Annotated in this window: 54 protein-coding genes and 1 tRNA gene (1 of these 55 running past the window's edge); 19 read left to right on the forward strand and 36 right to left on the reverse strand. The window is 38.3% G+C overall.

Annotation, left to right across the window (positions count from 1 at the left end; genetic code table 11):
* Positions 1–378: 378 nt before the first annotated feature.
* Together GO621_RS13440 and GO621_RS13445 are read right to left on the reverse strand one after the other, a co-directional pair.
* Positions 379–468, reverse strand: a tRNA-Ser gene (locus GO621_RS13440).
* Positions 469–546: 78 nt separating this feature from the next.
* Positions 547–2613, reverse strand: coding sequence for an HD family phosphohydrolase (locus GO621_RS13445; protein ID WP_232335656.1), 2067 nt, complete (start codon positions 2611–2613; stop codon positions 547–549).
* Positions 2614–3184: 571 nt separating this feature from the next.
* On the opposite strand from GO621_RS13445, the gene GO621_RS13450 reads away from it, so the two are divergent.
* From GO621_RS13450 to ruvB, 5 genes are all read left to right on the forward strand, one after another.
* The gene (locus GO621_RS13450) at positions 3185–3706 is read left to right on the forward strand and encodes a hypothetical protein (RefSeq protein ID WP_157567896.1); all 522 of its coding nucleotides are present in this window, start codon (positions 3185–3187) and stop codon (positions 3704–3706) included.
* Between the two features lie 175 nt (positions 3707–3881).
* Complete coding sequence (locus tag GO621_RS13455) at positions 3882–4805, forward strand: hypothetical protein (protein WP_157567899.1); 924 nt, start codon at positions 3882–3884, stop codon at positions 4803–4805.
* A 117-nt stretch (positions 4806–4922) separates the two neighbouring features.
* On the forward strand, positions 4923–6638 hold the full coding sequence (locus GO621_RS13460; RefSeq protein WP_157567901.1) for a peptide MFS transporter: 1716 nt from the start codon (positions 4923–4925) through the stop codon (positions 6636–6638).
* Between the two features lie 91 nt (positions 6639–6729).
* Positions 6730–7497: a polyprenol monophosphomannose synthase gene (locus GO621_RS13465; RefSeq protein ID WP_317163444.1), complete on the forward strand. Its 768-nt coding sequence runs from the start codon at positions 6730–6732 to the stop codon at positions 7495–7497.
* A gap of 214 nt (positions 7498–7711) precedes the next feature.
* Positions 7712–8734 (forward strand): Holliday junction branch migration DNA helicase RuvB, encoded by a 1023-nt coding sequence (gene ruvB / locus GO621_RS13470; RefSeq protein WP_157567903.1) that lies wholly within the window; start codon positions 7712–7714, stop codon positions 8732–8734.
* A gap of 53 nt (positions 8735–8787) precedes the next feature.
* Here ruvB and GO621_RS13475 read toward each other — a convergent pair whose 3' ends face one another.
* The 3 genes from GO621_RS13475 to GO621_RS18890 are packed head-to-tail and all read right to left on the reverse strand — an operon-like array spanning position 8788 to position 9814.
* The gene (locus GO621_RS13475) at positions 8788–9348 is read right to left on the reverse strand and encodes a helix-turn-helix domain-containing protein (protein ID WP_317163445.1); all 561 of its coding nucleotides are present in this window, start codon (positions 9346–9348) and stop codon (positions 8788–8790) included.
* Positions 9349–9357: 9 nt separating this feature from the next.
* Entirely contained in the window at positions 9358–9573 is a 216-nt protein-coding gene (locus tag GO621_RS18885) for a heavy-metal-associated domain-containing protein (RefSeq protein ID WP_198170245.1), read from the reverse strand.
* Positions 9566–9814: a hypothetical protein gene (locus tag GO621_RS18890; RefSeq protein WP_198170246.1), complete on the reverse strand. Its 249-nt coding sequence runs from the start codon at positions 9812–9814 to the stop codon at positions 9566–9568. Before GO621_RS18890 ends, GO621_RS18885 begins: the two co-directional genes overlap by 8 nt.
* A 198-nt stretch (positions 9815–10012) precedes the next feature.
* On the opposite strand from GO621_RS18890, the gene GO621_RS13485 reads away from it, so the two are divergent.
* Both GO621_RS13485 and ade read left to right on the forward strand, forming a co-directional pair.
* Positions 10013–10957, forward strand: a complete 945-nt coding sequence (locus GO621_RS13485; protein ID WP_157567907.1) for a DnaJ C-terminal domain-containing protein — start codon at positions 10013–10015, stop codon at positions 10955–10957.
* A 41-nt stretch (positions 10958–10998) separates the two neighbouring features.
* Entirely contained in the window at positions 10999–12642 is a 1644-nt protein-coding gene (ade, locus tag GO621_RS13490) for an adenine deaminase (protein WP_157567909.1), read from the forward strand.
* Between the two features lie 143 nt (positions 12643–12785).
* On the opposite strand, the gene GO621_RS13495 is transcribed toward ade, so the two are convergent.
* Positions 12786–13769: an aldo/keto reductase gene (locus GO621_RS13495; protein WP_157567911.1), complete on the reverse strand. Its 984-nt coding sequence runs from the start codon at positions 13767–13769 to the stop codon at positions 12786–12788.
* A gap of 158 nt (positions 13770–13927) precedes the next feature.
* Positions 13928–14662, reverse strand: coding sequence for a class I SAM-dependent methyltransferase (locus GO621_RS13500; protein WP_157567913.1), 735 nt, complete (start codon positions 14660–14662; stop codon positions 13928–13930).
* 451 nt (positions 14663–15113) lie between these two features.
* Here GO621_RS13500 and GO621_RS13505 point away from each other — a divergent pair, with 451 nt between their 5' ends.
* The 3 genes from GO621_RS13505 to GO621_RS13515 all read left to right on the forward strand — a co-directional run bounded on the left by GO621_RS13505 (position 15114) and on the right by GO621_RS13515 (position 19668).
* On the forward strand, positions 15114–16421 hold the full coding sequence (locus GO621_RS13505) for an ammonium transporter (protein WP_157567915.1): 1308 nt from the start codon (positions 15114–15116) through the stop codon (positions 16419–16421).
* Between the two features lie 297 nt (positions 16422–16718).
* On the forward strand, positions 16719–17768 hold the full coding sequence (locus tag GO621_RS13510; RefSeq protein WP_157567917.1) for a glutamine synthetase beta-grasp domain-containing protein: 1050 nt from the start codon (positions 16719–16721) through the stop codon (positions 17766–17768).
* A 337-nt stretch (positions 17769–18105) separates the two neighbouring features.
* The gene (locus tag GO621_RS13515) at positions 18106–19668 is read left to right on the forward strand and encodes a glycoside hydrolase (RefSeq protein ID WP_157567919.1); all 1563 of its coding nucleotides are present in this window, start codon (positions 18106–18108) and stop codon (positions 19666–19668) included.
* Between the two features lie 58 nt (positions 19669–19726).
* Here the strand turns inward: GO621_RS13515 and GO621_RS13520 are convergent, their stop codons facing one another.
* On the reverse strand, positions 19727–20185 hold the full coding sequence (locus GO621_RS13520) for an HXXEE domain-containing protein (RefSeq protein WP_157567921.1): 459 nt from the start codon (positions 20183–20185) through the stop codon (positions 19727–19729).
* Between the two features lie 124 nt (positions 20186–20309).
* Positions 20310–20714 carry a DUF6855 family protein gene (locus GO621_RS13525; protein ID WP_157567923.1) on the reverse strand — a complete coding sequence of 135 codons (405 nt, stop codon included), beginning with the start codon at positions 20712–20714 and terminating at the stop codon, positions 20310–20312.
* A gap of 292 nt (positions 20715–21006) precedes the next feature.
* On the opposite strand from GO621_RS13525, the gene GO621_RS13530 reads away from it, so the two are divergent.
* Together GO621_RS13530 and GO621_RS13535 are read left to right on the forward strand one after the other, a co-directional pair.
* Positions 21007–21231: a hypothetical protein gene (locus GO621_RS13530; protein ID WP_157567925.1), complete on the forward strand. Its 225-nt coding sequence runs from the start codon at positions 21007–21009 to the stop codon at positions 21229–21231.
* Positions 21221–21634 (forward strand): putative toxin-antitoxin system toxin component, PIN family, encoded by a 414-nt coding sequence (locus GO621_RS13535; protein WP_157567927.1) that lies wholly within the window; start codon positions 21221–21223, stop codon positions 21632–21634. The genes GO621_RS13530 and GO621_RS13535 overlap by 11 nt, the downstream gene beginning before the upstream one ends.
* 369 nt (positions 21635–22003) lie before the next feature.
* On the opposite strand, the gene GO621_RS13540 is transcribed toward GO621_RS13535, so the two are convergent.
* The 11 genes from GO621_RS13540 to GO621_RS13590 form a co-directional block, all read right to left on the reverse strand.
* Positions 22004–22441 (reverse strand): hypothetical protein, encoded by a 438-nt coding sequence (locus tag GO621_RS13540; protein ID WP_157567929.1) that lies wholly within the window; start codon positions 22439–22441, stop codon positions 22004–22006.
* 59 nt (positions 22442–22500) lie between these two features.
* The gene (locus GO621_RS13545; RefSeq protein ID WP_157567931.1) at positions 22501–23112 is read right to left on the reverse strand and encodes a hypothetical protein; all 612 of its coding nucleotides are present in this window, start codon (positions 23110–23112) and stop codon (positions 22501–22503) included.
* A 235-nt stretch (positions 23113–23347) separates the two neighbouring features.
* Positions 23348–23809: a DUF3368 domain-containing protein gene (locus GO621_RS13550; protein ID WP_157567933.1), complete on the reverse strand. Its 462-nt coding sequence runs from the start codon at positions 23807–23809 to the stop codon at positions 23348–23350.
* Complete coding sequence (locus GO621_RS13555; protein ID WP_157567935.1) at positions 23796–24020, reverse strand: UPF0175 family protein; 225 nt, start codon at positions 24018–24020, stop codon at positions 23796–23798. The genes GO621_RS13550 and GO621_RS13555 overlap by 14 nt, the downstream gene beginning before the upstream one ends.
* A gap of 253 nt (positions 24021–24273) precedes the next feature.
* Positions 24274–24600 (reverse strand): type II toxin-antitoxin system RelE/ParE family toxin, encoded by a 327-nt coding sequence (locus GO621_RS13560; RefSeq protein ID WP_157567937.1) that lies wholly within the window; start codon positions 24598–24600, stop codon positions 24274–24276.
* The gene (locus tag GO621_RS13565; protein WP_157567939.1) at positions 24590–24823 is read right to left on the reverse strand and encodes a hypothetical protein; all 234 of its coding nucleotides are present in this window, start codon (positions 24821–24823) and stop codon (positions 24590–24592) included. Before GO621_RS13565 ends, GO621_RS13560 begins: the two co-directional genes overlap by 11 nt.
* Positions 24824–24979: 156 nt before the next feature.
* A complete protein-coding gene (locus GO621_RS13570) occupies positions 24980–26524 on the reverse strand; it encodes an alpha-N-arabinofuranosidase (protein WP_157567941.1) in 1545 nt (514 codons plus the stop codon).
* A 217-nt stretch (positions 26525–26741) separates the two neighbouring features.
* Positions 26742–29336, reverse strand: a complete 2595-nt coding sequence (locus tag GO621_RS13575) for a M1 family metallopeptidase (RefSeq protein WP_198170247.1) — start codon at positions 29334–29336, stop codon at positions 26742–26744.
* A gap of 113 nt (positions 29337–29449) precedes the next feature.
* Positions 29450–30643: a pectate lyase gene (pelA, locus tag GO621_RS13580; protein WP_157567943.1), complete on the reverse strand. Its 1194-nt coding sequence runs from the start codon at positions 30641–30643 to the stop codon at positions 29450–29452.
* A 165-nt stretch (positions 30644–30808) separates the two neighbouring features.
* Positions 30809–31639, reverse strand: coding sequence for a 5-dehydro-4-deoxy-D-glucuronate isomerase (kduI, locus tag GO621_RS13585; RefSeq protein WP_157567945.1), 831 nt, complete (start codon positions 31637–31639; stop codon positions 30809–30811).
* 27 nt (positions 31640–31666) lie between these two features.
* On the reverse strand, positions 31667–32437 hold the full coding sequence (locus GO621_RS13590; RefSeq protein WP_157567947.1) for an SDR family oxidoreductase: 771 nt from the start codon (positions 32435–32437) through the stop codon (positions 31667–31669).
* A 232-nt stretch (positions 32438–32669) separates the two neighbouring features.
* Between GO621_RS13590 and GO621_RS13595 the strand changes: the two genes are divergently transcribed.
* A complete protein-coding gene (locus tag GO621_RS13595; protein WP_157567949.1) occupies positions 32670–33200 on the forward strand; it encodes a hypothetical protein in 531 nt (176 codons plus the stop codon).
* Positions 33201–33213: 13 nt separating this feature from the next.
* On the opposite strand, the gene GO621_RS13600 is transcribed toward GO621_RS13595, so the two are convergent.
* The 6 genes from GO621_RS13600 to GO621_RS13625 form a co-directional block, all read right to left on the reverse strand.
* Complete coding sequence (locus GO621_RS13600) at positions 33214–34227, reverse strand: family 43 glycosylhydrolase (RefSeq protein WP_157567951.1); 1014 nt, start codon at positions 34225–34227, stop codon at positions 33214–33216.
* An 8-nt stretch (positions 34228–34235) separates the two neighbouring features.
* On the reverse strand, positions 34236–35234 hold the full coding sequence (locus tag GO621_RS13605) for a glycoside hydrolase family 43 protein (RefSeq protein WP_157567953.1): 999 nt from the start codon (positions 35232–35234) through the stop codon (positions 34236–34238).
* Positions 35235–35302: 68 nt separating this feature from the next.
* A complete protein-coding gene (locus tag GO621_RS13610; protein ID WP_157567955.1) occupies positions 35303–37288 on the reverse strand; it encodes an alpha-L-arabinofuranosidase C-terminal domain-containing protein in 1986 nt (661 codons plus the stop codon).
* 27 nt (positions 37289–37315) lie between these two features.
* On the reverse strand, positions 37316–38812 hold the full coding sequence (locus GO621_RS13615; RefSeq protein WP_157567957.1) for an arabinan endo-1,5-alpha-L-arabinosidase: 1497 nt from the start codon (positions 38810–38812) through the stop codon (positions 37316–37318).
* 128 nt (positions 38813–38940) lie between these two features.
* Positions 38941–40500, reverse strand: coding sequence for a RagB/SusD family nutrient uptake outer membrane protein (locus GO621_RS13620; protein ID WP_157567959.1), 1560 nt, complete (start codon positions 40498–40500; stop codon positions 38941–38943).
* Positions 40501–40526: 26 nt separating this feature from the next.
* The gene (locus GO621_RS13625; protein ID WP_157567961.1) at positions 40527–43577 is read right to left on the reverse strand and encodes a SusC/RagA family TonB-linked outer membrane protein; all 3051 of its coding nucleotides are present in this window, start codon (positions 43575–43577) and stop codon (positions 40527–40529) included.
* Positions 43578–43749: 172 nt separating this feature from the next.
* Here GO621_RS13625 and GO621_RS13630 point away from each other — a divergent pair, with 172 nt between their 5' ends.
* The 5 genes from GO621_RS13630 (at position 43750) to araA (ending at position 49876) form a co-directional block, all read left to right on the forward strand.
* On the forward strand, positions 43750–44457 hold the full coding sequence (locus GO621_RS13630; protein ID WP_157567963.1) for an NUDIX hydrolase: 708 nt from the start codon (positions 43750–43752) through the stop codon (positions 44455–44457).
* 74 nt (positions 44458–44531) lie between these two features.
* The gene (locus GO621_RS13635) at positions 44532–46220 is read left to right on the forward strand and encodes a ribulokinase (RefSeq protein ID WP_157567965.1); all 1689 of its coding nucleotides are present in this window, start codon (positions 44532–44534) and stop codon (positions 46218–46220) included.
* Between the two features lie 17 nt (positions 46221–46237).
* Positions 46238–46936: an L-ribulose-5-phosphate 4-epimerase gene (locus GO621_RS13640; RefSeq protein ID WP_157567967.1), complete on the forward strand. Its 699-nt coding sequence runs from the start codon at positions 46238–46240 to the stop codon at positions 46934–46936.
* Positions 46937–46960: 24 nt separating this feature from the next.
* Positions 46961–48310 (forward strand): glycoside hydrolase family 27 protein, encoded by a 1350-nt coding sequence (locus GO621_RS13645; protein ID WP_157567969.1) that lies wholly within the window; start codon positions 46961–46963, stop codon positions 48308–48310.
* A 69-nt stretch (positions 48311–48379) separates the two neighbouring features.
* On the forward strand, positions 48380–49876 hold the full coding sequence (araA, locus tag GO621_RS13650) for an L-arabinose isomerase (protein ID WP_157567971.1): 1497 nt from the start codon (positions 48380–48382) through the stop codon (positions 49874–49876).
* Between the two features lie 780 nt (positions 49877–50656).
* Here the strand turns inward: araA and GO621_RS13655 are convergent.
* The 8 genes from GO621_RS13655 to GO621_RS13690 all read right to left on the reverse strand — a co-directional run bounded on the left by GO621_RS13655 (position 50657) and on the right by GO621_RS13690 (position 55754).
* Complete coding sequence (locus GO621_RS13655) at positions 50657–51334, reverse strand: HAD family hydrolase (protein ID WP_157567973.1); 678 nt, start codon at positions 51332–51334, stop codon at positions 50657–50659.
* A gap of 127 nt (positions 51335–51461) precedes the next feature.
* Positions 51462–51938, reverse strand: a complete 477-nt coding sequence (locus GO621_RS13660; RefSeq protein ID WP_157567975.1) for a thioredoxin family protein — start codon at positions 51936–51938, stop codon at positions 51462–51464.
* A gap of 96 nt (positions 51939–52034) precedes the next feature.
* Positions 52035–52367 carry a helix-turn-helix domain-containing protein gene (locus tag GO621_RS13665; RefSeq protein WP_232335657.1) on the reverse strand — a complete coding sequence of 111 codons (333 nt, stop codon included), beginning with the start codon at positions 52365–52367 and terminating at the stop codon, positions 52035–52037.
* Positions 52306–52659, reverse strand: a complete 354-nt coding sequence (locus GO621_RS19310; RefSeq protein WP_317163447.1) for a type II toxin-antitoxin system RelE/ParE family toxin — start codon at positions 52657–52659, stop codon at positions 52306–52308. The genes GO621_RS13665 and GO621_RS19310 overlap by 62 nt, the downstream gene beginning before the upstream one ends.
* A 109-nt stretch (positions 52660–52768) precedes the next feature.
* Entirely contained in the window at positions 52769–53914 is a 1146-nt protein-coding gene (locus GO621_RS13675; protein ID WP_157567979.1) for an alpha/beta hydrolase, read from the reverse strand.
* Between the two features lie 48 nt (positions 53915–53962).
* Complete coding sequence (locus GO621_RS13680; RefSeq protein WP_232335661.1) at positions 53963–54649, reverse strand: acyl-CoA desaturase; 687 nt, start codon at positions 54647–54649, stop codon at positions 53963–53965.
* Between the two features lie 670 nt (positions 54650–55319).
* A complete protein-coding gene (locus tag GO621_RS13685; RefSeq protein WP_157567983.1) occupies positions 55320–55493 on the reverse strand; it encodes a phosphatidate cytidylyltransferase in 174 nt (57 codons plus the stop codon).
* 93 nt (positions 55494–55586) lie between these two features.
* On the reverse strand, positions 55587–55754 hold the full coding sequence (locus GO621_RS13690) for a hypothetical protein (RefSeq protein WP_157567985.1): 168 nt from the start codon (positions 55752–55754) through the stop codon (positions 55587–55589).
* 146 nt (positions 55755–55900) lie between these two features.
* Here GO621_RS13690 and GO621_RS13695 point away from each other — a divergent pair, with 146 nt between their 5' ends.
* Positions 55901–56437, forward strand: coding sequence for a hypothetical protein (locus GO621_RS13695; RefSeq protein ID WP_198170248.1), 537 nt, complete (start codon positions 55901–55903; stop codon positions 56435–56437).
* Between the two features lie 75 nt (positions 56438–56512).
* Here the strand turns inward: GO621_RS13695 and GO621_RS13700 are convergent, their stop codons facing one another.
* Both GO621_RS13700 and GO621_RS13705 read right to left on the reverse strand, forming a co-directional pair.
* Positions 56513–56710 (reverse strand): hypothetical protein, encoded by a 198-nt coding sequence (locus GO621_RS13700; RefSeq protein ID WP_157567987.1) that lies wholly within the window; start codon positions 56708–56710, stop codon positions 56513–56515.
* A 127-nt stretch (positions 56711–56837) separates the two neighbouring features.
* Positions 56838–57671: the 3' portion of an L-dopachrome tautomerase-related protein gene (locus GO621_RS13705; protein ID WP_198170249.1), read on the reverse strand. It continues 357 nt past the right edge of the window; only the last 834 of its 1191 coding nucleotides appear in the window; its start codon lies off the right edge, out of view — the gene reads right to left on this strand; its stop codon occupies positions 56838–56840.

A 57671-nucleotide genomic window follows, 5' to 3' on the forward strand; every position in this document is an offset into this window, starting at 1 on the left:
TACGTTCATCCATTAAAAAGTCTTTCTTAGCTTTCAAAACCATTACATTAAACTATTACACCTATCTTATTACACCTAATCAAATTTTTTGAGGTTTAATTGTACCATTGACATTAAAAAAATCTACTGTTGTCTATTTGAAAGAATTTAATTGTTTAACCTAATAGCACCAACTTTTTTTTAAAATCTTGAGCTGTACCTCTCTAAAATGCTATTGTATGCTCCTATTAATTGTTCATTGGGGATAAAACAAAATCTTTTAAAGTATAAAATATAACTATATTTTATACTGTTGCCTTTTACTTAAATTAGCTTAATGGCTCCAAATTAAATAAAAAACCCCAATTTGCCGGTAGTCAGCTTATTAGGGGTAATACTTGGCGGTGAGGGAGGGATTCGAACCCTCGGTACAGTTTCCCGTACGTCAGTTTAGCAAACTGATCCTTTCGGCCTCTCAGGCACCTCACCTTTTGCTTCTTTCGTAAAGCGTTGCTTTTTTAAAGGAGTGCAAATATAGTAATTCACTTTTCTCAGCAAAAAAAATTATTAATAATCAATCCGTACATGATAAATACTCATCAGCATCTTTTTAAAGATACTTTTTACGGTTTCGATTTCTTTCAGCGTGATGTTGCTGTTTTTAAGCTGTCCCTGCTCCAGTTTATAATTTACGAGCCTGTCTACCAAATCGTTAATAGATTTAAAATTAGGTTCTTTTAATGCCCTTGATGCGGCTTCTACCGAATCGGCTAACATCAATACACCCGTTTCTTTTGAAAAAGGAATTGGCCCCGGATATTTAAAAATATTTTCATCCACTAACTTTTCAGGGAAATTCTTTAAAAAAGACTGATAAAAGAAGTCTACCCGTGTATTTCCATGATGCGTGCGAATAAAATCGACAATAATTTCCGGAAGGTTTTTTTTACGTGCAAGTTCTACACCTTTTTGTACATGCCGGATAATGACCCTTGCACTTTCTTCATACGACAGCTTATCATGCGGATTAAAACCCTGGTTTTGGTTCTCGATAAAATACTGCGGGTTTTCGATCTTTCCAATATCATGATATAAAGCTCCTGCCCTAACCAGCAAGGCGTTGCCACCGATGGTATAGATGGCTGTTTCTGCAAGGTTGGCTACTTGTAAAGAATGCTGAAAAGTTCCCGGTGCATTAAAAGCCAGGTCGCGTAAAATGGATGAATTGGTGTTGGTTAACTCAATTAAAGTAATATCCGAGGTAATACCGAACACTTTTTCGAAAGCATAAATTAAAGGATAAGCCAGCAGGGTCAACAAAACGCTGACTACAAAAGGTAAAAAATCGTTCCAGTCAATTGAACTGAAACTTCCTTCACGGATAAAAGATATCCCCAAAAAAGAAACTAAATAGCAACTGGCAATTAACAAAGCAGAAATTAGAAACTGTTCCCGGCGGATCAGGTTTTTAATACTATAAATAGAAACCATACCAGCCGTTAGCTCATAAAAAGCAAATTCAAAACTGTTAGGCACAAAAAAACCGGCTATTAAAACTACCAATAAATGGATGTTTAGCGCCAGCCGTGTATCAAACAAAATGCGGATGATGATCGGGACAATACAATAAGGAATATAATACAAATTTGGCAACTGAAAACGGATGGCCCACGAAAGGGTAACCAGCATTGAAGTGATCACCAGTAAAATCAGTCCCACCAGCCTGTTATCATTATAAATGTCCCTGCGGAAAAGGAACAAGAAAACGATCAGCAGGGTAATAATCAGGAAAACCAGTAAAAACTGGCCCAGCAAAACCATTGTTTTATCGCCGGTTACATGTACATTATCTTCAAAAGCCTTTTTGTACGATTCTAATTTCTGGTAAACATCCTGGTTAATTACAGAACCTTTGGCTACAATCAACTCTCCTTTTTGCACCATACCACGCGTTTGCGATAAGCCGTCGAGCGTTTCTTTCTCTAATTGCAGCGTTAAAGGGTTGTCGTAGTTGAGGTTGTATTGTATGTGGTCCTGCAGCAAACCAATTAAAAACGATTTATCTGTTTCCTTGTGTTGTGTTAAAACCTGGTCGCAATAGCCAAGCGCCCGCTCTCGTGTAAACAGTTCAGACGTATTTTTATTTTGTGCAACCTTATTTTGTAATATCGTTACCTCATAATTTTCTCCGCCATGCTGAAACCTTTTGTTTAAGGCCAGTACGCCTTTCTGATAAATAGCAGCAAGTAAATTAACGCCTAAACGCTGGTAAACATCCTTTTGCTTTTCGTTTAAGGATGCATTGTGCCACTTAATTTCAAAATCGTTTTTAAAGTTTTCCAGCTCCTGCTTCTCTATTTGAGGATCGTACTCGTAAATGGGGCTGATACTGCGCAAGGCAGCATCTTTATCAGCATCGAGTTCGGCATTGGTTTTTAAAATAGCAAAGTTATAGGGCGAAACCAGGTCTTTCTGGTTCCATATTCTTCCCTTTCCATATTCATAACGAAACTTTGCCTGTTTTGGCAAAGTGAATATAATCACAATTACTGCGGTAAACATCATCAGAAACTTGATGTTGATTGCGAATTTCCGCATTAATGCTTTCTGCCGGGATGAGTTAAATAAAGCCATTAAAAATCTAATACTGATCAAATTTAGAATAAGTTTCTGTTTAAAAGATTTTCCCTTGTACTAATTATTATTTGTAGTTGATAAGATTATGGTATCAAAATAAATCTGGGAAAGCACAGAACTGAAAAAAATACGCTGTTAAAACGCCTTTTACAATTGTTGAAATTGTTTAAACTTTTAGAGCCTGTATAATTTATACAATAAAAAATATTAATGCTTCTTTTACCCTATAAATTTGTTGTTTGCATCCACTTAAATGGACCAAAAACCAAATGCCCAACATTTTGGGCTGATAAAAGAAGCATCAACCCAAAAAAGAGAACCAAAAATAAGTTTGAACAACATCCTCAATAATCAATTATAATTTCTTAATGAAGAAATATTTATTGTTCGTTCGCATGTTTTAATAGCTTTGATGCTTCTTTTACCACACCAAAATTGGGCTTGCCAGAATATTAATTAACGTTAACTCCTGGTTTAAAGTAGTTATGGCATTCAAATTTATTTGTGGTTTTATGCGGAGAACGGAATGTGGCGACAATTGTTAAAGCTGGAAATTATATTATAAATTATGGCCTATCAATTATTTTCATCTTTAAAAACAACCGAACTACGGATCAGAAGACATGGTTTACTTCAATCGTACTATGAATTAACAGACGAAAAATCAACGTTTGGCAAACTAAAATTCGGAGGCTTGTTTTTAAGGCAGGCATCGGTAGAAACAGCACAGGGGACCTGGATTTTTAAACGCAAAAGCTTTTTCAGCAAAATTATCACCATTACCGATAACAAGGGTTTGCCGGTAGCACAGTTAGCTAAAAAATGGTTTAGCAAAAGTGTGCTGTTAACTATGGCCGATGGCACACGCAACTTGTTTTCGCACCCGTCCTTCTGGAAACGAAAATATACTTTTACAAACGATCGGGGCAAAGTAATGGAGTTTCAAAGCCGTTTTGCAGATAGGAACCCGGTTAAAATTATCCTGCCAAAAAACTTTCAGCCTAACAACCAAACCCTTTTAATGGCATTTACAGGGGCATATTTACTTTTAGTAATGCGGCGAGAGAAAGCAGCCGCAGCAGCACACTAATTTTTATGCCATAAAAGAAGCATTCTTTTAAGCTTAAAGTGGAAATAGGAAATGTTTTCATTTTGGAAAAATTGAGAAGAAAACACGTTAATCTAAATTTAATCGTTTTACTGTTTATCAAAACGTTTAATTTGCAGCAATTGAAAGCAACAGCTATAAAAATGCTTCTGATAATATGAGAAAAAAGCTTGTCGGCTTATTGGTTTTTGTTTTTTTTACGGTTGCTGTATCTGCACAACAGCCGGAACAAAGCAGCAATCAAACTAAATTTAAAAATTATGAGGACAGCTTAAAAACGCTTGGCTCAACTTTTATCAATAACGAAAATGACCTGGAACGCAAAAATGCCAATTATCAGTTTATACGTACTTTAGTTAGCGCTTTAAAAATTCCGGGTTCCTATAATTATGCTTTTGATTCGTTAAAAGCAGTATCGTTACTTTATGCGCCCGATAATCAGTTCCGTTTGTTTACCTGGCATGTAATGAACGAAGATGGCAGTTTTCGTTATTACGGAACGATACAATTAAACACCGGAGGAGCATTAAAAATGTTTCCGCTGACTGATTTTTCGCCATTTATTAAAAACCCCGAAGATTCTACTTTTACTGCACAGCATTGGTTAGGTGCACAGTATTATAAAATTATTAAAGAAGGCAAAGAAAGCCCTTATTATGTTTTGTTAGGCTGGAAAGGCAACAATGTTAAAACAACCAAAAAGGTAATAGAAGTTTTATCTTTTAAAAACAATGCACCCGTTTTCGGTTTGCCGGTGTTTGAAGGCAACCAGAAAACACGAAAAAGGATTGTGTTTGAGTATAGCCGACAGGCATCTATGCTGCTGCGTTATGTGCCGGAAAAGCAATTGATTGTGTTTGACCACCTTGCTCCGCCAGACCCGAAAACAAAAGCAGATTTTAGTTTTTACGGTCCTGATTTAACTTATGACGGTTACCAGCTTAAAAACGGAAAATGGAATTTTGTAAGCAATTTAGACATGCGCAACATTCCGGAAAGCGGAGGTGATACGGAAATTGAAGACCCTAAAAAGCAAGCCTTGCGAGACAGGGCCTCTATACCGGTAAGAAGAAATAATTAATATCTTTTAGATTTTTGTATTGCAAAGTACATTTAATAATAAGTGCAATATCTAACCGGCAAAATTTTATTTTGGCAGAATAATAGTATTTTCGGAAAAAATTAACCTTTTTATTTGATGGAACCAGAAATAGCTGCTGTAGGTGCCGGACTTGTTGAAGTACCTGCAAAAAGCCATCCCAAGGGATTATATGTATTATTTTCGACAGAGATGTGGGAACGCTTTAACTTTTATGGGATGCGTGCCTTGCTTACTTTATTTTTAGTTAGTGCCCTTGGTTTCTCTGATAAAGACTCAGCAATTATATATGGCGGTTTCCTGGGCTTATGTTACCTTACCCCAATGCTTGGCGGTTACATTGCAGACCAATATTTAGGTAACCGTACCTGTATCATTTTGGGCGGTACAACAATGGGTATTGGCCAACTGCTCCTGTTTTTTAGTGGTTACAGCTATGCAGGCAATGTAGATTTTGCCAAAACAATTATGTGGGTTGCTTTAGGGGTGGTTATTCTGGGCAATGGCTTTTTCAAGCCTAATATTTCTTCTATGGTAGGGCAGCTTTACAAAAAGGGCGACGCCCGCCTCGATTCTGCCTTTACTATTTTTTACATGGGTATTAACGTTGGCGCTTTATTGGGTATGACCGTCTGTCCGCTGTTAGGCGATGTAAAACTTGGAGATACGCGCGTAGTAGAAGCTTTTAAATGGGGGTTTTTAGCAGCAGGTATAGCTATGTTTTTAGGTACGGCAGTTTTCATTTTTCTCAAAAATAAATTCATCATATCACCCGATGGCGCTGATATCGGTATAAAACCAGATCCTGCCCGTTCATCTATAAGTCCAACTGGTGAAGCTGAAAAAGCAAACTTTTCTACCGTGGCCATTGGTTCCGTTGTTGGTTTAATGGTGATATTGTTTAGTGCATTTCATTATTTGTCTATTGATCCAAACCCGATCAAAAGCTGGGTCTATCCGTTTATTTATGCTTCTGGTATCAGTTTGGCGGTACTTATCCTAACAGATAAATCTATTACAAAAGTAGAACGCCAGCGTATCAGTGTAATTTATACTGTTGCCTTCTTTGTAATCTTCTTTTGGTCAGCTTTTGAACAAGCTGGTTCATCGCTAACTTTTGTGGCCGATAAACAAACCGATCTGAATGTATTTGGCACACAAATACCGCCAAGTTTAGTACAAAATGCCAATTCACTGTTCATTGTTATCTTTGCGTTGCCTTTTAGCTGGATGTGGCTAAAGCTGCAAAAACGAAACCTTGAACCTATCTCACCTGTAAAACAAGCATTAGGCTTATTATTACTGGCAATTGGTTATTATATTATTGCCTTACAGGTAAAAGATTTAGGGAACACAGAAAAAATTGCGGTAATCTGGCTCATCGTGATGTACCTTTTCCATACGCTTGGCGAATTATGCCTGTCGCCGATAGGCCTGTCATTAGTATCCAAACTGGCCCCTAAACGTTTTTCATCCTTATTAATGGGTGTTTGGTTTTTAAGCAATGCTGCCGGTTATGCACTTGCAGGCACATTAGGCGCTATATTACCCCCTACAGGAGATAAATTTACTTTTGCATCTTCAAAAGGAATAGACTTAAAAGGTATTTTAGATGGTAAAGTTTCAGCCACAACTAATCAGCTTGTCATATTGGCTAAAGAAAAAATTGACGTGCATTATCCTACTTTTGTTGGCTTTACTATTCATAACTTGTATGAGTTTTTTATGGTATTTGTAATACTATCAGGGGTAGCATCAATATTATTATTTTTAATATCTGGGTTTTTGAAAAAAAGGATGCATGGTGTTAGGTAATGCATAAAACATTATTTGTAAATTTTTAGATATTTGTTAGCCTGTAATATTCAGGCTGCTCTGTTTTATAATAAATTAATTGTAAATAGCCGTGCCCGATAGTCTTGTTATCATACCCACTTACAACGAGAAAGAAAACATAGAACGTATTTTGCATAAAGTGTTTTCCATCATGCATGATTTCCATGTGCTCGTTATGGACGATGGCTCGCCTGATGGTACGGCAGAAATTGTTAAAAACCTTCAGCTAATCTATCCTGAAACTCTATTTATACACGAACGTGCCGGAAAGCAAGGCTTAGGCACTGCATATATTTTTGGTTTTAAATGGGCGACAGATAGGCATTATGATTTTATTTACGAGATGGATGCCGATTTTTCCCACAATCCTGATGACCTTTTACGCTTACGGCAGGCTTGTGTAGATGGTGCAGATGTGGCCGTTGGTTCCCGTTATATCAATGGTGTAAATGTGATCAACTGGCCAATGAGCCGGGTGATGATGAGTTATTTTGCCTCTGTTTACGTTCGTTTTATCACTGGTATCGATATCCAGGATGCAACTGCCGGTTTTAAGTGTTATCGCCGGAAAGTTTTAGAAACCATCCCTTTAAATAAAATCCAGTTTGTAGGTTACGCTTTCCAAATCGAAATGAAATTTACAGCCTTAAAATATGGTTTTAAAGTAGTTGAAGTGCCTATTATTTTTACAGACCGCAGGCAAGGCGTTTCTAAAATGTCAACTAAAATATTTAAAGAAGCTTTTTTAGGCGTAATTAAAATGAAGATGAGCAGCTGGGTAAGAAAATATCCGAAAAGCCGCCCAGCCGAAAAATCAAAAACCATAGAAGATATTTAAATCCTGTTTCAATTTATACCTGACAATTTTTAATGCTTCTTTTATGCCTGTATTTTTAGGCGATAAAAGAAGCATCAAAATAGATCGGACACAAGTAAACAGGTTACCAAAACTTGTATTTCTTTAAAAACTTCTCTCTTCGCTAAATCAGTTCTGCACAAAGTTTAGTGTCAGAGATTTTCCTTACCGGTAAATAATACTAAATTTGTTGGTAATGAATAAGCATATTGATCCTAATCCGGAACAGTTGTCCTCTGCCGAAAAGGAAATCGAAAAAGTATTGCGCCCACAGGCTTTTGAAGATTTTACCGGACAGGAAAAAATACTGGAAAACCTGCGTGTTTTTGTTAAGGCAGCACGGATGCGCGGAGAAGCTTTAGACCATGTTTTACTACATGGCCCGCCGGGATTAGGCAAAACTACCCTTTCGCATATTATTGCCAATGAGATGGGTGCCGGTATCAAAATTACTTCTGGCCCGGTTTTGGACAAGCCCGGCGATCTGGCTGGTTTGCTAACCAACCTGGAAGAAGGCGATATTTTATTTATTGATGAGATCCATCGCCTTAGCCCGCTGGTAGAAGAATACCTCTACTCGGCAATGGAAGATTACAAGATCGATATCATGCTTGAAACCGGCCCGAATGCGCGTTCGGTTCAAATCTCCCTAAACCCTTTTACGCTTATTGGTGCTACAACCCGCTCTGGTTTGCTTACAGCCCCTTTGCGTGCCCGTTTTGGTATCAATGCCCGTTTGCAGTATTATGATGCCAAATTGCTGACAACTATTGTGCTTCGATCGGCAGAGATTTTAAGGACACCAATTGCAGAAGAAGGCGCTTTTGAAATTGCAAGAAGAAGCCGTGGCACGCCGCGTATTGCCAATGCTTTGTTAAGAAGGACACGCGATTTTGCACAAATAAAAGGCAACGGCACCATCGATATTCCGATTGCCAAATTTGCTTTAAATGCTTTAAACGTTGATGAGCATGGTTTGGATGAAATGGACAACAAAATCCTGACAACCATTATCGATAAATTTAAAGGCGGGCCGGTGGGTTTAAAAACCATTGCAACAGCCGTAAGCGAAGAAGAAGGCACGATAGAAGAAGTTTACGAACCGTTTTTAATTCAGGAAGGTTATTTAATGCGTACTTCCCGCGGCCGGGAATGCACCGAAATTGCTTACAAACATTTGGGCAGGATCAAAAATAACGGCGGCCCGACTTTGTTTTGATCTATATTTTTAGGTGGTAAAAGAAGCATGCTTCTTTTACCACCTAAAAATCCTCAAAGCTCGTCCAGAGCTTTTCGTTTTGATTTTGAATTTCGATATTGCGAAGGCGAGAAACCTGTTATCTTTTTAAACTGTGCAGATAAATGCGCACTGCTGCTGTAGCCCATTTTTAAAGCAATTTCGTTCAGGTTCAAATCGCCGTATTCCATCAGCTCTTTAATTTTCTCTACTTTTTGCTGAATGATGTAGTGCTCGATGGTATTTCCTTCCTGTTCAGAAAAAAGATTACTTAAATAAGGGTAAGGTTTTTGCAGCTTTTCGGTAAGCAAAGTAGAAAAATTGATATTCAGTTGGCTTAAATCAGAATATTGAACAGTTTCTGTAATCAAATTCCTGACCTGCTCCACCAGTTTGGTTTTGTAATCATCAATCAGCTCAAAACCAACAACTTTAAAGGCAGAAGCAATGGCATGTAATTGATCGGGATTTGGTTCCGGCCCTACTTCAACCCAACCTAAACCAATATTTTTTACATCAAAATTTAAAGCCTGCAAAGTTTGCCTTACCACCAGCAGGCAACGGTTGCAAACCATATTTTTAACAGCTAATTTCACTTTTTAGAATTAAGAAATACGTTCGGCCTTAAACCCGGCTTTTTCAAGTGCCGCAACTACTTTTGGAATAGCTGATTCTTCGGCATCAATGGTTAACGTTTTTTCTGCACCGCTAACATCTGCTTTCCAGCTTTTTACTTCTTTCAATGCATTTAAACCGGGTGTAACTGCTGTTACGCAGCCATCGCATTTCATTGTGGTTTTAAACAAAATAGGTTTACTCATCCGCTGTTCCTCCCTGGTTATCAGAATGGATATTTTTGCCGTCCTGGCCGCCGGTTTCATTTTGCGAGTTTTTTCCCTCTTTCTGATATTGAATATGATCGCCGCTGGTATGGTTTTCTTCATTCTCGCCAACACCAATCGGTTTGTCGGTTTTTGAAGTACTTTCGTGTGTATCATTGGCATCAGTTGTAGATTTTTGATGCTGGCCCTGGCTGAATTGATCTTGATTTTGAACAGACATGATATTTTAATTTAAGTTTTTTGATTAATTGTGATGCTTCTTTTATGAAGGTAAAACTGCTAAAGGTTTAAAATGTTTAGGCAGAAGCTACCGGTTATTTAACAGCAATAAATGATCTTTTTCAAAAGTAAACCTAATTTTAAGGTTTTGTTTAATTTTGATGTCATAGGATAAATTTGAACAGCGTAAAAAATCAAAATGGATTATAAAGATTATTATAAAATTCTGGGTGTAAGCAAAACAGCTACGCAGGACGAGATTAAAAAAGCTTACCGCAAGCTGGCTGTAAAATATCATCCAGATAAAAACCCGGGCGATAAAGTTGCCGAAAGTAAATTTAAAGAGGCAAACGAAGCAAACGAGGTTTTAAGCAAGCCCGATAAACGCAAGCAATATGATGAGCTTGGCGAAAACTGGCAAAGTTACCAGCAAGCAGGCGGTTATGCCAATCAGGGAGGCGGCAGGCCGGGCGGCAGCAGGCAGCAATACGGCGGCGGCGGTTTTTCTACCGAAGATTTTTATGGAGGAGGCGGACAGTTTTCTGATTTTTTTGAAAGTATTTTCGGCGGCGGCGCAGGAGGAGGACGTGGCAGCAGCGGACGAAGTACACGCCGTGCAACAACCGGGGAAGATTTACAGGCAGAAATGTCTATCACACTGGAAGAGGCTTTTCATGGTGCATCCCGCCAGGTAACCATCGGCGATTCTAAGGTAAACATGAAACTAAAGCCCGGCGTTAGCGAAGGCCAGGTTTTACGTTTAAAAGGCAAAGGCGAACCCGGACGAAATGGAGGAGCAAACGGCGACTTATTGATTACCATGCATATTTTACCAAACAACAAGTTTGAACGCAAGGAAAACGATTTGTATTTCGACCAGCAAATAGATTTATATACGGCTGTTTTAGGCGGAAAAATTCCGGTACAAGGCATAGACAAAACCGTAAACATGCCGATCCCTGCCGGAACGGACAGCAATAAAACTTTCCGGTTAAAAGGTTTAGGCATGCCGCATTATAAAAATCCGGAGCAGCATGGCGATGCTTATGTACGTGTGGTTATCCAAACGCCAAAACATTTATCAGCAAAGGAAAAAGAACTTTTTGAACAGTTGGCAAATTTAAAGGCACAGCAAACGGCTTAGCAGATTTTAGTATTTTCGCCCACATTTCAACTGCTGATACCATGCTTTTTACGCTGATTGCCCAATTGGTTAAAATTGAATTACAGGAAATTTATCCGGTAGAACTAACTGTTGAAGATGGATTGATCCGGTCCATCAAAAAAGTACCGGTAAAAGAAGCATCCAATCTTCCGTTCCTGGTTCCTGGTTTTGTGGATGCACATGTACATATTGAAAGTTCTATGCTGATCCCTTCTGAATTTGCAAGATTGGCTGTGGTACACGGAACGGTTGGAACAGTAAGCGATCCGCATGAAATTGCAAATGTTTGCGGACTGGCAGGCGTAGAATTTATGCTTGAAAATGGCCGTACAGTTCCTTTTAAATTTAATTTTGGTGCGCCCAGTTGTGTTCCGGCAACTACTTTTGAAACTGCCGGTGCTGTTTTAAATGCAGATGAAGTTGATTTGCTTCTCTCCCGAAAAGAAATAAAATACTTAAGCGAGATGATGAACTTTCCGGGTGTGTTGAACCAGGACCCGGAAGTGATGCAGAAACTCAGATCAGCAAAAAAACATCAAAAACCAATTGACGGACATGCGCCGGGTTTACGCGGAGAACTGGCCGAACAATATATCGCAGCTGGAATTAGCACAGACCACGAATGTTTTACGGAAGAAGAAGCCTTAAACAAGCTTCGTTTAGGGATGAAAATCCTGATCCGCGAAGGAAGCGCCGCCAAAAACTTTGATGCTTTGATTAGTTTAATGAACGATTATCCAGACCAGATGATGTTTTGCAGCGATGATAAACATCCTGACAGTTTGGTTTCTGGTCATATTAATCAACTTTGTGCGCGTGCTGTTGCAGCAGGAGTTGATGTTTTTAAGGTGCTAAAAGCAGCATCGGTAAACCCGGTTTTGCATTATAAGTTGGAAATCGGACAGTTAAATTTGGGCGATGCAGCAGATTTTATTCTTTTAAAAGATTTGAAAGATTTTGAAGTGATCCAAACGTACATCAACGGAGAACTGGTTGCCGAAAATGGCGAAAGCAGGATTAAAATGCAGCCTTCACAAACCATCAACAATTTTTCCTGCCTAAAAAAAGCACCGGAAGACTTTGCTTTTGCAGCAGCAATTCCTTCCGCAGCAAAACAAAAAGTTACGGTGATTGAAGCTTTGGACGGGCAACTGATCACCAACAAAATTGAAACAGCATTACCTGTAAAAAATGGTTTTTTAGTAAGCGATTTAGCAAACGATGTATTAAAAATATGCGTGGTTAACCGTTACCGCGAAGCGCCGGTTGCAAAAGCATTCATCAAAAACTTTGGTTTAAAAGAAGGCGCAATTGCATCATCCGTTGCCCACGACAGCCATAATATTGTTGTAGTTGGCGCAGATGATGAAAGTATTTGCAAAGCTGTAAACCTGCTGATTAAAGCACAAGGCGGAATTAGTTGCATAAGTAATGAAAATGAACAGGTTTTGCCTTTACCAGTTGCAGGATTGATGAGTGCTGATGATGGTTACAAAGTTGCAGCAGCTTACACCCAAATCGATGGCATGGCAAAAAGCTTGGGTTCTGCCCTCTCCGCTCCTTTTATGACTTTGAGTTTTATGGCTTTGTTAGTTATTCCTCACTTAAAATTAAGCGATCTGGGTTTGTTTGATGGTGATGGGTTTAAGCTGATAAATCAATAAAAACACCGATAAAAGAAGCATTAGTGCTGTGCTTTTTGTCATTCAAAACGCATAGAGGAATCTTCATCAAAGAATATAAGTTCCTCAATTGCTTCGATGAAGATTCCTCCTAAAGCCGGATAACAGTGCAATAATAACTGATCCTAATAATGCCCGCGGATAAAACTGCGGATTTCCTTATCGTACAATTTCCTTAATTCCTGATGGGTCAACGGCGCCAATGGCGGAAGTGCAGAAGCTTCGACATTACTTTTTACCTGCGAAACTTTGGAAGCGCCCGGAATAACGGTAGTAACTTCAGAATGATCTAAAATCCAGCGGATTGCCCATTGTGCCATACGTTCGTCGGGCAACAGCTTTTTAATTTCCTGCGAAAGCTTTACACCATGTTTAAACTCAATGCCCGAAAAAGTTTCGCCTGCATTAAAAGCTTCGCCGTCAGCATTAAAATTGCGATGGTCTTTCTCCTCAAAATGCGTGTTTTCATTAAACTTTCCGGTTAACAAACCACTTGCCAATGGTACGCGCACAATAATAGCCACACCTTTTGCTTTGGCTTTTTCAAAAATTTCATCTGCAACATGTTGCCGGAAAAGGTTAAAAATGATTTGGAGTGAAGCCAGTCCCTCCTGTTCCAGACAAATCAGCGCTTCTTCCGAAGTTTCTACACTTGCGCCCCAGTTCAAAATCAAACCTTCATCTTTTAAATGCGCCAGATATTTAAAAACTTTCCCAGAACGCATTTCTTCCGTTGGGATGCAATGCAACTGCTCCAGAAACAAATGCGATTGCCCCAGATGGTTTAAAGAATCTTCCACCTGTTTCCGCATCAGATCATACGTAAAGTTTTGCGGCCAGCCATTCGGGGCATCAGACCGGCGGCCTAATTTGGTAGCAACATAAATTGGGTTTTTCTGCGTTTTCAAAAACTTCCCAATCATCTTTTCGCTGATGCCCATGCCGTAAACATCTGCCGTATCTATAAAATTTCCGCCTGCATCTACATAAGTCTGCAAAATTTGCATGGCTTCTTCCTCGTCCACATTTCCCCAATCGGCACTGCCTAATTGCCAGGTCCCTAAGCCAACTTCGGCTATTTGTATGTTTTTAAAAGCTCGGTATCTCATAAAAGTTAAACAGTTTAATTTGATTTTGATTTGAAAGGATAAAGATAAGACCGGGATTTTTATCTGCTAAAAGAAGCATCGTTTATTTTTCAACGTTTTGCCTGATGCTTCTTTTACGGCACTAAAATTTAGATTAAATAAGAAAGCTTTTCTTGTTTTCAATCTGCTTTCCGGTAAAGTAAAAAATGCTGTATTGGTAAAAATTCGCTTCGCTGGTCGGGTTTAAAACCGTTTGCGGCAAGTTCTTTATTAGCTTGCGATACCGACATTTTGTGCAGTTCTTTAATTTCAATGGCTGGGTCTTCTGCCCGAAATTCCAGCAGCAGTAATTTGCCCCTGGGTTTTAACGCTTTGTACAAAGCCTGCAAAACTTCGTGCGGATAAAGCAGTTCGTGGTAAACATCAACCATAATGGCCAGATCAATGGAAGCATCCGGAAGGTTTGGCGAAGTTTGACTTCCTTTAATAACCTGCACATTTTGCTGGCCCAGTTCCTTTTTCTTTTGGTTGAGGTAATTGATAAACTCCTGCTGCACTTCAACCGCGTAAACTTTTCCCTGAGGTACTTTTTTGGCGATGCGAAAAGTATAATAACCAGTACCTGCGCCAATATCTGCAACAACAGAATTAGCAGTTAAAGGCATTTTACTGATGGCAAGCGCCGTGTTTTCTTCCTGCTGCCGGTTGTTCCGCTCCAGCCAGTCTGCGCCTGCTGCGCCCATTACAGTTGCAATCTCTCTGCCAAAATATATTTTTCCGGTGCCGTCTGCCGTTGCAAGCCTGCTTTGATAAACCGGGTTTTGCTGTAGCGTTTTAGGCTGAGAACAGGCTGAAATTACCGTAAACAAAAACGGAAGTGCGAATGCTGTTTTTATCAGTGTTTTTTTGAACATATTACTTAAACAAGCAAATATCTTGTTTGTGAGGAGAACTTATCAAAGAAAAATAAAGGTGTTGTTCTTATCATAAAACAGCCTTTCCTGTAAATCCATCTTCCGCAAAAAACCAAAACACTTAAAATTAACCGGCTTCCTTTGAATATTCATTCACTATTAAAAATCCTGCTTATTAAATTACTAATTATTTAATAAATACTTCTATTAATATTACATACGATAGCTAATTTAAGTTTTTTTTGATAAAAATTGAAAGATTTGTATTATTTATAATAAATTGCGCAATAAAAAGATCCTTGTTTATGCAGATGCTTCAAAATCTAATACTTTTAACCCAAAACTGAAATGGATTATACAAAAAGTGTTCTTCTTGATAGCTCCATTAACACCGTCCTGCATTTTAAATCCACCTCTCCTTATATTTCTAACTAAACAAAAACTTCCTGAAATGAAAAAATCATTACCATTTATTCTGCTGCTCATTGTAATGGTAGTTGCCCTGTTTTTTAGTTCTGTTGATTTAACCATGGTTAAAAACAGTAAAATTGATACCGGCGATACGGCCTGGATGCTTATTTCTACCGCCCTGGTATTGGTGATGACGCCGGGGCTGGCGTTTTTTTACGGCGGAATGGTCCGTAAAAAGAACATGATTTCTACCATGCTGCAAAGTTTGGTTTGTATGGGAATGATAACGGTGATCTGGGTGGTATTTGGGTTCAGCCTTGCTTTCGGGACTGATTTTCATGGCATTATTGGCAACCCGGCAACTTTCTTCCTGATGAAAGGAACACTTGGAAACAGTACCTGGCCTTTAATGCCAACTATTCCGATTATTTTATTTGCCATGTTCCAACTTAAATTTGCGGTTATTACCCCAGCTTTAATTACCGGCGCATTTGCAGAACGGATCCGTTTTAACTCCTATCTTATCTTTTTATGCCTTTTTATCGTTTTTATTTACGCACCGCTTGCCCATGCTACCTGGCATCCGGATGGCTTAATGTTTAAAGCAGGTGTTTTAGATTTTGCAGGCGGAACAGTTGTACACATGTCTGCCGGCTGGGCAGCCCTTGCTTCGGCCTTGTATTTAAAACAGCGTAATTCTCCGGACCACACCCCTGCCAGGATCAGCTACGTAATATTAGGAACAGGTTTATTATGGTTCGGCTGGTTTGGTTTCAATGCAGGTTCTGCAGGCGGTGCTAACATCCTTGCTGCTACTGCCTTGGCCACTACCACTACTGCTTCTGCGGCAGCCGCCATGACCTGGCTGTTTTTTGATATGCTGAGAGGGAAAAAACCTTCTGCAATGGGTGCCTGCATTGGCGCAGTTGTAGGGCTGGTAGCTATTACGCCTGCTGCGGGTTATGTTACCGTTGCGCATTCTTTAGTTATTGGTATTGTATCTTCTGTTGTAAGCAACCTGATCGTGATCTGGCGTACCGGCACCAGTATTGATGATACACTGGATGTTTTTCCATGTCACGGTGTTGGTGGGATGATGGGTATGCTGCTAACAGGCGTTTTTGCCAACACAGCTGTAAATAGTGGCAATACTACAGGCAATGGACTTTTTTATGGAGAAACACACTTATTTTTTATACACCTGATTGCCCTAATTGCTGTTTCTGCTTTTGCTTTCTTTGGATCGATGATTTTATTAAGGGTAACTAACCTGATCAGCCCGTTAAGGGTAAGCCTGGATGAAGAAATTGCAGGTTTAGATCAAAGCCAGCACGATGAAGAGCTTTAAAATCCTATATACTTCTTTTATCATATAAAAATTAATCAAAACCGATAATTTTAAGATAAAATATCATGCTTAAAACTATTTTATTTAATATGTTAAGCAATTTTATTTTATCAATTTCTTAAAAAAGCCAATTTTTAAGAAGTAAAAAACATGATAAATTTAAAAAATAACACATTTAATAAAATGTTTTTCAAAAATTAATAAATATAACAATATAAATTTAATTTTTTATTCATATCTGCTATATTTGGATATAGAATTAATGAAAATTAAAAATACAAACAGGATTAATTAACAATGGCAGCAAAACTTGAATACATCTGGCTGGATGGCTACAAACCGACCCAAAGCCTGCGTAGCAAAACTAAAATTGAAAAAGACTTCAGCGGCAAATTAGAAGATTGTCCGGAATGGAGCTTTGATGGTTCTTCCACCGAGCAAGCTCCCGGAGGTTCATCAGATTGTATCCTGAAACCTGTTTTCATTTGTAAAGATCCGCAAAGAAGAAACGGGTATCTGGTGATGTGTGAAGTATTAACTTCAGACGGAAACGCCCATCCAACCAATGGCCGTGCCATGATTGATGATGACGATAACGATTTTTGGTTCGGTTTTGAGCAGGAGTATTTTCTTTGGAACCCTGAAACTAACAAACCGCTTGGTTTCCCTGTAAATGGTTACCCTGCACCGCAAGGCCAGTATTATTGTTCTGTAGGCGCAAAAAATGCTTTCGGCAGAAATATTGTTGAGGAACATTTAGACGTTTGTTTAGATGCCGGGTTAAATGTAGAAGGTATTAATGCAGAAGTAGCTGCCGGACAGTGGGAATTCCAGATTTTTGCAAAAGGCGCCAAAGAAGCTGGCGATCAGATATGGATTGCTCGTTATCTGTTAGAAAGGATCGGCGAAAAATCTGGTGTTTCTATCAACTGGCACTGCAAGCCTTTAGGCGCCTTAGATTGGAACGGTTCTGGTATGCACGCCAATTTCTCTAACTCTGCTTTAAGAACAGCGGGTAAAAAAGAAATTTATGATACTATTTGCGAAGCTTTCCGCCCGGTTGTTGCAGAACATATTAAAGTTTATGGTGCAGATAACGAACTGCGGTTAACTGGTAAACACGAAACTGCGTCGATTTATGATTTCAGCTACGGTATTTCCGATCGTGGCGCTTCTATCCGTATCCCGCTGGCAACTGTAGAAAGAGGCTGGTACGGTTATTTGGAAGACCGACGTCCAAACTCTGCCGCCGACCCGTACAAAGTGGCTGCACGTATCGTTAAAACAGTAAAATCAGCAGTGGTTGACGAAAAAGTATCTGCTTTTGTTGAATCAGAATTAGCGTAAATAATAATTCTGTTTCTTTTTATAGAATTAAAAGAGGTGTAAGTTTAAAGCTTACGCCTCTTTTTATTTGGTAATTATTCTACCCCAAATAAACGCGAACGTAAAACGATAGCCATTCTTTCCCGGTTAAAATAGCTAAAGACCGCTTTTAAAAGTTCAAAATCCCGACGAGAAAAGGCAATTTCTCCATGAGAAAGAGCAGATTAAGGACAGCTAAATTTTATGCTTGTAAAAGAAGCATAGATTTTCAAAAACAGTGGGATTAAAAGTCCAAAGTTCAAAAGGACAGGATTGTAAATATTGCAATCACGACCAGCAGGAATATGTAATTTTGTAAATGATGAAACAAAAAATAGTTGTTCTGATTGCTTTTTTCTTCCTAACCAATTCAGTTGTCTATAGCCAGTCTGTAACCTTTACCATCAACATAAAAAACAGGGTACAAACAATTGATAATATTGGCGCTTCCGGTGCCTGGTTTTCTGAAGGAATTGGAAAATATTGGCCGGCAGACAAAAAAGAACGAATGGCCCAACTGCTTTTTAGCAAAGCTTTTGATAAAGCCGGAAATCCTTTAGGTATCGGGCTTTCTGCCTGGCGTTTTAATATTGGCGGCGGCACTGCTGAACAGGGCGACAGTAGTGGTATCAGCAATCCTATAAAACGTGTGGAATGTTTTCTTTCACCAAACGGAACATACGATTGGAATAAACAACAAGGCTATTTATGGTTTGTAAAAAAAGCTGCATCGTATGGTGTAGAAAACTTAATCGCTTTTAGTAATACGCCTCCTGTACAATTCACCAAAAACGGATTGGGCTTTAAAACAGAAAAAAACTTTGAATCCAATTTAAGAGAAGATAAATACAAAGATTACGCAGATTTTTTAGCAACTGTTATCCGTCATTTTAATCAGGAAGGGATTCATTTTAATTATGTAAGTCCCGTAAATGAACCGCAGTGGGATTGGTCAAACAAGTTTGGTCACATGAGCCAGGAAGGTTCTCCCTGGGGAAACAAAGATATTTATAAGTTAACGCGTTGCCTCGACAGTACTTTGCAGGCTAATAAGCTTTCCACTAAAATTATCGTTGCAGAAGCTGGTATTCTTACTGCGCTTTACGAAGGAAATGGCAAGGCTACCAAACAAATACAACACTTTTATTCTAAAAACAGCCCTTATTATATTGGAAATTTAAACCACGTAGAGCATATTATTGAAGGACATAGTTATTTTACTGATTCCGGCGATTCAGACATGGTAAAAGTACGAAAACGGCTAAGAGATACGGCTTTTAAATACCAAGTACCTTTCTGGCAATCAGAATATAGTATGCTTGGCAACGGATATAAAGAAGGTGCAAAAGGTAAAATCAGTGCGATTGATTGTGCACTTTTTCTTTCTAAGATGATTTATCATGATCTTGCTGTTGCCAATGCAACGGCCTGGCATTTATGGAATTCCTGGGAACCGAGCAATGCAGATTTTGACACGCGTTATTGCCTGCTTGCATTAAAAATCAATGCTGCAAACACGGAAGGAGATTTTACAATTACCAAAAACTTGTGGGCGCTTGGACATTACAGCAGATTTATAAGGCCGGGAATGCAGCGTATTGTTATTGAAAGAAGTGACGGTTTAAATGATATACAAGCTGCTCAAAACATCATGTTAAGTGCATTTACCGATCAGCAAAAAATAGTGGTTGTTGCTGTAAATTATACACAAGCAAGCAAAGAACTCAATTTAGAAATACCAGGCGTAAAAAAAGTTAAAAGCATCAGGCAATATGTTACAACAGCAAAAGCTGATGATAATATGAAACCTTATGTTTTAAGTTCAATTAAAAAAGTTGTCTTGCAACCAAGATCAATAGTTACAATTGTTGTTGAACATTAGACTTTAAATTAAAAGAATAAACTGCCTAAAACTTACAAGGGTAGTTCTCAGTCAGGATTTACTGTTTGAAAAACGGCAGTTCTTTCGTTTTAATAAGAATTATAGGATATGCCATTAACAGCAATCCGGTCAAAACCGAAAGCAACAACAGCTTAGTTGGAACACCTATTAAGATCGCTGCCCTAAAAGCCTCTATGCCAACTGGTAGGAATAGTATAAGTGCAGTAATTAATCCCGGAGAGAATTTCTTTGTGATAATGGTTGGCAGAACATGGAAGAATATTGCGTTGATTAACATTAACGCCGGAAAAGCTAAAGCAAAGGCAGGGTAATTCCAACCAACAGAAGCGCAAGCTACACCCATGAACAATACCACTGTATTAACAACATAAAAGCCATTCCACTCGACTTGAAGTTTTAATACATTTCGCGCCCATGATTTCCAGTCATAAAAAAACTCTTCGAGTATATGTATGGCGTAGCATAAAAGTGCAACCCAAAATATAATATTGCCCATCTTCTTATCCTTTTAAAATTATGATTAAACCTATCAATTTACAAAATTAGTCAACGCGATAAAACTTTTAATGATTCGACCCTAACTGGGATACTATTCAAAAAAGGCTTTAAGGCTTCTTTGTTTAAATTGCTTTCATCTTGTTGTTCTTTGCATCGTGGGTAACTTCTGCAAACCCGAGCTTTTCCATAAGCGGCGGAATATACATTCCAAATCTTCCGCGAAGCCCTTTTTTAAGGCCGTACCAACCGCCAACCGGATTAGTTTCCGAACGGCCCCAGGCTTCAACAGATCCTTCTTTTGCCGGCTTTTGCTCGTCTGCACTTCCAAGTTCAACCCAATCGCCTTTTTCCTGCAACATTTTATGCAAGTCGTCTAAACATCGGTAATCGTATAGCAATGTTGTTTTACCCACAACACAAACGATTACTTCTTTGCCATCTTTTTCATCTTTGTACATTTCGTAATCAGATGATAATGGTGGTGTTTTTAATTTCCATGGGGTTTCTTTTGTTCCTTCGGTTGCCATAATTTTATTGCTGTTTTTATAAACTATTTTTCAAGAAATTATTACTTAAAAATACAACTTATCGTTGAATTAAAATCTAAGTTCAAAAAGGGCTGAATTGCAAATTTGGATCAGCAGGTTTTTCAACGTTAAATTTTAATGAAACCTGCGCTTCTTTTATCACCATAAATCTTTTAGTCATGTTATTTATGATTTCAAAATCATAATCCCTATTATTAATTCTCGTATTTTAAATTCTATCATTAAAATTCAGTTCCTTTTGTTTGTATATTTGAATATAAACTCTCCGTCTATGGAACGTATTGTGATTGAAGTAGATGAAAAATCTGCAAAAAAATGGCGATATGCCTCTTCCGAAAAAAAAGAACGACTTGCAAAAAGTATTGAAATACTTATTGAAAAAACGTATTCTGAAGATGAAGATGGTTTTTGGGAATTTGTGGAAAAAATAAGCCAGAAAGCTGCGGAGAAAGGCCTTACAGAAGAAGAGCTAAACCGTATTCTAAATGAAGGCTAAATCTTGTTTTGTATTCGATACCAATTCTCTAATCAGCGTAGCCTTACTTCCTTTATCAATAAATAAACAGGCTTTACAAAAAGCAGAACGTTTAGGTAATGTTATTTTTTCGGATGAAACCTTAACAGAGCTAACAGCGGTTTTATTACGACCAAAGTTCGACAAGTATTTATCTGTAGAAGAACGTTTGGAATTTATCATCCGAATTGAAACAAGATATGAAAAAGTAAAAACCATAAGTTCCTTTACTGATTGCCGTGATTCAAAAGATAATATCTTTCTTAATTTAGCTGTTGATGCAAATGCCAGTTGTTTAATTTCAGGTGATAAAGATTTACTTGCACTTCATCCCTTTCATAATATTCCAATTGTTAATGCAAGGGAGTTTTTGGACTTGTTTTAGGTAAAATAAAATTACAAAGCTAATTTTAAAGCTATCGTTCATTAGCTTCTTTCCGGTTAAATTTAACCACATGTATAAATAGACAAGGTCGTAAAAGAAACTGCTTTACTTTGGGATTGTTCGGCTACTCCTTAATTTTTCTCAAAAGCAATCACTTCAATTTGTTTACCGATATAGGCTTCTGGAAGTGTTAATGAAATTGTTTTTTCACTTAGTGTTATAATCGTTAGTATAATAGCAAGTTTATTTAATTCATACAACTACAGAAATTTAATAAAAATTTCTAATAATCTTATGCTTTTTTTATCATAAAAATCTTCCTGGTGTTGCTTGTTATCATTAATGGAAAATCTAAAGCATTATTAATTCTTACAAAAGGTTGCCGAAATTACTCCAACCTTTTATAATGTCTTCATCAGAGTTGATATTTCTATTAAAATGAATTTTGTCAACATCTTCTTCTAAAAGTCCTCTTGCAATTAAAAACGAAAATGTTTCTACATCAACTTTTTCATCTTGATTCTTATACTTTTCTTGATTCCTTTCTGCCCAAAAATATTTTATATAATAACTGTCTTGCTCTTTAATTAATAGTGCCTTATAAACTCCAAATCCTGTCCATGAGCGATGAAAATAAAGCCAATCATTTTCAAAATAGATAAACCACTTATCTTCCATCTCTCGAGGAATAAGTCCTTTTATTAATTTTGAAAATTGTTCATCATTAAATTTCAAAGAAATTTTTAATTGAATTGGTTTATCAATTGGTATATTGTTCCATGATGTTGATTTAGCTATTTTTTCCATTTATAAAAATACCGTACTTTAATATTTATTTCTTGTTGTGATTCTGAATTAAAAACCCATTACTTGTAATTCTCCAGTACTTTATTAAAATCTAAATTTTTAATATTTAACGTTTCCCAAATACTTTCAACCCAATCCTTATCAAAGCCTCTACTTGAATAATGACGGTGATAAATAATTGAGGTATTAGTAAAGTGTCTCTGAAAATATTCCTTGAAAAGTTTACCCGTAATACTTTCTTCTGTTCCTAAAACAATGAAACATGTTTCGGTTGAAACTTTCAGATCATTCATTTCTTGAACAAAACCTAAAACATTTTCTTCTATGACATCCGTTTTGTCTTTTATAAATTTATAAAAATCATTAGATTTTGGATTTATAATATTTTTAAATAAATCAGTCATATATGATCCTTTTAATGACGAATCATTAAAAGCATATTTTAATTTCCTATCATGCTTACCACCTCTGAAATTTCCCCAAGTTCCAATTTCATTAGAGATATTTAATCCAACAAAAACATATCTACTATTTAATATATTTAAATTTTCATTAATGCAATCAACTGATTTTTCTTTGATTTTATTTTTGGAGTAATTCCAAACTGCCCAACTTGCATATTTGCCGTGCTTTTCTTTTATGTTTTCAAATTCTGTTTTAGTAAAAGTCATAAATTAAATTTTAAAGTAATTATTTTGTTTAAACTTATAATATAAATATAGCTTTTGTTGTGTACGAATATTGAATGCCTTAAATCATATTCAAATGGAATTATTATATTACAAATTTGATTTTTAAAAAATTAGTGAATACTTCTTTTACCCCTACTTTTTCAACCTCAAAACCACAACACCTAATGTGAGCAAATTTGCTCCTGCTTACAACCAATTTCAATCCTAAAAAGCCCTATTCACCTGCATCATTTAAAATCTGTTGAACAAGATTTTTAGATATTCTAAAATTAGTTTGCTGAAGCGCGTCCAAGTATGGCAAAAGAAAAGGAATTATACCTTTTATTTTAGCGGTTAATAGAACTCCTAATGTTCCTTTAACTTTTAACCCTTTCTGCTCAGCAAAATATCTTGCTTTTAAATCATCTAAAATCAGATAGTCATGATTTATTTCATTGGCTAAGGCAATTGCGCTTGCTTCACCTACATCTAAATGCAGTTTGAGGCTTTCAAATGTTACTTCATTAGTTACAGTCATTATTTTTACCCAAACTGGCAAAGGATAACCAAACTCGGTTGCTATTTGTGGGGTAGTAATAACCGAAGTAAATAAATTCTGTAACAAATGGATAGCGTTAAGCTTTTGAAGGATGATAAAACAACTCGCATCGGTAATAATTATCTTAGCTTCTGGCATCCCTTATTGCTGCTGCGGCACTTGGATCAAGATAATGAACGCCGTATTGTATTAATACTTCTGCAAAATCCCATTTTTTCATACCTGCAGTTTCTGCTGCCTCGCCTAAAGTTAACTTTCCGGATTCGTATAGCTTGGCCGCAATAAAGCAAATTGTATCGTTTTGATGCTCAAGCAAACTATCCGGAACCTGAAGCGTGATTTTTGTCATAACACAAATTTTTAATTATATAAAGATAAGCATTAGAATAAAACAGAATGCGAACATCTTATTTGTTAAATGATGATCCAGTTTTAATTAATAATAGCCCATTACAAGTAAACAGATTAAATGAAACGCAATACTTCTTTTACCTCTACTTTTTCAACGTCAAAACCACAACACTTAGCGGAGGCAGCTCTGCAACTAACTGATTTCCCTGCTTTTTTGAACCGTTAAAAACAGCAGGTTTAAATTTCCCTACTTATCCAATTTGCTTAAAAATATCTTTAAGTTCTTTATCTGTTATCGTACTTCTTTCAGATTTATCATAAATAGAGGCAAGAAAAACAGTAGTACCCATAATTTTTATATAAGTAATAATCCTTGCGCCACCTGATTTTCCTTTGCCTTTTGAAAGTATAGGCAAACGAATTTTGTAAAAGTTGTTGCCAAGCGCTGTTCCTTGTATAGGTTTTTCGGCAAGGCTTTCCAAAAGTTCTGTCAAGTCCTCCTTCAATGACGGATATTTCTTGGAAAGCCTTTTAGCTTGTTTATCAAAAAGCGGTATAGAAGAAACATTATAACTCATCCAACAAGGCTTTTGCGGGGCGGGCTTTTAACTTTCCCTGTTCAATTAAATTTAACTCGTTTACAGCTTCTTTCAATTCCTGCAAAAGTTGTTCTTTGCTTGGTTGTACATATTCTAAAGTTTCCAGCTCTTTGTATTGTTTTTTAAGTTCCTTCCAATCCTGAATAGGAATAAAAATCCCTGTAGCTTCACCTTTACTGTCTTCTATGATCTGGACTTTCATATTTAAAATTCTTTATTACTGTGCTGATGCTTCCCGAAGTCAATTAGAATAGCTGAACAAACAATTGATGCCAGAAATTTCATTTAAATACGAATATAAAGCCTATTTATGATAAAAGTAAAGCCAACCCTTTTTAACACAATACTTCTTTTACCCCTACTTTCTCAACGTCAAAACCACAACACTCAAAGGCGGCAATTCCGCAACCAACTGATTTCCCTGTTTTTTTGCACTGGTAAAAACAGTAGGTTTAATTTTATTGGGCTGATCAAAAGAATTGTAATCATTAAACTTGGAAGAAGTAAGAATCCGGCCTTGCACGGTTTTATAATTTACATCCTGTAAAACAGTACTTACGGTAATTTTTTTAGTTGCATTTAAGTTGACAAAAGAAATATGCACCACGCCGCTGCTATCTCTGGAAGCCGAAGCATTTACCGAAGGAATGGTTACATCATCCACGGTATAATCCGGAGATTTGATTGTAATAGGCAGCAAAGTTGCATCCTGGTGCACCTGGTACAAATCAAAAACATGATAAGTTGGCGTCAGGATCATTTTATCCTTTTGCGTTAACACTAAAGATTGCAGCACATTTACAGCTTGTGCCAGGTTAGCCATCTTTACCCGTTCTGCGTGGTTTTGAAAAATGTTTAAAGTGCTTCCGGCAATCAAAGCATCACGCATACTGTTTTGCTGAAATAAAAATCCAGGGTTGGTTCCTGGTTCTACATCCGTCCAGATTCCCCATTCATCAACCACCAGCGCAACTTTCTTTTCCGGATCGTATTTATCCATAATTGCCGAATGTTTAGTAACCAGTTCTTCCATTTTTAAACAGTTGCGCATGGTTTTAGCATATTCAATTTCATTAAAATTAGTTGCCGAACCCTTTTTGCTCCAGTTGCCGGTAGGCAGCGTATAGTAATGCAAAGAAAGCCCCCACATGCGTGTTCCTATTTTTTTCATGGCCACTTCTGTCCAGTTGTAATCGAAATCGCTTGCGCCGCTGGCAATTTTTTTCAGTTTTGTTCCCGGATAATCTCTGGCATAAGTAGCATACCGCCTGTACTGATCTGAATAAAAATCAGGTGTCATTGTGCCACCGCAACCCCAGCTTTCGTTTCCTACACCCCAAAAACTAACTTTATAAGGTGCAGGATGGCCGTTTTGTGCACGTAAGGTAGCCATCGGACTAATACCATCAAAATTCAAATATTCTACCCATTTAGACATTTCTTCTACCGTTCCGCTGCCCACATTTGCAGAAACATAAGGTTCGCAGCCGATCATTCCGCATAATTCCAGAAACTCGTGGGTGCCGAAACTATTATCTTCTGTAACGCCTCCCCAATTGGTATTTACCATTTTCGGGCGTTGTGGCCGTGGGCCAATTCCGTCGCGCCAATGATATTCATCCGCGAAACAACCGCCTGGCCAGCGCAGGTTTGGAACATGTATTTTCTTTAATGCTTCTACAATATCCATACGTATCCGGCCTTTGTTTGGAATGTTCGATCCTTCAGGGACCCAGAAACCATCATAAATACTTCGGCCTAAATGCTCTGCAAATTGTCCGTAAATCTGTCTGCTGATTTGCGTTTTTGCATCTTTGCCGTTAACAGTTGCCTGTGCTGTTTGCTGGCTGAAAGCTTGCGTGAATACAAGAAAAAATAATGAAAGTACAGTTAACTGCTTCATAGGATTGGTTTAGGGTTAGATGCTTCTTTTATGAATGTTTTTTATGGGCGATCTGCTTTTAGGAAAAGCTAATCTTTCGCCTAAAATAGTAATTTTTATTTTTGATGTGCTGCCATTTCCAATCGGTACAAATTACTTTTAGCTGATAACAACAAGAGGGGCCAAAACCTGGCCCCTCTTGTTAGGTCAAAATACTGATGCTGTTTTTACCGGCATTTTATTGGAACATACTGTTGGCAAGGTTACTGTTTACTTTTACATCGGTAACTTTCAATTCTATAGGCTGGCCAAAAACGGCGGTTTTGGTACTATAAGGCATTTTAATACCATTGCCAGCATCGCGGTAATCGCTAAAATCTGCTGTTACAATTTGTCCTTGTACTGTTTTTACCTCCCTTAATTTAAAACCTGTTGCCATATCGTAATAGTTTCTGGTCGAATTTCCATTCGCGCCATTTACCGTAACCATATAAGCAGGCTGGTTATTTACCAGTTTTACATCGGATGAAAGCAAAGTGTTGCTGTAGTTTAATTCCGGAAAAATAACGGCCGATTGTTTTACGAGTGCCTTATCTGATGGTGTAAGCGGGACACTTTGATTGTTTTGCAACCTTTTTACGCTATCGCCATTAACAACCGTGCGTATCAATGCATTGTAAGCAGGAATGCTAAGGTCCTGCAAGGATTGAGAAGGCATTTTGTATTTACTGGTTATCTGTACTTGAAGGCCTTGGACCTGACCTGTGGAAGTAATGCTTACATCTTTCAGGTTTCTTAATTTATCTGCCCCTCCAACTGCATCTAAATATTTTTTGATAACGCTTGCAGCAGTTGTTCCGGCAGGCATCGTAATTCCTGTAAATGTATTGTTATCTGGTTCTACATCCGGTAAAACATGTTCCGGGTCGAGCACTACCAAAGCTATTTTTGAGGTAGAAGGATAACTGAACGTCCAGCTACCGCCGCGCTGCCAAATTTCGGCAGGCAGTTTCACGGTGTTGGTATTTCCGTTTTCTTCTTTAACCATTACCGTAGCCGGTAAAGCCATCTCGCCAAGGTTTTCTATGGTGATGAGTGCTCCTTTTGCGGCATCATTTTCAATATAAGTAACCCCTTTTACCGCCTGGTCTAATTTCCAGGTGGTAAAAAACCATTCCCGCCAGAACCAGCTCAAATCTTCGCCTGCTGCATTGTCTATTGTATGGAAAAAATCCCAGGGCGTTGGATGTTTAAAAGCCCAGCGTTTAATGTAGGTTTTGAAAGCGTAATCAAAGCGTTGTTCGCCTAAAATTTGTTCCCTTAAAATTTTAAGTCCGAGTGCTGGCTTGTTATAAGCAGCTTCGCCTAAATAAGAAGCCTGTATCACATCTGGCGTAGTTACAATTGGTTCTGCATTCAATCCGAAAGCACTTTGGGCATTTGCTTCTGCATCAGGTTTTGTATAATATTCGCCTTTGTTAAAAAGTTTGGCATCAATCTGATTGATAAACGTGTTAAAACCTTCATCCATCCAACCATACTTGCGTTCGTTAGAACCAACAATCATCGGGAACCAGTTGTGCCCAAACTCGTGATTGGTTACATCCCATAACTCGCCCCCGCGACTGGTTGCATCACAAAAAACAATACCCGGATATTCCATCCCGGTAACAATACCGCCCACGTTGGTTGCTGTAGGATAAGTAAATTCAAACCACTGCCTGGAATCCATTTCGATGCTGGCCTTCACATATTCTGTTGACCGTCCCCAAGCCGCGTGCCCACCACTTTGTATCGGGTAAACAGATTGTGCCAATATTTTTTTTCCGCTTGGTAAGTTAATACGTGCGGCATCCCAAACAAAAGCATTGGAAGCAGCCCAGGCAACATCGCGGGTATTTTTACACAAGAAATGCCAGGTTAAAGTTGGTTTTTTAAAGGATGGGGTTTGGTTGACTACCTCAGCAGAATCACGGATGGTAACTGTTTGTTCGCTTGCTTTAGCTTTGGCCAGCCTGCTTAATGTTACAGGTGATAACACTTCTGTCGGGTTCAACAATTCCCCGGAACCGACAACAATCAGGTTTGCAGGTGCAGTAATCGTATAATTTATATCGCCGTATTCCAGATAAAACTCGGAAGCGCCTAAATAGGGAATGGTATTCCAACCAGTTACATCATCATACACTTCCATCCGTGGGTACCATTGGGCTATTTCGTAAATCCAGCCATGATTGGTCCTTAAACGGCCCATCCTGTCGGTTCCGTTTTCTGGGATTTCAAACTGATAATCAATTTTAATCTGGATTTTACTGCCCAACGCTTTTAAAGAATCTTTTAGTTTGATCTGCATCCGCGTATCGGTAACCAGATAATTTGCAGGTTCTGCTTTTCCATTCCTGATCAGGGTAACCGATTTTATAACGTCGCCCTGTGTAAAAGCTTTATTGGCAAATCGGCCGCCCGTTACCGGCGTTGTTGCTTCCGCACGGGAATCCTGCCGGTAAATATTCTGGTCTAACTGCAACCATAAGAAAGGCAGCCCATCCGGACTGTTATTGGTGTAAGTAATGGTTGTACTGCCGGAAACTTGTTTTTTAAGTGTATCTAATGCAACGTTAATTTGGTAATCGGCCCGGTTTTGCCAGTACCTGTTTGTTGGTGCACCTCCTGCTGTGCGAAACTGGTTGCCTTTATCGGTATAAAACATTGGATCGAACACTTTATGCTGATCGTATTTACTGCCGGGAACAGGAGTTGTTTGTGCTTTAACCGTTTGAAATCCGCTTACTGCTACTAAAATTGCAGTAAAAGCAGTATTAATTTTATTCATATTGAAGATAGCTGTTGAAGTCAGACTAAAGGTAAATTTTTACCTGATAAAAGAAGTACCACACTAAAATTTATCTGACTTATAGAATAAAAATATTACAAACCGGTTTTTATTTACTGCTGAATGTTCCATTTTTTTGCCCAGGCTGGATAACTGTCTATTGCTTTTTGCGGTGCATAAGTGTACCAGCCGTAACCGTCGCGGCGCTCACGGTCAACTTCTGCTAAACTATAAACTACTTTGCTGTCGCGGTTGCAAAACAAGGGTTTGTGTGTTTTTAATTCATAATAACGTGTCCAGATGGGTGGTGCAGTCGGGTCTGTTTCTACCACTTTATCTGTTCTGCTCACCCTGAATTTAGTTTGCATGGTTGGCGCCTGTACTGTTTTTATCCTTGTATTTTGTATAGCTGATGCTTTAAACCAGGCCACCGCATTTTTTATAGCATGGATGATTTGTGGTGTTGGATGATCGATCGACATTAAAAACAATACAATGCCAGAACTTTCGCCGTCGCAAATACTTGGCGGTTCAAAAGCCCTTGCCCAGGCTGGTTGTAACGTAACTTCATCATGCTGCTGGCACCAGGCCGTAGGTACGCCGTTATCTACAATTTGTGTTTTTAAAATACAATCTAAACCTTTTTGATACGATAGCAGCAGCTTTTGCCTCCGTTTCTGATCTACAAAAGCATACTGCGGTTCGTTGTCTGCAATTGCTTTCAGTTCAGAAATTATGCCTTCAAAAACACCATCGTTATAAGTAATATGCCTGCTGTAATTATTTTCCAAAGGATAATATTGCGGCCAGCCACCGTTAGTATATTGGGCATTCATTATAAAATCCAACCCTTTTAAAGCAGCCAGCTTATATTTTTCGATGTGAGTGGCAGTATAAACATCAGCCAGACAAGCAACGTGAGTGTAAGTAGTGCCATTATCAAAAGTAGTGTTTAAGATGTTTTTTGCTTTGATCAGGCTGTCCTTCTGCGGCTCTGTCAATATCGCCATGATATCGTAATTCTTGGGCCAGCCACCATTATTTTTCTGATAAAGCAGGATGTTATCTGCTACGGGTACAATATCGGTAGGTTTGTATTTTTGCTGGTTTGGTTTTGGGTTGATGATGTTGCTTGGTTCTGCTATACCGTACCAGTGCCTGCTGTCATCGCCAAAAGCTTCCGTATCAATTTTGGTTATTTTTGCCTGTTGTGCCTGTGCTGCAAGTTGTATCAGCAGGAAATAAAAAAGCAGCAATAACTTCCGTTTCTGCAATTGCTGCAGCTTGGCCAGGTACAAAGTATTCATGAAATAGGTTTTATAATGAAAGCGTAAATTACATTTTATTTGTGCCTTTTAAAAAATGTAATCAAGATGATACAACCGGTAAAAACGGAAGCAAATAAAAAAGTTCCGGCTATAGGTTAACCGGAACTTTTATATGCTAAAAACAGTATGAAAAACCTTACCTGGTTACCTGATCCCGCTGATCGGAACAGCATCCATATCACTGTAAACCAAATTCTCGCCAGCCATCCCCCAGATAAAACCATAACTTGCCGTACCACAACCGGAATGGATAGACCATGGCGGAGAAATAATAGCTTCCTGATTGGCAACCAGCAAGTGGCGGGTTTCCTGCGGCTCTCCCATAAAATGAACTACCCGGTGCTCTTCCGGTACATCAAAATAGAAGTACGCTTCCATTCTGCGGGTGTGCGTATGTGCAGGCATCGTGTTCCAAACACTTCCTGTATTTAAAATAGTTAAACCCATTACCAGTTGGCAACTTTTTAGGCCGTCTAAATGAATGTAACGGTAAATAGTTCTTTGATTAGCAGTTTCCTGCGCGCCCATTGTTCCCGGTGAAGCTTCGTCCTTTGTCATTCGGGCAGCAGGATACGTTTGGTGCGCCGGTGCAGAAAGCAGGTAAAAAACAGCAGGATCAGCCAGGCTATTACTTTTAAAAGTAACATCCTTAGTACCTTTTCCCAGGTAAACACAGCTCAGTTTTTCCAGGTCGAAAGTTTGTCCGTCTGCTTCTACTTGCCCGGTTCCGCCAACATTGATAATGCCGATTTCCCTTCTTTCCAGAAAATATTCTGCCCTCAATTCCGGATGGTTTTCCAGTTTTAATGGTTTTGTTACCGGTTTTGCCCCGCCGATGATGACGCGGTCGTAATGAGAGTAAACCAGCTTTACTTCATCGTTTACCAAGAGGTTTTGTACCAGAAAGTTTGAACGCAGTTCCTGAGTGTTCATCTGGCTTGTTTCTTTCGGACTATTTTGAAATCTTATTTCCATTTTGATACTTCTTTTATCGGTAAAAAATCAGCGGCCCATCCAGCCGCCATCAACAGTTAAAATTGTTCCATGAACATAATTGGCAGCATCAGAAGCGAGAAACACAGCCGGGCCTTTAAAATCTTCCGGTTCCCCCCAACGGTTTGCCGGGATGCGTGATAAAATCGATGCGCTTCTTTCCGGGTCATTTCTTAAAGCTTCGGTATTATCCGTGGCGATATAACCCGGCGCAATACCATTTACATTTACACCTTTTGATGCCCATTCGTTGGATAAAGCTTTGATTAAACTGCCCAAAGCCGCCTTGCTTGCCGCATAGCCCGGAACGTTGATGCCGCCTTGAAAAGTAAGCAAAGAACAGGTAAAAATAATTTTTCCGGAACCTTGTTCCAGCATTTTTTTACCAACTTCTCTTGCTAAAATAAAAGGCGCATCCAGGTTTACGGCCATTACTTTGTCCCACATTTCATCAGGATGTTCTGCTGCTGGTTTTCGGAGGATCATCCCGGCGTTATTAATGAGAATATCAATCTGAGGGTTTTCGCTGAAAGCTTTTTCCAGGAACTCATACAATTTCTGACGATCAGAAAAATCAGCCTGATAAGCTTTAAATTTTCGGCCTAAAGCTGTAATTTCTTTTTCTACTGCGCTGCCTTCGAGTTCCAGCGAAGCGGAAACACCAATTACATCTGCACCAGCTTCGGCCATGGCAACCGCCATTGCTTTACCAATTCCCCGGTTACAGCCGGTTGCCAAAACAACCTTGCCGGTCAGATCAAATAAATTCTGATTACTCATTTATACAGGTATAACAAAGTTATTGTCAAAATCAACTTTACATTTACTTAAAATGTAATTTGGTCAAAGCTGTTGAAAATTGATTAATAATCAAAACCAAAAATTGCCTGATTAATAAAGTTAAATTTTGCAGGAGCGGATTCTGCTGACAACATTCTGCATATAAAACCTTGCATTTTTTACTTGTTAATTATTAATTAATTATTTATCTTTGTTATAAACTTTCATTATTATGAAACTGTTTTTATCAATCATATTCATAATTCTCCCAAAGCTTTCCTTGTTTGCGCAGCAAGATACTATTTACTTAAAGAAAAAAATATCTGAAACTAGGAAAATTGTTACTGACAGAACTCCGCAAGCAGTTTACTTTCAATTTGGAGGATCCGGGCCAATATTATCTGTTAATTACGACACACGATTTAGGAAAAAGGTAAACGGGGCAGGTTTTACTGCTGGTTTAGGCTTTTTTGGAGGAAGCGGTGATGCTATTGTTTCCGTTCCTGTTTCTGTAAATTATTTGTTTGGAAGAAAATCAGATTTTGCTGAAATAGCGGGAGGCGCAACGTTTATAGCAGGCTCCACTTCTAACATTTTCTCTGAAAATTCAAATTCCAGTACTTTTTTTTACCATCTAAATGCGGGTTACCGTCATCAATCAGCTACAAAAGGATTCTTTTTTAGGGGAGGCGTTAGTCCTCTTTTTTTAGGAAGTGGTGAATTTGTAACATGGTTCTACCTCGGGGCTGGCTACAATTTTTAACAGCTTAAAAGCCTCACTCTACTACTGGCCAGCCATTTTTATCCCAGTTCAGTTTTTCTATCCTTAATTTCGAGATGCCGCGATCAGATGCATCATAACCGTGGAAAACGATGTAATCGGTTTTTTGATCGGTAAAAACAGCATTGTGGCCAACGCCATACCAGTTTTTATCTCCCTGCAATAAAATCGTTCCGCCACCTTTTGCCATTGGCATTCCACCTTCGTCCAGATATGGCCCTTGTACGTTTTTTGATCTTCCGATAATCATTTTATAAGTGCTTTTCGGGCCTTTGCAACAATAATCAATGGAAGCAAACAAGTAATAGTAATTATTTTTTTTGAAGATGAAAGCTCCTTCAATAGCATTTCCGCCTGCATCAACCGGATTGTTATCAACTGCAGGAAGATTCCCGGAAGGATCAGAAACCTTTTTCCGGCTGGCTATTGTTGGCAGGTTATCAATACTTTCTGCCACACTTAACCGGTCTTTGTTTAATTTTACCAGCTTCAATCCATCCCAAAAAGAACCGAAAGCGAGGTAAGATGTTCCGTTTTTATCGGTAATGAGGTTTGGGTCAATCGCATTCCAGTTTGTTTTTCCGGGGATAGACTGGATCACTTTTCCGTGATCAACCCAAAGATAATTCGGATCATCAGTATGCAAAGTTTTATTGGTAGCAACACCGATGGCAGAAGTATTTTTGCCGAAAGCAGAAACAGAATAATACAAGTAATAAAGTCCGTTATAATAAGAAATATCCGGCGCCCAGATATGGCCTCTAAATCCTGGAATTGCCTCGACTGCCCATTTCGGCGCTTCTTCAAAAACAGGTTTTTCCCGTTTCCAATGAACCATATCTTTGGACGACCAATCTGCAATTCCCATTCCGGTACAGAAAATATAATAAAGGCTATCCTGTTTTATAATAACCGGATCATGAACAGAAATATTGGTTTGCAATTCCTGCGCATACAAGTTTTTGCCTGCTAAAAACAGTATGACAATCAGCATAAATATTATGTTCATGGTTTTAATTATTTAGCGGGTTTAACACCTTCACTCGTCATGATTACCCGTTTAATGGTTCCATCAGGATTGTAGTATAAATAATCAATACAAACCGAACGATGGTAACCGCCTTCATTTGCAGCTAAAGCGCCGTTATGGTAAACAAAATAAGATTTTCCTTTAAAATCAATAATTGCCTGATGGTTGGTGTTTGAATTACCCGCAAGTTCATTGATGATACCTTTATAAACCCACGGGCCGTTAATGCTCTTGCTCATTGCATAAGCAATTTTTTCGGGGAAACCTGTAGCGTAAGAAAGATAATACCAGCCGTTACGTTTATGAATCCAGGGCGCTTCTGTATATTCTGGTAGCTTTATCGTTTTGATCGGCCCTTCCAGTTCAATCATGTTCTTTTTTAACTTGGCGTAATAACAGGCGGTATTTCCCCAGATCAAATAAGCCTGGCCATCATCATCAATCATTACAGTTGGATCAATATCGTCCCAGGGAATTGACGCCGCTTTCGTCATATCGTTAGTAACCAAAGCGGAACTACGTGCATCTTTAAAAGGTCCGGTTGGACTATCAGAAACGGCAACACCAATTGCTTTTCCGCGGACTGTTCCATGTTCTATTGCTACATACCAATAAAATTTTCCATCCCGCTCAATTACCTGGGAAGCCCAGGCATCATCTTTTGCCCAAGCGAAAGTTTTTACATTTAATGGAGAAGGGTGTTCTGTCCAGTTAACCATATCCGGAGAAGAAAAACACAACCATTCGTGCATTTCGTAGTTTGGTTTATTTGGCGGGGCTACGTCGTGTCCGGTGTACAAATAAACTTTATCCTTGTAAACCATTGCAGCAGGGTCTGCTGTGAATTTATGTTTGATAACCGGATTGCTGCTGGAATGAAAGGTAGTATCTGTAAGAAAAAACTCAGTAACAGGAGTTGCCGCCGGAACACCAGAAATGGCAGCTATATAAATGATTGCAACTGAAAGACTTTTTTTAATAAACATCCTGATCTATTTTTATTTTTAGAAAAAACTGATGCTATTTTTATCGGCATAAAAACAGCATCAAGTAATTATGCCTTTTTTATCCGTATCACATTTAACGAATACGGTTTAAGCTCAAATTGCAGCTTCTGATTTCGCAGGTCCACTTCCTGGATTTTTGGGCTAACTGCTGAAGGATTATCAAAAGAATTAACCTGTTCCAGATTTTCATTTGTTAAAACTGTAATATTTGCTTTAGCCTTTAATTTCGCCCCATCAATTACAAAATCTGCGTTTTGTGCTTTGGCAGAAGTATTTACCACTTTTAAAATAATCTCGTTTGTTGCTTTATCCAAAGCTGCACAGGCATAAAATCCGTCTTTACCCTCAACCGCTTTATTATCCAGCAGAATTGGTACTTCCTGTGTCCCTTTATTTGTTGAAAACAACTTTTGCACCTGATAATCCGTCGTGCCATAAGAACGGAGGTTATCTACCCAAATCAGATCAGGCGTCCATTGCCAACCATCAACGTGGGCAAAAAGCGGTGCGTACGATGCCATCGAAACAACATCAGCGTTTCTTTCCAAGCCAGTCATAAATGCGGCTTCCGACATCGCCGTTTTCCAGTTATTTTTATTGTTAACACTTACCGTTTTATCACTTTGGGCCGCATATTCTCCTGCAAATATTTTGGAGCCATTGCGCGGATAATTATCATACCGATTGGCATTTTCAAGAAACCATTCCGGACGGCGGTAATAATGCTCGTCGATCAGATCCGCATTCATTTTACGCAAAGCAGTATTTAGATAATCAAAACGATCACCGTTAGGATCAGTTCCGGAACTGTTTACCAATTTGATATTTGGATATTTAGCTTTGATTGCTTTCGTAAAAATCCTTAACCTTTCCAGATATTGCGGTCCCCAGTTTTCATTTCCTACACCCATCATCTTTAGGTTAAAGGGTTTAGGATGTCCCATATCGGCCCTTACTTTTCCCCAACGTGTATTTACTCCTCCGTTTGCAAACTCAATCAAATCCAAAGCATCCTGCACATAGGGATCAAGTTCATCTAACGCTACAACTTCTGCCGAATTAAATTGACAGGCCATACCGGCATTTAAAATTGGAAGTGGTTCTGCACCTATATCTTCCGCTAATTGGAAGTATTCAAAAAAGCCAAGTCCGAAAGTCTGGAAATAATCCGGTGTCTGTTTATTTGCAAATTCTGTATTCCAGCGATTCATAATCAATTGTCTTTGCTCAATCGGGCCAATTGTTTTTTTCCACTGATAACGGTTTGCCAAATCGCGTCCTTCCACAATGCAACCACCCGGAAAACGAATGAAACCAGGTTTCATATCTGCCAATAATTGGATCATGTCTGCACGCATTCCACCTGGCCTGCGTTTCCAGGTATCTTCCGGAAAGAGGGAAATCATATCCAGATCGATCATTCCGTTTCCTTCAAACCAGATATTTAACTTAGCTTTTTGCTCGGTTGCTGTTGCATTAAAACTTACAGCTTGTTTGTGCCAATCGCTGCCTGTTTCGGTAGGTATTAATAAACCTGTTCCGATAATTTCCCCTTTCGGGTTTACCAGTTCCAGGTGCAATTTTAAGTGTGCTGTTTTCTGACGATACATGACCGAGAAATCATAACGCAAACCTTTTTTAATGCCCATTCCGCGGAAACCTTCGTTTGTTAAGCTGATGCTTCCTTTATCGGCATTATTTACGTTTACCTGGATATATCTTGGATTAGCTGTGTTAATCTCCTTTCGGTTTAACACCAATACATCACCTTCTTTAACAGATTTTCCGCTAACTGTCCATCCCATTAAAGGCGTATAGAATTCGAACGAACGGTTTTTTACCAACTCAGCATAAATACCGCCATCAGCGCCCATATTAATATCTTCAAAGAAAATACCCCACATAGTTGGCTGTATTTCTGCTTTTATTTGGTTGGCTTGTACTTTAAAAACTTTTGTTTGTGCATAACTAGTACTGAAACACAAAATACTTAGTATAAAAACAGCACTAAAAACGAATAACTTTTTTTTCATTTATAAAAGAAGCTTTTTAAAATTTGATTACTTTTTCTTTCCCCAGATAGCCGTTCCTACATTATTCAATCCTGTAAAAACTAATGTTGAAGCTACTTTATTTTCCCAGTCTCTTTCTCTGGAAACATAAACTTTACTTGTAGTTCCATCTGCCATTTTTAGCTGTAGCCATGGCGCGGTATAAGTCCAGGTACTGTTTGCATCCGAATTAACTTTACCATCAGCACTTAAAGTCAGGGTAGTTGCAACCTGTAAATTAGGGTTTGTTTGTTCTGTTGCATAACCCGGAACAACGGTGTAACCTAAAATAATTTGTTCCCAAGTTCCAGCTAAGTCTGATGCAGCAATATCAGTTTGTGAAACATTAGCATAACGTTCCGGCGAAACTATCGGCCAGCCATCGGAATTCCAAAACATTTTCCGCACATGTAAATCCATAAAATAAGAATCTACGCTTGGCCTGCCTTGATGCGCCATGTAATACTGTCCGTTTCCATCATCAAAAACAGCACAATGAGCAGTTCCTTGCCATCCTCCATGTCCCATAAATTGATAAGGAGCCACAATCATTGGCCCGTGATCTTCATTTAAGTTGATATTATGTCCGTTAAAGTCATAAAAAGGGCCCTGCGGATTATCACCTTTAGCTACCCTAACATTGTATTTGGTTTGAAGCCAATCATAAGAAATAAACAAATAATATTTATTTAATGCGGCATTATAAATTACTTCTGCACCTTCAATATTACCATTATAAGCGCCATTAGTGAAGCCGCGATTAGCAATCCGGGTACCCTTGTTGCCATCAGAAGCAGCTAAACCTGTGCTTGCATTTAACTGCAAGGCGTATATTCCATCCCAGGCGGATCCATAGTACATCCATTGATCTCCCGCAGGTGTAGTTACCACAGTAGGATCTATTGCATTGGTTTGTGTAGTATTATCATTTGCTGAAGTTACTACCAAACCTTTTTCGGTCCATGGCCCTTCCGGCGAAGAAGCAGTTGCTAAGCCAATTACACTTAGCCTTGCCGTGGCAGAAGATAGCGAATAATACAGACGATATTCACTGCCAACTTTCATTACATAAGGCGCCCATAATGCATCATAAGGTGTTCCTCCTTTTGATTTGATGTATGCTGCTCCTTGTGCAGGCAATGATGAAAATACCCAGCCGACATATTCCCATTGCACCAGATCTTTTGACTTTCGTATTTGTATGCCTGAACGTACCGTAATGCCATAACCAACATCTGTACTGTAACAGTAATAATAATCACCAAATTTTTTGATGGAAGGATCATGAACATTATAAACAGTCCATTTTGGATAATAAGTAAAAGGAGCAATATCTGCATAAGTATCTGTAATGGAGCTAACATCAAAAGTGGTAGTTGTGGTGGTAGTGCCAGTTCCGGTAGTACTTCCACCAGAAGTATTTCCCGAAGTTTCTGACCCTTTTTTACATGAAGTAATTATGGATGCTATAGCTGCAATAAGCAGAAAATATTTACCTTTTCTCATAAGCTATTAAGGTTTTAATTTAGTTTAATTGCAAATACAGCTATCTATACTGCCTTTTTTTATAAAATGCGTTATCCCGCCGGCAATTTTGCAGTCGGCGGGAAAAACAGGTTCAAAAACTACTGTTGTTAATAAGTTGTATTTTGTGTAACGTTTGCATTGGTTTGAATTTCGGTAAGGGGTATTGGAAGATACTCACGACCTGGAACATAAGAATTAAATTCAGGGTCTCTTGCCTTTAACATTGCAAGTTTAGTAGCATCCTGTAACCATCCCCAACGGCGAATATCATCAAAACGATGGCCTTCCAAACCAAATTCCAGGAATCTTTCATGTGCGAGCTGATCACGCATTTGTGCCTGTGACATACCTGGTTTTGTTGTTGCTAAATCAGGCAAGCCAACACGGCTGCGTACTTGTTGAATGTAAGAGTATGCTTGTGTCGTGTTTCCCAATTCGTTTAAACATTCTGCATACATTAGCAACACGTCTGCATAACGCATTAGCCTTTCATTGATACCAGATCTCCAATCGTATTCATTTGTTTGGCCGGTATCTCCATTTTCATATTTATGGCACCATAAAGCATTTAAAGATGAACTTCCGGCATAAGCAGTTGCAAAGCTAACTCCATACAGTTTTTCTCCGGGCTTGTTATAATACATTGTTACATCTAAACGTGGATCAACAGCACCGGCAGTGGTTTTTTCCTGTAAAAATTCATTGTATAATGCTGTAGAAGGCTGCACATCGCCAAAACCAAAGCTGGCTGCACCAAACGTTACGGCCCTTGCGGAAGTGCGGCCCCATCCTGATGAAGGATCGCCGCCCCAACCTAAATCTGTACCTCCTGCGTCTCTTGAAAACTGGACTTCAAATACAGATTCCTGGTTATTTTCCGCATTTAAAAAGAAATTATCGTAATAATTAGGCATTAAACTATAAGTGCCCTGATCAATTACTGCTTTAAATTGTGTGGAAGCATTTGTATAGTCTTTTATAAAAAGATAGGTTTTACCAAGATAAGCCATTGCTGCGCCTTTAGTAGCCCTTCCAATTTGATTATCTACCGAATTCAGGCTTGTATAGCTTATTGGTAGCATATCTTTTGCTTTTGTAAAATCGCTAATTACCTGTTGCCAAACCTGGTCTTGAGGTACTTGCTTTGCAAAATAATCTGCACTTGATTCTGCAGGCGTTAAAGGCATTGGCACATTTTTATAGAAATCCGCCAGGTGAAAATAAAATAAGCCACGTAAAAAATATGCCTGACCAAGAACCCTTGTTTTAAGGGCATCATCCATAGTGATAGCTGGCACATATTGTAGTACTTCATTAGCACGCAATATTCCCTGATAGTAAGCGGTCCAGGAAAATAAAACGCCATCACCACTGCTTGCCATATTAAATTTCCCCATATTATATATTTGATCCCATGGGCTGTTGCTTACACAGTCATCGCCTCTGGTGTTCTGTACTACAGGTGTAAAACGCATATAAGAACCATCGATAATTAAACTTCCGTAAACCGCATTTATACCTTTAACTGCATCGTCGGATGTTTTCCAAAATGTTTCTGTGGTTTGTGCATTTGGGTTAACTGTATCTAAGGCAGATTTTTTACAGCTTATGGTAATAACAGATAGCGTTATACCTACTGCTGCTGCTTTTTTAAATATATTTTTCATTATTCTACTTATTAATCTGTTAATAATTATAAACCAACTTGTACACCTAATAAGAAAGTGCGCGGATTAGGGAACGATCCATAATCAAATCCACGGTTAAGAGTTCCATCATTACCAAAATCAGGGTCGTAACCTTTATATCCTGTTATGGTAGCCAAGTTTTGGCCTGATAAGTAAACCCTGAAAGTTTTAAAAACATGAGTTCGGTTTAACAAGGCAGTAGGAATAGTATATCCGAGTTGTGCTGTTTGTAAACGGGAAAACCCTCCACTCTGGATAAATCTGTCGGAGTTTCTGCCGTTTCCGTTAGGATCACCAATTATTGGGCGAGGTACATTGGTGTTAGTATTAGTTGGAGTCCAATAATTTAGCTCATCTGTACTTTGGTTGCCGTACTGGCCTGTCATTAATGCCTGATAAACTCCATTAGCTATTTTGCTGCCATAATTTCCCTGGATAAAGAGAGTTGCATCGAAGTTTTTGTAAGCAAGATTAATGTTAAACCCATAATAAAGTTTAGGAATTGCCGAACCTAAATAAGTTCTGTCAGCATCAGTAATAGTGCCATCGCCGTTTAAATCTTTAAATTTAATATCGCCAACAGCAGCATTTGGCTGAGTTGCATGATTTTTAATATCAGTTGTATTTTGGAAAATACCTTCTGTAACATAACCAAACAACTGTCCAACCTCGCCTCCTACAGCAGTTTTACTGAAAGCGCCGTAAATTGGGTTATTACCCGTTCCTAATGACAACACTCTGTTTTTTAATGTTGAGGCATTGGCGCTTATATCATAATGAAAAGAACCCCTACTTTTGCTGTGATAGGTTACCGAAAACTCCAAACCTTTATTAGTAAATGAGGCTGCATTTACGGTAGGCGTGTTAATTGCACCAACTGAAATAGGAATAGGCACGGCTAGCAGAATACCATCAATTTTATTATTGTAATATTCTCCTGTAAAAGACAACTGATCATGGAACAAGCTTAGATCTATACCGAGATTGGTAGATTTTTTCTGCTCCCATTTATTGGTTTGATCGAATACCTGGGTTTGCGTAGTACCGGGAGCCAGTGTATTACCAAATACATAACTGGCGTTCGCGTTTACGATAGTTTGGTAAGGATACCAACTTGTTAAAGAATTGATATTGCCTTGCACACCATAACCTGCTCTAAGCTTTAAGTTTGATATAGTTTCCGGAAGATGCAGAAAACTTTCTTTATTCAGATTCCAACCAATCGAAGCACCGGCAAAATTACCATATCTGTTTTCCGGACGCAATTGCGAAGAGCCGTCTCTTCTGAAATTAGCTGTTAACAGGTACTTTCCATCGTAGTCATAATTTACCCTGCCAAATATGGGCGAATAGAATTTACGTTCTCCCGAATTGCCAAACAAAGAAGTGTTACTTTGATTGCTAACATTATCAAAGGAATAACTGTAAGGCTGGGTCAGATTATTAGCTGTACCTGTGATATTGTTAGCTTCATCCCTGCGATAGGATGTACCTGCAAGTAATTCAACATTATGCTTTTCTACTGAAAATTTATAACTTAAAGTATTTTCCACCAGTGCAGTATAAGCTTCTCCGCGGGCATCACTATGGTAAGCTGCAATACTTGGATAGAACCATCCCAAATCATACGTTGGCTCAAAATAAAAATTGCGGAAATCGGTTCTGTCAAAAGTTACATTCAGGCGGTATTTAAAGTTTTTGAAAAATTCAAGCTCAGCCCAGGTAGCACCTAAAAAGCGGTCATGCTGACTGTTATTCTGAATCAAGTTATTGACCCCTATTACGTTTAATGATATTGCCCTTTGTGTATTTTGATCTACACCGCCATATCCACCTTCGCGTTTTGGATCATACACTGGCATGGTTGGTATTGCTGTAATCATATCAATAACCTCATTACCTGTACCATGTAATCGTGGATACGCTAAGTTCCTGTAATAGGCTTCCGTAAAAGCCATTTTAGCCCCAAAAGAAAAAATACCTTTTTTACCTTGCAAATTACCACTCATGTTGTAACGTTCGTAATTAGGTCCGGCAGTTACTGTTCCAGTTTGATTATAGTAGCCAAAAGCCAAATTATAGGTAGTAGCATCAGTACCTCCAGAAAAACTAAGCTCGTGATTTTGGGTAGTACCTGTTTTAAAGTTTTCTTTTTGCCAATCGGTATTAACATTTTTAATAAATAAACTGGATGTAGGATCATTTCCTGGTGCTAAAGATAGGCCGGCATTTGTTTCAGCAGCATCCGCAATTTTCTGATATCCTATCCTATCTGTAACAGATAGTTTTTTAGGGTTATACTGCCTGCCGTAATAACCATTATAATTAATTTTCAACGGTCCGGCCTTGCCTTTTTTAGTGGTGATCAGTACTACGCCATTTGCACCTTGAAAACCATAAATTGCACCAGCTGAACCATCTTTAATTATTTGTATACTCTCAATATCGCCTACAGGAAAATCATAAGGTGTTTGAGTTTGTACTCCATCTATAATATAAAGAGGGTTATTATTAGTTAAAGAACTAACACCACGAATACGGATGGATACACCTTCACCTGGTACACCTGAACCATTAACTTGCACACCAGCAACTTGTCCTTGTAAAGCACGTGCAACATCATTCGTAACACGTTTACCTGCGTCAGCCACATTAACCACTGCTACAGAACCTGTCAGGTTTTCTTTCTTTTGGGTTCCGTACCCCACAACTACAACTTCATTAAGAGAGTTATACTGCGCTTTTAATGCTATAGCTAAATTTTGTTGATCACCCACTACAACCTCTTGTGTATTATAACCAATAAACTTAATTACAAGCGTTGTACCGTTTGTTGCGTTAATTGCGAAATCGCCGTTAAGGCCAGTTGCTACTGCGATTGCAGTCCCTTTTACTGTTACTGAAGCACCGGGCAGCGGTTTACCACTTTCGTCCTTTACTACTCCTTTAATCAAATTGCTTTGTGCTTTAAGATTAGTAGAAAATAATATTAACAAAAAAACAGGAACAGCTAAAAGCCGATACCTGATTAAAAATTTTAGTCTAAATAGGTTCATAATTAATTTAATTAAAAGTTCACAATTGGAGGGTTTCGAGAATCTAAGGTATGAAAATTTTTTAAATGTCAAGAGTACATTTAAAATTATTTTTCTTTTATACACTTAATAATTTCTATTGATTTTACTTTAAACTATTATAATATTGTATATAATTTATATCTTAACCTGTATGATCAGATACTCCGGTCAAACCCGTGTTCTTGTTGCCGTTGATTGTATTATTTTCGGTTTCGACGGTGACCATTTAAAGATTTTATTAATACAAAGAGGTTTTGAACCTGAAATAAAGAAATGGAGCTTAATGGGTGGTTTTATCCAGCCTGAAGAAAGCCTTGACCAGGCAGCAAACCGGATACTAAAGCAACTAACCGGTTTAGAAGGGGTTTACCTGGAACAAATGCAGGCTTTTGGCGATCCAAAGCGAGACCCGCTGGAAAGAACTATTGGAATTGTTTATTTTGCCTTGATCGATATCCACCAATACGAAAAGCAGATCAGTCATGAATATCACGCCGAGTGGTTTCTGCTTGATCTGGCGCCAAACCTGATCTTCGACCATGCAGAAATGGTGGCAATGGCCAAGCAGAAGTTGCGTTATAAAGCCGCTCTCCACCCTATTTTATTCGAACTCCTTCCTGAAAAATTTACCGTTCCGCAATTACAAAACCTGTACGAAGGCATTTACGGCGCTTCTTTTGATAAGAGAAATTTTAGCAGGAAATTGCTTTCTACTGGTTTGTTGATCAGGCAAAAAGAAAAAGATAAAGAAAATTCCAAAAAGGGTGCTTTCTATTATATCCTTGATAAAGAGCGGTATAAAAATAATTTCCAGGCATTTTTTAACTTTGTCCCTAATCCGGAAAACCTTATTCTGTAAAAAAGTTTTTCATTTATAACCTTGCTGCTTTTATTTTTAAATTTTTAAGTGTTAATTAGACACCAATTAAACCTATGGAAAAAGATCAATTTGTAATTGGTGTGGATTACGGTACCGACTCGGTGAGGTCAGTAATTGTAAATGCAGCAAACGGACAGGAAATGGCAGCGTCAGTTTTCAATTACCCCCGCTGGCAGCAGGCGTTGTATTGTGATGCACCTTTAAATCAATTTAGGCAACACCCTTTAGATTATGTGGAAGGTTTGGAGTTTACTATAAAAGACTGCCTGAAGAAAGCAGCCGGAAAAATTAACCCGGAATCTATTAAAGCAATTTCTATCGATACAACCGGTTCTTCTCCGGTTGCCGTTGATGAAACCGGAACTCCATTAGCTCTTCTTTCGCAGTTTGCAGATAATCCAAACGCGATGTTTGTGTTATGGAAAGATCATACTTCCTTAAAAGAAGCAGCTGAACTGAACGAACATGCCCAAAAATCGGAAATCAATTATTTACAGTTTGTAGGCGGAATTTATTCATCCGAATGGTTTTGGGCAAAATTACTGCACATTTTAAGGGTAGATGAAAAAGTACGGGAAGCATGCTATTCCTGGGTAGAGCATTGCGACTGGATTCCGTTTTTACTCTCCGGAGGAAAAAACGTTACTAATATGAAACGCAGCGTTTGTGCAGCCGGACATAAAGCTTTATGGGCAGAAGAATACGATGGCTTACCGCCGGATGAATTTTTCTCGTCCTGGGACCCGCTTTTGAAAGGGTTTACTTCCCGGTTGTTTAAAGACACTTACACTTCCGACAAAACTGCCGGAAAATTAAGCGCAGAATGGGCAGAAAAATTAGGTTTAACCACTGATGTACTAATTGGTGTAGGCGCTTTTGATGCACACATGGGCGCTGTTGGCGGGCAGATCGAGCCTTATCATTTAAGTAAAGTAATGGGTACTTCTACCTGCGATATGCTGGTTGCGCCAACGGCGGAAGTAGAAGGAACACTTGTAAAAGGTATTTGCGGACAAGTTCCGGGATCGATCATTCCCGGAATGATGGGCATGGAAGCAGGCCAGTCTGCTTTTGGCGATTCTTATGCCTGGTTCCGCAGTATTCTGGTTTGGCCAATGAAAGAGCTTCTTTTATCAACTAAAATTATCGATCAGGCAACTGCAGGAAATTTAATGCAGGAAATGATTGATAAAATGATCCCGGAACTAAGCAAAGAAGCAGCTAAAATCCCCTTAAATGAAAAAAGCGAACTGGCTGTAGATTGGTTAAACGGCCGGCGTACGCCAGATGCTAACCAGGAATTAAAAGGTGTCATAGCAAATTTAGGTTTGGGCAGTAACGCGCCTTCCATCTTTCGCGCTGTGGCCGAAGCTACTTGTTTTGGCGCTAAAAGCATTGTTGACCGGTTTAATAAAGAAGGCGTTGCAGTAAAAGGACTAATTGGTTTAGGCGGCGTGGCAAAAAAATCTCCTTTTATTATGCAGATGATGGCAGATGTAATGAATATGCCGATCCGTATCCATAAATCAGAACAAACCTGTGCTATTGGCGCTGCTATGTTTGCTGCAACGGTTGCAGGCATTTACGAAAAGGTGGAAGATGCAATGGCGGCAATGGGACAAGGTTTTGATGCCGAATATCAGCCTAATCCAGAAAATGTTGCCATTTATGCAAAGCGATATAAAAGTTATATCAGCTTAGGAAAAGCCATCGAAACAGAAACGATGAAAATTACCTTATAAAAACAGCATTCATAAAAATGAGTAAATACGATTTGATCCGGCAAAGCGCTTACGAAGCGAACATGCAGTTGCCGAAATTGGGCCTGGTGCTTTTTACTTTCGGTAATGTAAGCGCTGCTGAACGCGAACAAGGCGTTTTCGCTATTAAACCAAGCGGCGTTCCTTACGATCAGCTTTCGCCGGAAAATATGGTGATCGTTGATTTTGAAGGTAAAACAGTAGAAGGAACACACAGGCCATCATCAGATACCCAAACGCACGCTGTTCTCTATAAATACTGGAAAACCATTGGCGGAATTGTTCACACCCATTCTACTTATGGTACTGCGTGGGCACAGGCGCAGCGCGATGTTCCAATTTACGGAACTACTCATGCCGATCATAATACAATGGATATTCCTTGTGCGCCACCAATGGACGATCTAATGATACAGGGAAATTACGAGTACCAAACCGGTTTTCAGATTATGAATTGCTTGCAGGAAAAAGGAATGACTTATCAGGAAATGGAAATGATTTTAGTTGGAAACCATGCTCCTTTTACCTGGGGAAAAACAGCGGAAAAAGCAGTTTATAACAGTGCGGTTTTGGAAGAAGTTGCCCGAATGGCTTATCTTACCGAACAAATCAACCCGCAGGTTGCACGGCTCAAACCTGCGTTAATCCAGAAGCATTACGAAAGAAAGCACGGAAAAGATGCTTATTACGGGCAGTAAGCTATTTTAATACTTCTTTTATCGATGAAAAATCTGCTTTTTGCTTTCGTACTTATTCTTCTTTGCTCTGCTGGAAATACATTTTCCCAGCAAAAGGATTTCTACCAATGGGCCGCAACTCCACCTATGGGATGGAACAGCTGGGATTGTTATGGGCCAACAGTAACCGAAGCCGAAGTAAAAGCGAACGCAGATTACATGGCAAAAAACCTTAGAAAAGTAGGTTGGGAATATATCGTGGTCGATATCCGATGGTATGTTGGCAACGATAAAGCGCATGGTTATAACCAAACCAATCCGGATTATGTATTGGACCAATATGGCCGTTTTCAGCCTGCTGTCAACCGTTTTCCTTCGGCTACAAATGGAAAAGGCTTTAAACCGCTTGCAGATTACATCCACAGTAAAGGTTTAAAGTTTGGTATTCACATCATGCGAGGCATTCCGGTAGAAGCTGTAAAACGGAACCTACCGATATTAGGAAGTAAAGCAACAGCAAAAGATATTTACAGCACAGAGCTGCAATGCGAATGGCTGAAAGATATGTACACAGTAGTTGCCGAACGTCTTGGTGCACAGGAATATTACAATTCGGTCTTCAAACTCTACGCTTCCTGGGGGTTGGATTTTGTTAAGGTTGATGATTTATCGCGCCCTTATCATACCAAGGAAGTGGAAATGATCCGAAAAGCAATCGATCAATGCGGACGAAAAATAGTTCTAAGTACTTCTCCCGGAGAAACGCCTGTAGCAGATGCAGAACATGTAGCAGATCATGCTAACATGTGGCGCACTGTTGATGATTTCTGGGATAATTGGAAAATGCTGAAAGACCATTTTGACGTTTTTGAAAGATGGAATCCGTACCGAAAAGAAGGTGCGTGGCCAGACGGTGATATGTTACCTTTAGGAAGAATCGGGATACGTGCCGAAAGAGGCAATAACCGGATGACGGCTTTTACAAAAGATGAACAATATACCTTAATGACTTTATGGTGCATTTTCCGTTCGCCTTTGATGTTTGGCGGAGATTTGCCTTCTAACGATGCTTTTACGCTTTCTTTAATCAACAATACAGAAGTATTAAAGGTGCTTAAAAACAGCACCAACAATAAACAATTGTTTAGAACAGAACAGGCTGTTGCTTGGGTAGCTGATGATCCGAAAACAGGCGATAAATTTCTGGCTGTTTTTAACCCAACAGATCAAGCAGAAGCAGCAAAAATTCCGGTAACCTTAAATCAACTTGGAATAAATTCAACTTGTAAAATCAATGATTTATGGAGCCACCAGAGTTTAGGAACCTTTTCAAGAGAATTTACGCCACAAATTAATCCGCACGGAGCAGGTTTATATCGAATTTCTAAACAATAAACAATCACCCCATTACAAAATCACTGAATCAAAATATCACTCAATCAAAATATCACTAAAACTATCAATATGATCAATTTAAAAGAACTGGAAGTTTGGTTTGTAACCGGCAGCCAGCACCTATATGGCGAAGAAACTTTAAACCAGGTAGCAGAACATTCTAAACAAATTGCTGCTACTTTGGATGCATCAAAAGAAATCCCGGTAAAAGTAGTATTCCAGCCGACAGTTAAAACGACAGAAGAAATTTATCAGATTTGCCAGCAAGCCAATACGGCGAAAAATTGCATTGGCATTATTGCCTGGATGCATACTTTTTCTCCTGCTAAAATGTGGATTAACGGCTTAAAAGTCCTGCAAAAACCATTGCTCCATTTACATACTCAATTTAATCGTGATATTCCCTGGGCTACCATGGACATGGATTTTATGAACCTGAACCAAAGTGCACACGGCGACCGTGAATTTGGTTTTATCGTATCCCGGATGCGCATTAACAGAAAAGTTGTAGTTGGCCATTTTGAAGATGAAGAAGCACAAAAAGAAATTGCAGCCTGGACCCGTGCTGCTGCCGGCTGGTACGATTGGCAAGGCGCAAAATTTGCCCGTTTTGGTGATAACATGCGTTTTGTAGCGGTAACAGATGGCGATAAAGTTGAAGCAGAATTAAAATTTGGTTTCTCGGTAAATACTTACGGAATTGGTGATCTGGTGCAGGTAATTAACGCAACATCCGACTCAGCGATTGACCAATTAACTGAAGAATATAACGATACTTATACTTTAGCTGAAGGTTTGCGTAAAGGCGGCGCACAATTTTCATCGCTAAAAGAAGCAGCCAAAATTGAAATTGGTATGCGCACTTTCCTGCAACAAGGCGGTTTTAAAGGTTTCAGCGATACATTTGAAGATCTGCATGGAATGGCTCAATTGCCCGGAATTGCCGTACAACGTTTAATGGCCGAAGGTTATGGTTTTGCCGGAGAAGGCGACTGGAAAACAGCAGCTTTAGTACGCGCGATGAAAGTTATGGGAAGCGGCCTGCCGGGTGGAAATGCTTTTATGGAAGATTACACCTATCATTTTGATCCTTCCAATCCATTGGTTTTAGGTTCGCACATGCTGGAAGTTGACCCGATATTGGCTAACGGAAAACCAAGTTGCGAAATTCATCCTTTAGGCATTGGCGGCAAAGCCGATCCTGTTCGTTTGGTGTTTAACGCTGGCGGAGGACCAGCTTTAAATGCTTCTCTAATAGATATGGGCAACCGTTTCCGCTTATTGGTTAATACCGTAGAAGCCGTAGAACCCCAGCACGATTTACCAAAACTACCTGTAGCGCGTGTGTTATGGAAACCAATGCCAAATATGAAAACCGGCTGCGCAGCTTGGATTTATGCTGGTGGCGCGCATCATACTTGTTTCAGCCAGAATTTAACTTCTGAACACCTGCAGGATTTTGCAGCTATTGCTGGTATTGAATGTGTGATGATCGATCACGACACTAAATTGAACCAACTGCGTAATGAGTTGCGTTGGAGTGAAGCTGCTTATTGCCAATTTTAGGATGGTAAAAGAAGCATGACCGTTTGAAGAAAAGGCCGTTACTAGATTGAATAACCTTTAAGGTTTGTAAAACCTTAAAGGTTCATTTTAGTAGGTTTAGATTAGTAGTAATAAGCTTCGTTCAAAAAAAGCAGATGACAATATACCACCAACCACTTTAACCGGCGATACGTACCATCTCTTTTCAAGAGCTGTTGGCAGTGAAAGTTGTTTGTATGTAAAGACAATTACCTTTTTTTTCTTCAAAAACTTAAACAGCATGCCGCAGGAGTTTGTCAATTGTATGGTTATGCTTTGATTCTTAATCATTTTCATCTGGTAGCGAGAATAAAAGGGGAAGAACAGATTATTCAATATTTTGAAGATGTAAAAAATCAGTTATGATCCCCTTAAGCATGATTTATCAGATTTTATCATGGAACGATTCAGCAATTTTTTAAATAGTTATACTAAAGCTTTTAATAAAATTTATCAAAGTAAAGGGTCTATATTTAAAGTAAAGGGTCTATATTTATGGATTACCTAACGAGAAGCAAGGTGAAAGAAGACAGCGGCTTGACGGCTTACATCTGGTATATCCATAAAAACCCTGTGCACAATATCAATTAACCAGAGCTATCGGTGATTGGAAAACTGTGTCTACCAAAATAAATATTCAAGATTTATAGGGATTTGTATCTATATAGTTTTTGAAAAACTCATGGATATAACATCGGGATTCAGACCTATAATATAATTTTAGACCTATAAGGTTTTTGGAAACCTTATAGGTCTAAATCCTTATTTCTTCAGCAATTCCAACACTCGCTCATCCCTATAATCCTTAATAAAATACAACACATTATCGTGTTCTTTAAAATCGGCTTCTTCGTGAGCGGTTGTTAAGGCAACACATTTCATTCCTGCATTTTTGGCTGCTTCCACGCCTTTGGGCGCATCTTCAAAAACGATGCAATCTTCCGGTTTCGCACCCAATGCTTCCGCGGCTTTTAAAAATGTTTCGGGGTTGGGTTTGCTCTTGTCTACATCATCTGCACTTATTATCGCTTTAAAATAATTGCGCGAATGGGTATGATCTAACAAATAATCAATATTAAAAGGGATGGCTGCAGAAGCAATCGCCATTGGTATTTGTTGTTCATCAGCCTTTTTTAAAAAATCCTCCAAACCATCAATCAGCTTTAAATGCGGCTTAAACCTCGATTGGTAATCTTTTTCCTTTTTCATGGAATACTCGTCCATTTCTTGCTGGCTGAATTTTCCTTTTCCAAAGATCCGTTCTAAAACTTCCGGATTTTTGCCGTACATTTCTTTTTTAACTTCTTCTTTGGTTAAACCGGCACCTAAATCGTCATTTAATATATCAAACCAGGCTTCTGCATGAAATTTCATATTATCGGCCATGGTTCCGTCCATATCAAATAAAAAAGCCTTATCGGGTTGCTGATTGTTATCCATACTTAGATTACAATTGTTGCCCACAAAGGTTGCTTAGAACAGGAGATAAATTCTATTGATCGATTGACAATTGATCTGCGCCCGCAAATAAAAAACAAAAGTCTGCTACCTTTTGCCTTTCCGCCTTTTACCTTTCCGCCTTTTTCTGCTTCAAAGCCTGTTCTGCAAAAGCCATCAGATCGTTTGGGTTCATAAAACCCATTGTTCCTAAAACAGGTTTTGTATTTTCATCAAAAATAATTAAGGTTGGATAAGCTTGTAATCTCCATTGTTGCGCTAAAGCCGGACCTTGTCCTTTTTCCATATCAATAGAAACATTCACAAAGTTTTGATTAAAAAAATCAGCAACACGTTTATTGGTAAAAGTGCGCATTTTCAACATTTTGCAAGGGCCGCACCATGTGGCGTAGCAATCTACAAAAATGAACTTTTTTTGCGCCGATGCTTTTTTTACCGCTGCATTCCAATCATTTTCAATAAAAGTAATTTTATCTGCGGAAGTTGCTTTTATTTCGGTAGAAGTTTTGGCAGGAACACTTGTTTTAAAGGAAGCTACCGAAAAAAGTATTGGTAAAAGAAGCATTCCAAAATATTTCATACTCATCAAATTTATGTTTAAAGAAAGATAACATTCTGCTGCTCAATTGTAACATTGATTTTTAGAACTTTGTAAAATATAAAATCTTTTCTTACTTCTAAGTTACAATTTTATTGATATTTCAAGGTGTCCGCCCAGTCCTTCAGAAATAATACGTTGCAAGGTAGAAAAACGAATGTCCTTCAAATCCTTCTCCAGTTTTGAAATGTAAGATTTATTTGTGCCAGAAAGTTCTGCAACCTGTTCTTGTGTCAAACCCTTTTCTTGTCTTGCTTGTTGGATAAGTACACCTAGTTTAAATGCCTCAAAACCTTTATCAAACTCATCACGCTTTTTTGTCCCTTTAGGTCCAACTTCTTCATCTATAAATTCATTAAGGCTTGTCAAATTTTTTTTCTTCATCATATTCCCTTTTAATTTTTTCAGCTTTTTCAATTTCGCTTATTGGCGTCTTTTGTGTTTTCTTTTGAAATCCTTGCCCAACTACAACTAAGTTATTGTTGTCGAAGAAGCAAAAGATGCGAAATATATTGTTGCCAACCTGTACTCTTATTTCATAAAGGCCATCGGTATTTTCAAGATGTTTAAAGTAGTTTTCAGGAATTCTGTCAACGGTTTCAATTATATTTAACGTCCAAAGTATTTTCTTTTGTACTTTCCAAGTCTGCTGCTGATAAAATTCCCTGAAATAATCTTTAAAGAAAAAAAGCGCACGTTTGTTATTCACGAAACAAAAATAACAAAAGTAGTCCTATTAGACCACTTATTTAAAATTTAACTTAAAAGCATTACAGATAATTATTAAATATACGAAACAGCATATTTATAGTTCAAGCTTATTTTACAAAAGTTACAACGTTTAAAAAGCGTTCAACAGTATAAGTTGCTAATTGTCCGCTTGGCCCGTTTAAATTGTAATCGCAACCATGCGTTGCCCAAGGTAAGCTCAGAAAAAAGTGTTTTACTTTTAGCTGGTTTAACTTCGCATTTAAACGAACGCTGTGCTGGTAAGAAACCAAAACATCGTTTTTACCGTGAATAAGCAAGGTTGGAACAGATTGCGCATCTACTTGTAAAATTGGAGAACTTGCTGCATACCTTACGGGAACTTGCTGATAAGTTCCGCCCAGATAATCTTCCATTACCTGGCGCGAATTTAAAACTAATGGATTTGACGGAACAGCATATCCCCAAATCATATCTGCCGGGCCATAATAACTGATTACGCCTTTTATGCCTTCATTTTTTAAAGTATAAGCCGCAAGCAAGGCAATTTGTGCACCTGCTGATCTTCCTAACAAAACAAAGTTATTCGTATCAATTTGTAATTTTTCTGCATTTGCTTTTAAATAACTGATCGCACTTTTAACATCTTCTACCGGAGAAGGATTTTGATATTCTGGCGCTAAACGATAATCGATAGAAGCAACCTGGTAACCTCTTCGAGACAAATAACTGTTCAATTCGGGCAATTGCTTGTCGTCTCCGCCGCTCCAGGAACCGCCATGTACAACAATAACACAGGGTTTTTTAGATGCTGTTTTTACCGGATAAAAATCCAAACTTAAACTAATGCCGGGATAAGTTTTGTAGGTGAAAGTTTGAAACGGAACAGCTTTTCCATCGATACCCGAAAACATGGAAAAGAAAGAAAAAGGTGTTTTAAGATGAGGGACTTCTAAGTTTGAAGCCCGGTTTCCAAAAGTGGCAGCAAGTTGACCGGGAAGTTTCGAAGCAATTCGTTCAGCCCTAAAAACAGGTGATAAAAACAGCATCAACGCAATTAATGCAAATAGATTTCCCACCTTTTTATACCAAATGTTCCTGCTTTTTAGCAGAAACACGATGAGCAGCACGACAATAAAAATATAGGAAAACTCGGTAACCAGAATAGCGAGTATCCAAAGATGGTAAGTTGGCGCCGGAAAAACCGCCAATAAAGACGCCAGGAATAAAAGAAAGATCAGGATAAAGCGAACCATCGGTTAAGTTAGATGAATAAATTTCAGACAGTTCTTTTACGCCTCCAATTATATTTTTCTCAGCCTGATGATCCGTAAATGGTGCATCAGTTTTATCACCGGAAAAGTTGGATCAACCTCAAACCATTTTTTAGCAAAATTAGCATCGTTTGGTTTTTTGTGATGATTGTTCTGGAAAAGTTCGCCTAACATTAAAAAATCCAATGGCAGCATATTTTTACTATGATCTTGGTTATCGAAATTGGAATAACCGTATTTATGCCCGCACCAATTCACAATCGCTCCATGCAATGGTCCCATTAAAAAATGGATTGGCAGCAATAAAAACATCCACCAATGGGTGGCAAAAGCAACATAAAAAGCAATGTAAAACAAGCCAAAGGCAATACGACTTGCCCAACTATCGCCTATTTGATCAATAAAATTCCAAATTGGATAACGATCTCTAAAAGCTGGTTCAGGTTCGATCTTATGCTTTTGGTAATCCATGTAGATATTTTTTGTTTTGATCATCAATCCCCAAACATCTTTTACAAAATGAGGCGAATGCGGGTCTTTTTCTGTATCGCTGTACGTATGGTGCATCCGATGTAAAATGGCATAAGCACGCGGGTTTAAAAAAGATGAACCCTGAAAAACATAAGTCATCAGGTAAAATGTTTTTTCCCAGAAAGGGCTTAGTTTAAACATTTTATGCGAAGCATAACGATGAAGAAAGAAAGTTTGAAAAAACAAAGAAAGAAACCAGTGGGACAAAAAGAAAATAAGGATAATCATCTAAAAATTATTGGGGCCTAATTTATTAACGGTAAAATAAAGGCATTAGTTTTGCTTGTATTAATTGCATTGCGAAAATAAGCCTAATTAACGTTTGAAACAAAAATGCAGGATACAGTAGCAGGAATTAAGTTTATTGCAGTTTTAAAGAACTTATTTAACTAATTTTATATATACTAACCCTAATCACACTAAATAATTTCGTTTTTGACTAAAACAGCAAACAAAACATTAAAAACATACCCTATTATAATATATACAGGGTAAAATATACAAAAACTGTTAATATCTTAATTGGAATTTTACTTTTTTAGCTTTTATTAATTTGAAATCAACCAAAAAAATTGATTTTAAAACAAAAAAAGATAGAAAAAACATCAAAAACAGAAAATAAATTTTCATTACATTAATATTACAAAAAAATATTTTGTTTTTTAAGAAGATAGTGTTACCTTTACACTATCAAAAAGAAAGAAAAAAATTCTTTTTATTTTAAATAGTCTTCTCATAATTTAGGTTTATAATTGGTTAGTAAAAGCTCCTGCCCATCAGGAGCTTTACTTTTTTAACAAAAAAAAGCCGGACTAAACGCTTGTTTAACCCGGACCAAAAATATAATTGTAATTACTTAATTACTTCTTCCTCTAAAAAGCGAAATTAGCCAGATAAGTACCAGTATTACTACAACTACGGCTATAATACCAACAGCAGCGCCTGCTTTAAAAATTCCGCCAACAACAGAACAACTGCTTAGCACCATAATTAGTGCTACAACAAGTATAGAAAGGTTTACTTTTTTCATTTTGCTTTATGTTTAAGTTATGAAGCTAACAGGATGGTTTAAGTATTGTTTTGTACACAGACTGCTGATGCTTCTTTTAGCACCTGTTTTTTGTCATCTGCGGTTAGACCTTTTAGAAATTACCCAAACAATTAATCCCACAAAAATTAATACGGAATAAATACCCATTTTAAAACCGGCCCTGAAAACTCCACCAACTACCATACAACTTTGAAATGTAGTTGTTAAACTAAATAAGCCAAACAGAAACCATTTTTTCATGCTGTAATATTATCAATTTTGAATGGTTTAAAACCTACCTATTTACACTATTCATTTTGGCAGGTTTTTATTCTGGATATTGCCCACTAAAAACAATCAATCTTTGCGCTTTCTTGTTCTTGCACAACAACCAAAACATAATTACTATGAAAAATAAAACAGGAATATTTTTAAATGAATTAGGAACGGCTATTGGCATTGGCGTAATGGCCGGAATTGTTGGAACTGCCGCTATCACCATTTCGCAAATGATTGAAATGAAAATTGATGGCCGCGAACCAAGTTCTGCACCGGCTGATGCAGCTTCTAAAGTGCTTGACATGCAGCCTGCAAATGAAGAAAAAAAATCAAAAGTATCCCAGCAAATCCATTGGGCTTATGGTACATCTTGGGGAATTGCACGCGGATTAATTTCGTTAACCGGATTAAAAGGATGGAAAGCTACTTTAGTACATTTTGCAGCGATCTGGGGAACAGCAAATGTAATGTTGCCTGCATTAGAAGTTGCTCCGCCGGCAACCGAGGAAGATGCTAAAACCATTTCTGTAGATGGTTTGCACCATGCGGTTTATGCTGTTGCTGCAGGTTTAGCTTTTGATGCGATCGCTGAGAAAACTTCTGAAACCGCTTTACATAGAGAATGGGTCTCTGCAAAAAAGTATTTCAAAAAAAAATTAGCATAAGAAATTTATCCAATAAAAAGAGCTTCAGAAAAATTCCCTGAAGCTCTTTTTGTTTTGGTAGCAATTGTTGTTGCTTTAACCTGCCTGCTCCAAAATCTGCTTTCCTAAATGCTGAATTTCTTCTGCACTTAATATTAAAGCTTCATGTCCATTTGGTTCATAAATCCAGATACCATTTTCGTTATCCATCATACATCCACACTCCTGATTGTTATAATATAAACTATACGTTGGCCTTGATTCCGTTTCCACTTTTTCTATTCCAACTTTCATTGTGTGATCTTTTCTCGGTATATCAACACTAAATTGACTCATAATTACTTTTTTTAAATTTTTATTTTTTTTGATGCTGATTTTTATCCGGTAAAAACAGCATTCATTGTAAACTCGGTACTTCTTTTTAAGGAAGTTTTAATCTGTAAATAGCATAAGGCGTAGTGCGCTTGTTTACACCTGCATTATGTTCAGGCGTTTTTTGAATTTGAGAACAGCTTACATACAAATAACCATCTTTAGAAACAGAATAACTATCGGGCCAAATTAAACGTGCATCTTTAACAACAGTAGTCATTTTTAAATTAGGAGAAATTTTTACAATTGATGAATTTTGCACATCACCTAAATACAGGTTTCCCTTTTTATCAAATTCCATTCCATCTGTAACCGCATATTTTCCTAAATCTTCAACATAACCTTTCAGCTTTTGTCCGGGTAAAGTATCATTTCTTAAAAACTCTGTTTTAATACGATACAGTTTAGTATCAGTTAAAGGTTTGTAATACAACCAATCGCCATCCGGAGATAAGGCAATACCATCAGAATCAAATTTAACCGGCTGTCCGTCCTGCTTCAATTCTTTTCCATCAATAATAAATTTAAAATCTTTATCGGTATGAACAGAATAATGGTTTTGCAAAACTTGCCGGGCTTTTCCTGATTTTAAATCAACCACAACAATTCCGCCTGTTCCTGAATTAGTTATATAAGCAAACTGTCTTTTTGTATCTACACGCACATCATTTAAATAACTATGCTCATCGGCAATGCCGCCATCAAAAGTATAAGTCCGCTCAACTTTGTTGGTGTTCATGTTAATTTTAACAAGTTTAAAGCTTTGCTGGTAAACTTTGTCCAACTTTGGTGCAGCAGGATCAATTACCCACATTGCATCTTGATCGTCTATATAAACAGCTTGTACGCAAACCCATTTGTTTTTACCGCTTTCACCTGGTTT

The organism is Mucilaginibacter arboris, assembly GCF_009754915.1.
Taxonomy (GTDB): Bacteria; Bacteroidota; Bacteroidia; order Sphingobacteriales; family Sphingobacteriaceae; genus Mucilaginibacter_A; species Mucilaginibacter_A arboris.

What these genes read in the sequence shown, in the direction of transcription:
- pelA (WP_157567943.1), bottom strand. Translation starts at nt 30,643, where the DNA reads ATGAATACTTTGTACCTGGCCAAGCTGCAGCAATTGCAGAAACGGAAG.
- GO621_RS13520 (WP_157567921.1), bottom strand. Translation starts at nt 20,185, where the DNA reads ATGGGCAATATTATATTTTGGGTTGCACTTTTATGCTACGCCATACAT.
- GO621_RS13635 (WP_157567965.1), top strand. Translation starts at nt 44,532, where the DNA reads ATGGAAAAAGATCAATTTGTAATTGGTGTGGATTACGGTACCGACTCG.
- GO621_RS13590 (WP_157567947.1), bottom strand. Translation starts at nt 32,437, where the DNA reads ATGAGTAATCAGAATTTATTTGATCTGACCGGCAAGGTTGTTTTGGCA.
- GO621_RS13600 (WP_157567951.1), bottom strand. Translation starts at nt 34,227, where the DNA reads ATGAACATAATATTTATGCTGATTGTCATACTGTTTTTAGCAGGCAAA.
- GO621_RS13530 (WP_157567925.1), top strand. Translation starts at nt 21,007, where the DNA reads ATGGAACGTATTGTGATTGAAGTAGATGAAAAATCTGCAAAAAAATGG.
- GO621_RS13700 (WP_157567987.1), bottom strand. Translation starts at nt 56,710, where the DNA reads ATGAAAGTTGGAATAGAAAAAGTGGAAACGGAATCAAGGCCAACGTAT.
- kduI (WP_157567945.1), bottom strand. Translation starts at nt 31,639, where the DNA reads ATGGAAATAAGATTTCAAAATAGTCCGAAAGAAACAAGCCAGATGAAC.
- GO621_RS13605 (WP_157567953.1), bottom strand. Translation starts at nt 35,234, where the DNA reads ATGTTTATTAAAAAAAGTCTTTCAGTTGCAATCATTTATATAGCTGCC.
- araA (WP_157567971.1), top strand. Translation starts at nt 48,380, where the DNA reads ATGATCAATTTAAAAGAACTGGAAGTTTGGTTTGTAACCGGCAGCCAG.
- GO621_RS13655 (WP_157567973.1), bottom strand. Translation starts at nt 51,334, where the DNA reads ATGGATAACAATCAGCAACCCGATAAGGCTTTTTTATTTGATATGGAC.
- GO621_RS13505 (WP_157567915.1), top strand. Translation starts at nt 15,114, where the DNA reads ATGAAAAAATCATTACCATTTATTCTGCTGCTCATTGTAATGGTAGTT.
- GO621_RS13615 (WP_157567957.1), bottom strand. Translation starts at nt 38,812, where the DNA reads ATGAGAAAAGGTAAATATTTTCTGCTTATTGCAGCTATAGCATCCATA.
- GO621_RS13510 (WP_157567917.1), top strand. Translation starts at nt 16,719, where the DNA reads ATGGCAGCAAAACTTGAATACATCTGGCTGGATGGCTACAAACCGACC.
- GO621_RS13550 (WP_157567933.1), bottom strand. Translation starts at nt 23,809, where the DNA reads ATGCCAGAAGCTAAGATAATTATTACCGATGCGAGTTGTTTTATCATC.
- GO621_RS13575 (WP_198170247.1), bottom strand. Translation starts at nt 29,336, where the DNA reads ATGAATAAAATTAATACTGCTTTTACTGCAATTTTAGTAGCAGTAAGC.
- GO621_RS13685 (WP_157567983.1), bottom strand. Translation starts at nt 55,493, where the DNA reads ATGAAAAAAGTAAACCTTTCTATACTTGTTGTAGCACTAATTATGGTG.
- GO621_RS13660 (WP_157567975.1), bottom strand. Translation starts at nt 51,938, where the DNA reads ATGAGTATGAAATATTTTGGAATGCTTCTTTTACCAATACTTTTTTCG.
- GO621_RS13645 (WP_157567969.1), top strand. Translation starts at nt 46,961, where the DNA reads ATGAAAAATCTGCTTTTTGCTTTCGTACTTATTCTTCTTTGCTCTGCT.
- GO621_RS13460 (WP_157567901.1), top strand. Translation starts at nt 4,923, where the DNA reads ATGGAACCAGAAATAGCTGCTGTAGGTGCCGGACTTGTTGAAGTACCT.
- ade (WP_157567909.1), top strand. Translation starts at nt 10,999, where the DNA reads ATGCTTTTTACGCTGATTGCCCAATTGGTTAAAATTGAATTACAGGAA.
- GO621_RS13630 (WP_157567963.1), top strand. Translation starts at nt 43,750, where the DNA reads ATGATCAGATACTCCGGTCAAACCCGTGTTCTTGTTGCCGTTGATTGT.
- GO621_RS13495 (WP_157567911.1), bottom strand. Translation starts at nt 13,769, where the DNA reads ATGAGATACCGAGCTTTTAAAAACATACAAATAGCCGAAGTTGGCTTA.
- ruvB (WP_157567903.1), top strand. Translation starts at nt 7,712, where the DNA reads ATGAATAAGCATATTGATCCTAATCCGGAACAGTTGTCCTCTGCCGAA.
- GO621_RS13500 (WP_157567913.1), bottom strand. Translation starts at nt 14,662, where the DNA reads ATGTTCAAAAAAACACTGATAAAAACAGCATTCGCACTTCCGTTTTTG.
- GO621_RS13640 (WP_157567967.1), top strand. Translation starts at nt 46,238, where the DNA reads ATGAGTAAATACGATTTGATCCGGCAAAGCGCTTACGAAGCGAACATG.
- GO621_RS13555 (WP_157567935.1), bottom strand. Translation starts at nt 24,020, where the DNA reads ATGACAAAAATCACGCTTCAGGTTCCGGATAGTTTGCTTGAGCATCAA.
- GO621_RS13535 (WP_157567927.1), top strand. Translation starts at nt 21,221, where the DNA reads ATGAAGGCTAAATCTTGTTTTGTATTCGATACCAATTCTCTAATCAGC.
- GO621_RS13690 (WP_157567985.1), bottom strand. Translation starts at nt 55,754, where the DNA reads ATGAAAAAATGGTTTCTGTTTGGCTTATTTAGTTTAACAACTACATTT.
- GO621_RS13595 (WP_157567949.1), top strand. Translation starts at nt 32,670, where the DNA reads ATGAAACTGTTTTTATCAATCATATTCATAATTCTCCCAAAGCTTTCC.
- GO621_RS13695 (WP_198170248.1), top strand. Translation starts at nt 55,901, where the DNA reads ATGAAAAATAAAACAGGAATATTTTTAAATGAATTAGGAACGGCTATT.
- GO621_RS13540 (WP_157567929.1), bottom strand. Translation starts at nt 22,441, where the DNA reads ATGGAAAAAATAGCTAAATCAACATCATGGAACAATATACCAATTGAT.
- GO621_RS13525 (WP_157567923.1), bottom strand. Translation starts at nt 20,714, where the DNA reads ATGGCAACCGAAGGAACAAAAGAAACCCCATGGAAATTAAAAACACCA.
- GO621_RS13565 (WP_157567939.1), bottom strand. Translation starts at nt 24,823, where the DNA reads ATGAAAGTCCAGATCATAGAAGACAGTAAAGGTGAAGCTACAGGGATT.
- GO621_RS13570 (WP_157567941.1), bottom strand. Translation starts at nt 26,524, where the DNA reads ATGAAGCAGTTAACTGTACTTTCATTATTTTTTCTTGTATTCACGCAA.
- GO621_RS13610 (WP_157567955.1), bottom strand. Translation starts at nt 37,288, where the DNA reads ATGAAAAAAAAGTTATTCGTTTTTAGTGCTGTTTTTATACTAAGTATT.
- GO621_RS13445 (WP_232335656.1), bottom strand. Translation starts at nt 2,613, where the DNA reads ATGGCTTTATTTAACTCATCCCGGCAGAAAGCATTAATGCGGAAATTC.
- GO621_RS13545 (WP_157567931.1), bottom strand. Translation starts at nt 23,112, where the DNA reads ATGACTTTTACTAAAACAGAATTTGAAAACATAAAAGAAAAGCACGGC.
- GO621_RS13450 (WP_157567896.1), top strand. Translation starts at nt 3,185, where the DNA reads ATGGCCTATCAATTATTTTCATCTTTAAAAACAACCGAACTACGGATC.
- GO621_RS18890 (WP_198170246.1), bottom strand. Translation starts at nt 9,814, where the DNA reads ATGTCTGTTCAAAATCAAGATCAATTCAGCCAGGGCCAGCATCAAAAA.
- GO621_RS13560 (WP_157567937.1), bottom strand. Translation starts at nt 24,600, where the DNA reads ATGAGTTATAATGTTTCTTCTATACCGCTTTTTGATAAACAAGCTAAA.
- GO621_RS13455 (WP_157567899.1), top strand. Translation starts at nt 3,882, where the DNA reads ATGAGAAAAAAGCTTGTCGGCTTATTGGTTTTTGTTTTTTTTACGGTT.
- GO621_RS13485 (WP_157567907.1), top strand. Translation starts at nt 10,013, where the DNA reads ATGGATTATAAAGATTATTATAAAATTCTGGGTGTAAGCAAAACAGCT.
- GO621_RS13625 (WP_157567961.1), bottom strand. Translation starts at nt 43,577, where the DNA reads ATGAACCTATTTAGACTAAAATTTTTAATCAGGTATCGGCTTTTAGCT.
- GO621_RS13620 (WP_157567959.1), bottom strand. Translation starts at nt 40,500, where the DNA reads ATGAAAAATATATTTAAAAAAGCAGCAGCAGTAGGTATAACGCTATCT.
- GO621_RS18885 (WP_198170245.1), bottom strand. Translation starts at nt 9,573, where the DNA reads ATGAGTAAACCTATTTTGTTTAAAACCACAATGAAATGCGATGGCTGC.
- GO621_RS13515 (WP_157567919.1), top strand. Translation starts at nt 18,106, where the DNA reads ATGATGAAACAAAAAATAGTTGTTCTGATTGCTTTTTTCTTCCTAACC.
- GO621_RS13675 (WP_157567979.1), bottom strand. Translation starts at nt 53,914, where the DNA reads ATGGTTCGCTTTATCCTGATCTTTCTTTTATTCCTGGCGTCTTTATTG.